The following is a 45,872-nucleotide window of genomic DNA, read 5'->3' on the forward strand; positions in this document are numbered from 1 at the left end:
AACTCGTCGCTGTACTTGTTCCTCATAGAAAAACCCCGAAGGTTGGATTGGGTGTCCAACTTTCGGGGTGCAGTTCAGCCATCTGGCCGGACGGGTCTCTTCGTTGGCGCGCGAAACGCTCAGGCGTCCAGCGACAGGTTCAGCGCATCGATGCGGCGCTCCTGCATGCGCGCCTGCTTCGCTTCCAGCCCTTCGAAATCGAACAGCTCGCGGTCGGCCAGCTGCGAAGGCGCCACGTTGGTCACCGCCTTGAACATGGTCTCGATGCGCCCCGGGTGCTTGCGCTCCCACTCGGCCAGCATCTCCTTGACCACCTGGCGCTGCAGGTTGGGCTGTGAGCCACAGAGATTGCACGGAATGATGGGGAAGTCCATCAGGCGGGCGAACTCGGCTATGTCCGCTTCGCGGCAATAGGCCAGGGGCCGGATCACGATGTTCTTGCCGTCGTCGGAGAGCAGCTTGGGTGGCATCGCCTTGAGAGTGCCGCCATAGAACATGTTGAGAAACAGCGTCTCCAGTATGTCCTCGCGATGGTGGCCAAGTGCCACCTTGGTCGCACCGATCTCCTCGGCAAACCCGTAGAGGGAGCCACGCCGCAGGCGAGAGCAGAGCGCACAGGTGGTCTTGCCCTCCGGGGTTTTCTCCTTCACTACCGAGTAGGTGTCGCGCTCGAGGATGTAATATTCGACGCCGATGCGTTCCAGGTAATCGGGAAGCACGTGCTCGGGAAAGCCGGGTTGCTTCTGGTCGAGGTTGACCGCCACCAGGGAAAAATTCACCGGCGCGTTGCGCTGCAGGTTGCGCAGGATCTCCAGCAGGGTATAGCTGTCCTTGCCCCCACTCAGGCAGACCATGACCCTGTCCCCCTCGTGGATCATGCCATAGTCGATGATGGCATTGCCGACATGTCGGCGCAGGCGCTTCTGGAGCTTGTTGAACTCACGTCGTCCCTTGGCATCGAGTGCATCGAGCGCAGAGGTATTGGCAAGCGCCTGCCGCGGCTCCTGGGAAGCGCTAGCGTCGGCGGCGAGTTGGGGGTCGAAGATGCTGGCGTCTTGCATGGTCACAGGCTGCTCGGGGCATGGTGAATGACGGCAGCCATCCTATCATCGCCACTGCCTCGAGGCGACGCTATCAGGAAGGTTTCAGGCCTTCATGCCTCACGGCGCTGCTGCAAACCGGGTCGCTCGAGGCGCAGGTACATCAAAGCCGTGGTCACGGCGTCACCCAGGGCGGTGTGGCGCCCCATCACCGGCACGCTCAGCGCTTCTGCCACTGTCTCGAAGCGCTGGGTGCTCGGCTCTGGCTCCATCACGCTGCGACGCTGATGCCGGTGGTAGAGCTGAGCCACGTCGATGCCGCTGTTGGGCAGATCGAAGTCGAAGCGAGGCCGAATCTGGCGGTTGAGAATGGCGAGGTCGAAATCGAGCCGCCAGGCCAGCAGTGGCCGATTGCCCACGAAGTCGAGAAATTTTACCAAGGCATCGTCTAGATCGACCCCGTCGTCAAGATCCACGCCGCGCAGGCCATGGATGCGAATCGAATCACCGGTTAGCGTGACGGGGCGCCTTAGCCGAAGCTCCAGCGATTCGCTGGTCAACACCCTGTCGCCACGCACCTTGACCGCCCCGATGGAAACGGGTTCGGCGACGCGAGTATCGGTTCCCGTGGTCTCGCAGTGGATGGCCACCAGCTCGTCGCCGGTATAGGGATGAAAGAGCCAGGCATACTTTCCGCCGGCATGGCGACGCCGATCATTGGCCCGGCGCAATACTCGAAACATGCTTCTCCTCCTGAGTGCTCCGCCTGCCTCACGTATATTCAAGGTGGTAGCGCTGGGACAGGCTTTGCTTGAAGTCCTTGACGATGTGCAATGCTTCCCGCATCAGGTCGCGTTCGAGTGACGACAGCTCCTGCACCACGACGCGGTCGGGGCTCTTGCCTTCCACGTCTCCCTCCAGGCGTTTCAGCTGCTGCTTGAGTCTCAGCTCGGTAAAAAGCGACAGCGCCTCGGCCAGGTTTTCGGCCACCTTCTCCTCCAGCCGGCCGTCAGCCGCCAAGGCCTCGAGTCGCTCCAGGGTAGATGTCTGATTGATGCGTCGTTCCAACGCCATGGTGCGAACGCCATGAACGATCGGGAAAATACCGCCCTTCTTGATATCGATACCGTGTTGCGGCTTCTTGAGCGAACCGAACAGGGTCAGCGGCGTCGAGAAACGCAGCGCCGTCCGAGCGAAGTAGGAGAGCAGGATTTCGTCACGCGAGCACTGTTCGAAGAGCGACAGGCGCACGCGATCCAGCAGCGCCGGGTTCCCCGCGACCGCATGGGAGTCGAGCATGATGGCCAGCTTCATCAGGCTGTCGCCGTCGCGCTTGGCGGCCCAGCGCGCGATACGCTCTTGCCACTGGGAGACCGAGCCCACCCACTCCGGGTTGTTGACCATGATGTTACCGGGACACGGTGGATAGCCCAGCTCTATCAGGGTCTCGGTAAGGCGCTGCATCTGCTCGCCCACGTCCGGCCAGTCCAGCCCATCGGCGAGTATCAGGCCATTGTCCTGATCGGTCTTGAGTATCTGCTCGCCGCGCCCCTCGCTGCCCATCACCATGAGGCAGCTGTCGCGATGGTAACGCTCGTCGATAAGAAAGCCCCAGGCCTTCGACATGATGCGGCCATTGAGCGCGGCCAGCAGCCCCATGGCAAAGCGCAGCTTGACGCCCTGGGCCATCAGCGCCTTGACCAGCTCGGGCGTGCGGCGGCTGGCACGGAACAAGGCATCGAGGGTGTCGGCCTGCTCCACCTGCAGACTGACGACGTAGCTGCGGCTGGAGAAAAAGCTGAGCACATCGGTCAGCTCAACCACCCCGATGGGACGCTCCTGCTCCATGACGACCACCCGCTCCACCTTGAAGCGGGTCATCATCACCAGCACCTCGAACAGGTACTGCTCGGGGCGGACCGTGACCAACTCGAAATGCGCAATCTCCTGAAGAGGGCTCTCCTTATCACGCCCTTGTAGCACGAGCGCATCGAGCAGATCGGTCTTGGTCACCATCCCTGCCCCATCGCCGTTCTCCACCAGCAGGCTGTCGGCATGGCTTTCATGCAGCCTCGCCACCGCTTCGGCGATGGTGGTAGCCGACCCCATACACAGCGGTGGGCGCATGCACTCGCTGACCCGTGCCAGCATGAAGCCCGCCATGGTCACGCCGCCCTCGGCGCGCTGCTCGGTCAGCAGTCGCGCCTTGTGTGCCAGGGTCTGCTGGAAAAACTCAGCGAAAGGAGGGTAGTCGTCGCAAAGCTGCAGGAAGAGCGCCTTGGGCAGCAGGTAGCAAAGGCTCTCCTGCTCGGCGCGAAAGCGATAGCGACTCTTGCGATTGAGAATACTGATGGCGCCGAAGAGATCTCCGGCCGTGTAGTGGCCTATGCGCTCGCGGGACCCCGGCTGAGTGGTGTCCAGCTCGGCCACCTCTCCCTTGTGGATGAGGAAGACGAATTCGCCGGGCTGACCTGTCTCGAGGATGATCTCGTCGCGGTCAAAATACGCCAGGTCAATGCCGCTACGCACACGCTCCCGCCCCTCCTCATCCAGAAAGGAGAACGGCGGCTGGGAAAGATCGACTTCGACCATCTCGTCACCCTTGTTGTTAGGCCACCATGCTTTGCCTCGGGTCATGAGCCCCGAGAAGCTCTGTGCAGTTCGGCGATCGATCATCGAGCCAGAGTGCCAAGCGGCCAAGACTGACGACAGCTGCAGTCGAGCATGCCCGAATGGTTGCTATGCAACCAGATCGCTTGTCAGGCATGACATTGGCCTGGCCACACACATCCCTGTCAGCTCGTAGAGCAAAAAACACTTATCCCTCGAGCAGGATAACAGTCCCAAGTTTCAAGAGATAAGCTAGACCAACGTCCAAGAGCGAGCAGTTAGGAAAGCGCCACGTTTTTATAGACAATGGTCTTAAGAGGAATGCTGATAGACAAAAGTCCAATGCTAGACAATCGTCCTATCATCGCCAGACCGCCCGGCTCCGCAAGCCGACAACAAAAAAGCAAGTCATTGTTTTTTAACAAAAAAACAAAGCAACATTTCATCCAAGTTTACTCATGATACGAAAGTCTGGGATTTTATTTTTCGTGTTTATTGACCACTATTGAGCGTGAGGCATTCGGGGTAAACACACCCAAAATCAGCGACTCGACAAGGCTGACTAGACGTGGTGGGAAGTGCGGCTCGACCGCAGGGAGAAAGGAAACTCGCGGCGATTACCTACGCCGAATTCCAAGACGCCTGACTCGATTCGTACAGTGTGCCCCCTGATGAATCCCGGCCACTCTTTTACGCTTCCCAACCTTAACAACAAGTGGAGAGCTTCACTATGGCAGATGACAAGAGCAATGCTGCTGAATACTGGAAGGCGAACGTTCGCCTGATCACCGGATGCATGATCGTCTGGGCCTTCGTGTCCTACGGCTGCGCCATGCTGTTCCGGCCCCTACTCGCGGGCATACCGATCGGAGGCACCGACCTCGGCTTCTGGTTTGCTCAACAGGGCTCCATTCTCACCTTTATCGGCCTGATCTTCTTCTATGCCTGGAAGATGAACAAGCTCGACCAGAAGTTCGGCCTGGGGGAGTAAACCAGCATGAGTCAGTTTGCCATCAACCTGCTTTTCGTGGGTGCCTCGTTCGCCCTCTATATCGGCATCGCCATCTGGGCGCGTGCCGGCTCCACCAAGGACTTCTATGTCGCCGGTGGCGGCGTCCACCCGGTCACCAACGGCATGGCCACGGCCGCCGACTGGATGTCGGCGGCTTCCTTCATTTCCATGGCTGGCCTGCTGGCCTCCGGCGGCTACGCCAACTCGTCATTCCTGATGGGCTGGACCGGCGGCTACGTGATCCTGGCCATGCTGCTTGCGCCCTACCTGCGTAAGTTCGGCAAGTTCACCGTACCCGACTTCATCGGCGACCGCTTCTACAGCAAGACGGCCCGCGTGGTAGCGGTAATCTGCCTGATCGTCGCCTCGGTGACCTACGTAATCGGTCAGATGACCGGCGCCGGCGTGGCCTTCTCGCGCTTCCTCGAGGTACCCAGCAGCACCGGTATCTGGATCGCCGCGGCCATCGTCTTCCTGTATGCGGTATTCGGCGGCATGAAAGGCATCACCTACACCCAGGTGGCCCAGTACATCGTGCTGATCATCGCCTACACCATTCCGGCGGTGTTCATCGCCTTCCAGCTGACCGGCAACCCGATTCCGATGTTCGGCATGTTCAGCACGCACACCGAGTCCGGCTTGCCGCTGCTGGCCAAGCTCGACGAGGTGGTCACAGCACTCGGCTTCCAGGACTACACCGCCGACGTCGACAACAAGCTCAACATGGTGCTGTTCACCCTGTCGCTGATGATCGGTACCGCCGGCCTGCCCCACGTCATCATCCGCTTCTTCACCGTACCCAAGGTGGCCGATGCACGCTGGTCCGCCGGCTGGGCGCTTGTCTTCATCGCCCTGCTCTACCTGACCGCGCCTGCTGTAGGCTCCATGGCGCGCCTCAACCTGGCCACCACCATCTTCCCGGAAATGGCCGGCCAGGTGGAGGACTACCAGGAGGCCCTGGCCAATCCGATCCTGTACGAGGAGCGTCCTGACTGGATTCGCACCTGGGAGGACACCGGCCTGATCACCTTCACCGATCAAAACAACGACGGGCGCATCCAGATGTACAACGATGCCAACCCGGGCTTCCAGGCCATCGCCAGCGACCTTGGCTGGGCGGGCAACGAGCTGACGGTCAACAACGACATCCTGGTACTGGCCAACCCGGAGATCGCCAACCTGCCCGGCTGGGTCATCGGCCTGATCGCAGCGGGTGGTATCGCGGCAGCTCTCTCGACCGCGGCAGGCCTGCTGCTGGCCATCTCCTCGGCCATCAGTCATGACCTGATCAAGAACACCATCAACCCCAATATCAGCGAGAAAGGAGAGATGCTGGCTGCTCGAATCTCCATGGCGGGCGCCATCCTGCTGGCGACCTACCTGGGCCTCAATCCGCCGGGGTTCGCCGCCCAGGTGGTGGCACTCGCCTTCGGTATCGCCGCCGCCTCGCTGTTCCCGGCGCTGATGATGGGCATCTTCTCTACTCGCATCAACAGCAAGGGCGCCATTGCCGGTATGCTCGCCGGCCTGATCAGCACCCTGCTGTACATCTTCACCTACCTGGGCTGGTTCTTCATTTCAGGCACCAACATGCTGCCGAACACTGAAGACAACTGGCTGCTCGGCATCTCCCCGCTCTCCTTCGGCGCGGTGGGTGCGATGATCAACTTCGCTGTGGCATATGCGGTATCTTCCGCTACCGAGGAGCCGCCGCAAGAGATCCAGGACCTGGTGCAGAGCGTGCGTTACCCGAAAGGCGCTGGCGCAGCCACAGGCCACTAAGCCATAATGGCTCCCCGGCCCGCTGCGGGCTGGGGACCGAACCAGATCGGGCTTCCCATCGGGAAGCCCGATTGCTTTGAGAAAGGTGGCGTCATGATTTGGCACTTGATTGGGGCGATTTTCGCCGCCCTGGGAGCTGCCGGCCTAGGCCTGCTCCTGCGCCTGGCCAGCGGCAAGCGACTCCCGAAATGGATCATTCCCGTCTTCGCCGGCCTCGGCATGCTGGGCTACCAGATCCATTACGAATACTCCTGGTTCGATCACAAGCAGAGCCAGTTGCCGCCTACGGCCCAGGTGGTCGATACCAAGCAGGACAGCATGGTATGGCGACCCTGGACCTACCTGTACCCGATGACGGTTGCCTTCAGCGTCGTCGACCAGAGCAGCATGGTGCCTCGCGAGGCTGACGAGCACCAGTTGGTCGAGTTCATCCTCTACCGCTTCGAGAAGGAGTACGTGGACCAGCTGTACCACCATCCCTTCCTGATGAACTGCTCCACCGCCGAGATGGTGCCGCTGAGCGAGGAGAGCCGCCAGCCACGCCTGGATGCCTTGCGCTCGGTGGATGAGGAGTCACGTCTTTATCGTGCCGTCTGCTCGGCCAGGTAACTCTCACCAGCCCGCCAGGTTGGCCCTTCGCTCGGCCCGAGTGTCCTCGGGCCGATATCCCTTTAGAATGGTCGCTACTTGCGGGGGGGAGAAAGCATGTTTGCCGGTTGGCTGCTGATTGCCGTATCGCTGCTCTATATCGCCATACTGTTCGGCATCGCCTGGTGGGGGGATCGCAGTGCTCGCCGCCATGGTGCCAGCCGCAAGCGTCCGGTCATCTATATCCTGGCGCTGGCCATCTACTGCACTTCATGGAGTTTCTACGGCGCGGTCGGCCAGGCAGCCACTGCCGGCTGGTCCTTCATCAGCATCTACGTCGGCCCCATACTGACCTTCCTGCTGTTCTGGCCGATCCTTGCCAAGATGATCCGCGTGGCCAAGCGCCAGAACAGTACTTCGATCGCCGACTTCATCGCTTCGCGCTATGGCAAGACGCAATCACTGGCCGCTTTTGCCAGCCTCGTCGCATTGATCGGCACGCTGCCCTACATCGCCCTGCAGCTTAAAGCCGTTGCAACGTCGTTCGCCCTGCTGACGGACGCCGCGGATATTACCCATACCCCCATATTTGCCGATACGGCGTTCTTCGTGGCCGTGGTGATGGCGGCGTTTGCCATTCTGTTCGGCACGCGCCATACCGACGCCACCGAACACCACGAGGGGCTGATTCACGCGGTCGCCTTCGAGTCGATGGTAAAGCTGTTGGCTTTCCTGCTGCTGGGTGCCTACGTGACCTGGGGCATGTTCGATGGCCTTGGCGAACTGATGGCTCTGGCCGACACCCAGTTGCAACTGCAGCGCCAGCTGGCCGACCAGGACTTCGGACGCGGCTTCTGGGCACAGACGCTGCTGGCGATGCTGGCCATCTTCTGCCTGCCGCGCCAGTTTCACGTTGCCGTGGTAGAGAACACCCACCCCAGCGATGCAGCCAAGGCGCGCTGGCTGTTTCCTCTCTATCTGGCGGCGTTTGCCTTCTTCATCCTGCCGATCGCCGCCGCCGGCCTGACCCTGTTCCCCGCCGGAACGGTGGAGCCCGACACCTTCGTCCTGGCGCTGCCCATGGCTGCCGACCAACAGTGGCTGACCCTGTTGACCTACATCGGCGGCTTCTCGGCCGCCACCGGCATGGTAATCGTGGCCACGGTAGCCGTGTCGATCATGATCTCCAACGAGATCGTGATTCCACTGCTGTTCCGCCTGCGCTGGCTGGATACACGCCCCCGCGACTACGGTCGCCTGGTCCTCCAGGCACGGCGCATCACCATCTGCGTGATCCTGGCCCTGGCCTATGGCTTCTATCATCTGATCGGCGAGTTCTCGTCACTGGCGTCGATCGGCATGCTCTCCTTCGCTGCGGCGGCCCAGTTCGCTCCGGCACTGCTCGGCGGCCTCTACTGGAAGCGCGGCAACCGGCTGGGCGTCATCTTCGGCATGAACGCCGGCTTTGCCATCTGGGCCTACAGCCTGCTGCTGCCGGCAATGATCCAGGGCGGCGTGCTGCCGGCGCACTGGCTCGATGGCGGTCCGCTCGGCCACCCCTGGCTGACACCGACGGCACTCTTCGGGTTGAACGTCGGCGACGGCTTCACCCATGGCGTCATGCTTTCACTCGGCGTCAATCTGTTCTGTTACATCTTCGTCTCCCAGATCACCTCACAGCGCGTGGTCGAGCGGATTCAGGCCTCGCTGTTCGTCGACAGCGTCGAAACCCGCCAGACCTCGGTCAACCGCCCCTGGACCGGCGCCACCACGGTGGGCGACCTCAAGGTACTGTGCGAGCGCTTTCTCGGTGCCGGCCAAGTGGCTCGCGCTTTCGACGACTATGCCAGGCGTAGTGGCAAGCCGCTGGAAGACGGCAACCGCGCTTCCATTGACGTGATCCAGTTCACCGAGCGTTTTCTTGCCTCGGTGCTTGGTGCCTCCTCGGCGCGCATCGTGGTCAACTCGGCGCTGCAGGGTCGCGGCATCGGCATTTCCGACGTGATCTCCATCGTCGACGAGGCCTCCCAGGTGCTGGAGTTCAACCGCGCCCTGCTGCAGGCCACCATCGAGAACATCAACCAGGGCATCAGCGTAGTCGACCAGAACATGCGCCTGGTGGTGTGGAACCAGCGCTACCTGGAACTGTTCCGCTTCCCCGACCACCTGATCCGTGTCGGTGCACCGATCGACAAGATATTCCGCTACAACGCCCATAACGGCGAGTACGGACCCGGCGACCCGGAAGAGCATGTGCAGTTGCTGATCGACAACATCCGCGATGGCCAACCTCACCGCTACGTGCGCTATCGCCAGGACGGCAGCGTGCTCGAGGTGCAGGGCAATCCCATGCCGGGCGGCGGTTTCGTCTACACCTATCAGGACATCACCCAGCAGAAGCGCATCGAAGAGGCGCTGATCCGCTCGGAAAACAACATACGCATCTATACCGACAACGTGCCGGCGCTGATCGCCTATTTCGACAAGGAGTGCCGCTACCTTTTCACCAACCGGGCTTATGAACAGGCGTTCAGCATCGACCGCAACGAGGTCATCGGCAAGCACGTCAATAATGTCATCAGCGGCGAGATGGCCCGTGAGCGCGAGCCCTGGATCCGCCGGGCACTAGCCGGTGAACGGGTCAGTTTCGAGGTTTCGCTCTACCTCGGCGACGACCTGCGCTACATGCTGGTGACCTATACTCCGCACTTCGGCGACAGCGGTGCGATCCTCGGCTTCTTCGCGCTCTACCAGGACATTACCGAACGCCGTCTGGCAGAAATTGCGCTCAAGGAGACCAACGAGACGCTCGAGGAGCGTGTGCGTGAGCGTACCCAGGCGCTATCGGAAGCCAACGCCTTGCTACGTCAGGAAAACCGGGTTCGCGCCGAAGCGGAGCAGGCGCTGCGCCAGGCCAAGCAGGTCGCCGAGGATGCCAATGCGTCAAAGACCCGCTTCCTTGCCGCTGCCAGCCACGACCTGCTGCAGCCCTTGAACGCGGCGAGGCTGTTCACTTCGGCCCTCTCTCACGAGACAGACGCCAACGACATGAAGCGCACCATCGGCCACATCGACAACTCGTTGCAGGCCGCCGAAGAACTCCTGGGCACCCTGCTGGATATTTCCAAGCTCGATGCTGGTGCCCTCACCCCGCGCCGCAGCCACTTCGCCCTGGCCGATATCTTCCGCCCGCTGCGCGCCGAGTTCGAGGTCATGGCCGAGGAGCGCGGCCTTGACCTCGTCGTGGTACCGACCCGCGCCTGGGTCGACAGCGACCCACAGATGCTGCGGAGAATCGTTCAGAACTTCCTGTCGAACGCGTTGCGCTACACCCAGGAGGGCCGTGTCCTGCTGGGCTGCCGCCGCCGTGGATCACGCCTGACGATCGAGGTATGGGACTCGGGGCCAGGCATCCCCGAATCCAAGCAGGCCGAGATCTTCCAGGAATTCCGCCGCCTGGACCAGGCCTCGCGACACAAGGAGAGCGAGAAAGGATTGGGACTGGGGCTCTCCATTGCCGATCGCATGAGCCGCGTGCTCGACCATCCCATCAAGGTCTTTTCCCAGGAGGGCAAAGGCACCATGTTCTCGGTCAGTATCCCGCGGGTGGCGGAACGCAGTGCCGTGGAGCAGGCCGAGGAGGCCGCTTCACCGCGCCGGGCGGGCAACAAGCTGGTGGGGACCCGCATCCTGTGCATCGACAACGAAACCCTCATCCTCGAGGGCATGAAGGCGATGCTTGCCGGCTGGGGCTGCGACGTCTATACCGCCACCACCATCGGCGGCGCCAAGTCGGTACTGCGCAACCTCGACGGCGAGCCGGACGCCATCCTGGCCGACTATCACCTGGACAACGAAGTGACCGGACTGATGGCCCTGGAGGCGCTGAGCGAGCGATTGGAAGGTGCGGTGCCGGGCATCGTGATTACCGCCGACCGCACTGAGGAGGTGGCCGAGGAAGTTCGCCGCAGCGGCTATCACCTGCTGCAGAAGCCGGTACGTCCCGCCGCCCTGCGTGCGCTGCTGACCCGCACGCTGCAGGCCAGCCGGGCGCCTAGCGCCTAGTGCAAGGCGGCAGCGACCCTCCAAACGCGAAACCGCCACCGTGGCTTGGCCACGGTGGCGGTTTTCTGCGTCGGCTCACGGCCTTACGCCTGGAAGGCGGTGAGTGCCTGGCCTGTGAGGCAGTTCAGGACTCGACCTTGGGCGGCTCCACCTCGAGTTTCTGGGCGGCAATCACCGCCTGGGTACGCGAGTGCACGCCCAGCTTGCGCAAAATGGCGGTGACGTGGGCCTTGATGGTGGCTTCGGAAACATTCAGCTCATAGGCAATCTGCTTGTTGAGCAGGCCTTCCGTCAGCATGTTGAGTACCCGGAACTGCTGCGGCGTCAGCGAGGCGATGGCCTCGGCGAAGCGAGTCTCCTCCTCGTTGGCGTCGCCCAGGGAATCCGCCAGCTCCTGGGGCAGCCATACCTCGCCGTCGAGGATCTCGCCCACCGCCTCGGCGATCAGCTGCAGGGAAGAGGATTTGGGGATGAAGCCGGAAGCGCCATAATCGATGGCTCGTCGTACGACATGCGGCTCGTCGCTGCCGGAGACCACCGCAACGGGTATGTCGGGTGTCTGGCCTCGCAGCTGGATCAAACCGGAGAAGCCATGCGCTCCGGGCATATGCAGATCGAGCAGGATCAGGTCGGCATCGGGATGACGCGTCACTACCTCGCAGGTCGCCTCCATGGTGTCGGCTTCGACGATTTCGGCCTGGGGCGCCAGCTGTCGCAGCGCCTGCGTCAGCGCTGCACGGAACAGCGGATGGTCATCGGCGACGATGAATTTCTGGGCTAATGCCATGGATTCTCCTCCGGTTCCATTAGCAGGGGCCTGAGGCCGCCACATCGGGCTCTGCGATACGATTACCGCATGTTACCCCATGCGTGAAAGCTTCCCAAGCGTATACGACAGATTGTCGACAAACGATATAACCTCCTCCTCTCACTGTAGTGCTTCGGCGCCTACCGCTGGAGCTTGCGACATCTTTCATTTCACTCGGATACAGCAACGCTCTTGCAGGGTGTTTCATGCGACTTCTATCTTCAAGAACGATGGCAGACGCCATCGGCGCCGGATACCCGGCGACGGTAAATGGACGTACGAATGCATGGGCGACCATGCGGGAAGAGTCAAGGAGATTTGCATGGCACAGCGCAACCAGAACCCCGGCAACTTCGCCAACGATCCGAAGAAAGCCTCCGAGGCCGGTCAGAAAGGCGGCCAACGCAGCAGCGGCAACTTCGCTAACGATCCGCAGAAGGCCTCCGAGGCCGGACAGAAAGGCGGCCGCAACAGCAGTGGCAATTTCGCCAACGACCCCAAGAAAGCCTCCCAGGCCGGACAGAAAGGCGGCCAGAACAGCAGTGGCAATTTCGCCCACGATCCAAAGAAAGCCTCCCAGGCAGGGCGCAAGGGCGGTAAGCGCTAGACGCTCTGTCCGGTATAGAGGCCGCCAGTGCACTGGCGGCCTTCTTGTGGGTTCGAGGCTGTGTCCGCAAGAGGCATCCGCATAAATCCTGCCCGATTCGGCACAGTACGGTTCGACTACATGTGATCGCGGGGAATGACTTTTTCCCAGTTCTTGGAGAAAACGCGGTAGTCGTCCTCGTAGGCATCGAGCTGGGCATGGATGAAGAAGTGGCCCTCATCGCAAGTCAGTACGGTGCGGGTGTAAACTTCCACGTTCCAGTCATCACGCTTGAACGAGCGCTCGGTATAGGTCTCGCCACGCGCCGAGGTGAAGTCGTCGTTGAAGGTGCTGTACCACTCGCGGGTACTGCGGCGCACTTCGGTACCGATATCCTCGATGCGGAAGTGCCCCTGGTCGTTGATCACCTCCAGAGTCGATTCCTTGGTCGCCAGGTCACGGTGCAGCAACCAGTTGTGATCGCTGGCGGCGTAGTTCTGGACCTTGATCGGCGGCGCCTCCTCGGGCTCGAAGAATTCGGGCAGGCGGTTATCCTCCTCGCCAGGCGTCCGCTCGGGCAGGATCAGTGCGCTGCTGTCAGGGTAAATATCGACCTGAGCCGGCGCCGGCGGTAGCCAGGCCAGCGGCCAGTAGGAGGTCGAGATCGAGACCCGCAGCTGATGCCCTGGCGGAAAGCGCTGGGCAATGCCGTTCATGGGGATGCGCACCCGATAGCGCCGGTGAGGCACCAGCGGTTCGGGGTTGGCATCGCTGTCGCGATGCGACAGGTTGAGCAGTCCGTAGGTGACTCGGGTCGACTTGCCGTCAGGCGCCACATCCGAGAGTCGAACGGCGAGCATCGCCTGGGGCTTGTTGCTGGAGATTTCGAGCTCCAGCTCCGGCACACCGAAGATATCCAGAGCCTCGGCCAGCTGACGGCTGCTGAAGATCAGCGAACCGCCATCCTCCTCGCGCTGATCGCCCGGCAGGTCTGGAGTGGCGGCATAGGAACACCACTTGCCCGCTGCCAGGCCCACGCTGAGTGGCGACTGCAGCGCCAGAGCTCTCTCCTGCCCCTCCCGCTGGTGCGGACCACCATGGCCCTCGCCCATATGAATGGTGTAGGGGCCGAGCCCGTAGCGACGCTCCCGGATATTGGCCGAGGGCCAGCCGGACTCGCCGATCCAACGACCCGGCCGCTGCTCATATGAGGTGTCGGGCGGCACGCTGTCCTGCTCCCAGGCCCTCAGCATGGGTTCGTCCATGATGCCGGTGTCCCTGCCCTTGAGCCAGTGATCCCACCAGCGCAGCGCTTCCTGAAGAAAGCCGATGGCCGGCCCTGGCATACCCTGGTGGGGGTACTTGTGTCCCCAGGGTCCAATCAGCCCCTTGCGCGGCACCTCGAGATGCTGCATCAGGCGCAGCACGGTGTTGGTGAAACCGTCGGCCCAGCCGCCGACGGCATAGACCGGGCACTGTATCGCGGCATAGTTCTCGTTGACCGAACTGGTCGACCAATAGGGGCCGCGGCGCTGGTGCTCGAGCCAGGGCTCGAGCCACAGACCGCTGTTCTCCATGCGGTCGAACCACATGTCGCGCCAGCGGTTGCCGACGATCTGCGGGTCCGGCGGCAAAGTATTGAAGGCGAACATCACCGTGGCCTCGGAGAGGTTGTCGCCGAGCAGGCAGCCGCCCATGTAGTGCATGTTGTCCGCGTAGAGGTCGTCGCTCGAACAGAGGCTGATGATTGCCTTGAGCGCCGCTGGTTGCTTGGCCGCCACCTGCAGGCTGTTGAAGCCGCCCCAGGAGATGCCCATCATGCCGACATTGCCGTCGCACCAGGACTGCTCGGCAATCCAGGCGATGGCATCCACGCCATCCTCCTGCTCGAGCTGGGTGTACTCGTCGGTGAGCACGCCATCCGAGTCGCCGCTGCCGCGCATATCGACACGAATACAGACATAGCCGTGCCCGGCCAGGTAGGCATGATTGGTGTCGCGGGCACGAGTGATGTCGCGCTTGCGATAGGGAATGTACTCCAGGATCGCCGGCATCGGCGTCCGCTCTGCCTCCTCCGGCAGCCAGATCCTGGCGGCCAGCTGGGCTCCATCGCGCATCGGGATGAAGACGTTCTCTATTTCGCGAACCTGGTAGGGAAACGAGTCTACGACACTCACAGCGCCTCCTTGCTGGTTCATTCAGTGGGTTCGATCTCGAACTGCAGCGCCTCCAGGCAGGCCTTGTAGCGCTGCTCGATCTGCTCGTGATCCTCTCCCGCAACATAGAGGGTTCCCAGGCGATAGCTAAAGCTGTCCTGGTGCATCAGGTCGCCAAGACGCATGCCCGGCTCCACGTCGATCCTTACCTTGGTACCGGGAAACCGCCTGGTGAGGGTCTCGATCTCCTCTTCGCTCGGTACACGCTTGACGATGCCGTCCCTGTGTTCGTAGGGGATGTAGCATTTGGCAGCCACGGCAGCGACGCCCTGTCGGTTGGCCAGAGACGGCCGCTCGCCAAAGGCGATGTTCACGGCAACCTCATGATTGGACATGCCGTCGACCATGATGAAGATCTCACTGTGAGACTGGGAGATCCGCGTATTGACCTCGATCAGCCACAGCTTGTCCTGCTCCTCGTTCCACATGAACTCGGCGTTGAAGCAGCCGTTGTCGTAGCCGATATGCTCTAGGAAGCGGCGCGATACATCGATCATCTGACGGTGGATCCGCTCAGGCAGGTTGCTGGGATACTCCATGCGGTCGTAGGGAATATCCTTGTTGACCGAATTGGGCTGAGCAATGATGCCGTGAACGTTGAACTCGCCATGGTAGACCGTGCCTTCGGGGGCGCCCTGCACCCCGGAGACGATCTGCTCGGCGATGCAGGAGTTGCCGTCCATATGCTGGATTTCGGGCGGCAGCTCAGCGTGGCGCAGCGCCTCGTTGAACGGATCGCCGAGCTTGCGTATCCCCTGGCGAATCTCCCGGATGGCGGCATCGAACTGTTCGTCGTTCTCGATCTTGAAGCCCAGATGCGAGGAAAACGCCTTGACCGGCTTGATCCAGAACGGATAGTCCAGCGTGACCTGGGAAAGCGGATCATCGGCGAAGGGATCGACGCCGCAGAAGTCCGGCACGACTTCGGGGATGACCTTCTGCTGTTCGAGCCGGCTCCAGTACTTGTGCTCGCACTTGAGTACGCTCTCCACCGAAGGCGCAGGAATATCGTGCTCCCGGCACAGAATGGGTACCAATACGCTGGTGGGAAAATCCCATTGAGCCACGATGGCATCGATGCAACCGTCGAAGGCTTCGAGCTTGCGACGCGCCTCGTCAAGCAAGGCATCGAAGGAAAAGCTGGGTGATTCGACAGCCGCCTTGACCGACAGCAGGCTGTGTACCTTGAACTGGTCAGCGTATCGCAAGGTTTCCAGCTCTTCGCGCTGCTGTTCTTCCAGCGCGACGACAAAGATGTTCCGCTTCATTGATCCATCTCCATGACGATAGCGGTGGGAGACACACGGTGCGTCTCCCCTGAAATTCCCTTTACCCTTCTCAAGATATCGGCCTGCCCACTCGGGTTCCATGGTCAAGACGATTCTTTACCCATGAGCACGCTGAGGAAACACAACGGAACCCAAGATGACGGATCGGCCAGTCTGCAAGGCACGATTCCTGAGCGGGCCTTTGCACCTTGGAAGTGCGCAGCTAGGCTGATGATGTGGCTTTGTGTCGGAAACTCAGCGGCCAAGGATGGAGCCGATGGAAAAACTCGAGGAGTACCGCCGCAAGCGTGACTTTACGCGGACCCGTGAGCCCGCCGGTCAAGCACGGGGCAAGGCCGCGGCAGGCAACCTCTATGTGATGCACAAGCATGCGGCGAGCCACGACCACTTCGACCTGCGCCTGGAGCAAGCGGGCACACTCCGAAGCTGGGCCCTGCCCAAGGGGCCGAGCCTCGAACCTGGCGAGAAGCGCCTGGCCGTGGAAGTGGAGGACCACCCGCTGGAGTACGCCGATTTCGAAGGCGTGATTCCCGAGAAGGCCTACGGCGGCGGCACCGTGATGCTGTGGGATCGCGGCAGCTGGCGGATTAAGGGTAAGTCCAAGCCGGACCGGATCGATATCGAACTCGACGGCGAAAGGCTCAAGGGCAGCTGGACGCTGACCCGCATGAGCGGCAAACGCCAGGACAAGCATGGGCGCAACTGGCTCCTCATCAAGCGCCACGACGACAGGCCACGCATGGACGCCTCGCTGACGGTGGATCGGGACGAGAGCATCGCCAGCGGCCGCAGCATGCAGGAGATCGCCGAGGATCGTGACCACGTCTGGGGCAACGACGGCGCCGGAAAGAACGCTGACAGCCTGCCCGTCCCAGGCAGCCTCGATGGCGCGCGCAAGGCCAGACTGCCGCAGGAAGTCAAACCACAGCTCGCCACCCTGACACGAGAAGTCCCGGCCAAGGGCGAGTGGATCCATGAGATCAAGCTCGACGGGTACCGCCTGCTGGCCCGCATCGAAAAGGGCAAGGTACGGCTGATCACCCGCAACGGCAAGGACTGGACCCGCCGCTTCCCCGAGATCGCCCGGGCGCTCGAGCCGCTGCCGGTGGACTCAGCGCTGCTCGACGGCGAGGTCGTTGCCATGGGCAAGGATGGCGTGAGCCGCTTCGGCGAGCTGCAGGAGGCACTCTCGAGTGGCCGCACCTCACGCCTGGTCTATCAGCTTTTCGACCTCCCCCACCTGGATGGCCACGACCTCAGTGACGTGCCCCTGCTGGAGCGCAAGCACACCCTCGCGGCGCTGCTCCAGGCGGCGGAATTGCCCGAGGACACCATCCGCTATTCCGACCACCTCGATGCCCAGGGCCAGGCCTTTCACGAGCGCGCCTGCCTGATGGGCCTCGAGGGCATCATCTGCAAGCGTGCCGACAGCCCTTACCAGCAGAAGCGCAGCCGTGACTGGCTCAAGGTGAAGTGCGTCAGCCACGAGGAGTTCGTGGTCGGCGGCTATACCGAGCCCGGCGGCTCGCGCAGCGGTTTCGGCTCGCTGCTGATGGGCGCCTACGGCAAGCAGGGTCTTATCTACGCCGGGCGCGTGGGTACCGGCTTCAGCCACCGCCTGCTCGAGCAGCTCGGCGCCATCCTGGACGAGCTCGAAGTGAAGCGCTCGCCCTTCCACGGCAGCGTGCCGGACAGCCGCGCCGTGCACTGGGTGCGCCCCGAGCTGGTGATCGAGGTGGAGTTCACCGAGCGTACCCGCGACGGGCGCCTGCGCCACCCAGCCTTTCGCGGCCTGCGCGAAGACCGCAACCCGGAGGAGATCCGCATGACGCTGAGCAAGGAGATGGCCGCCGAAGAGATCCCGGATCAGCAGGCGAAGCCTGACAAGCCAGCCCCACGCAAGCGCAACGACGAGACCTCGCTGCGCGGGGTACGCCTGACCAGCCCCGACCGCGTACTGTTTCCCGAGCAGGGCCTGACCAAGCTCGACCTGGCGCGCTTCTATGACCAGGTCGAGGCGTGGGTGCTGCCCCACCTGGCGCGACGGCCGCTGTCGCTGGTGCGCTGCCCCCAGGGCCGCGATGACGAGTGCTTCTTTCAGAAGCACCCCCGGCGCGCCATCCCGGCCAGCGTGCCACGCATCGACGTGCCCGAGAAAAAGGGCAGCGCCGAATACGTCTACGTCGAGTCCGCCGCCGACCTGATCGGCCTGGTCCAGGCCGGTGCGCTGGAGCTCCACCCCTGGGGCAGCCGCATCGACCACCTCGAGCAGCCCGACGGCCTGGTGTTCGACCTCGACCCGGACGCAGGCATCGCCTGGAAGGAGATCCTGCGCGTGGCCGGCACTCTGCGTGAGCGGTTGGCGTCACTGGGGCTCACGGCATTCCTGCGTACCACCGGGGGCAAGGGGCTGCACCTGGTGGTGCCGCTCGAGCCCAGCGCCGAGTGGGACCAGGCCAAGGCCTTTGCCAAGGGGGTCGCCGAGGCCCACGCCAAGGACGATCCGCAGCGGCTCACCACCAACATGTCCAAGGCCAAGCGCGAGGGGCGCATCTTCATCGACTACCTGCGCAACGGCCGCGGCGCCACGGCGGTGGCCTCCTACACGGTGCGCGCTCGCCCAAATGCCCCGGTGGCAGTGCCCATCCGCTGGGACGAGCTCAACGCCGCGCTGCGCGCCGACCGCTACAACGTGCAGAACCTGCGTCGGCGGCTCTCGGCCCTGCGCGAGGACCCCTGGGCGGGGTTCGACGAGGCGGCGCGACCGCTGGATGCCAAGCTGCTCAAGGCCGTAGGAGTGAAATGACACTGGCCTTGCACCAAAGAGAATGCCATGAACGAAGCACCCTGGTGGCTGGAGAGCGGCCCCGAGACCTGCCAGTTCTGCCTGCGCACCTTTCACTACGAGGCGGGCTACCACTGCATCTACTGCGACCGGCCGATCTGCCCGGCTTGCGTGGAGGAAACGTTCGAAAGCCGCGACACGCTGTGCCCCGAATGTCATGAGGAAGCTGGTCACGGCTCACAACGCGCTCATGAGCGGGAGGAGGGCTGATGACGGCACGGGCGATGTGGAAAGGCGTGATCCGCTTCGCTGAAGTGGAGGTGCCGGTGAAGCTCTACTCCGCGGTGCAGGATCGCAGCGTGCACTTCCGCCTGCTGCACGAGAAGGACCGCTCGCCGGTCAAGCAGGCCATGGTCAATCCCGACACCGACGAGGTGGTGCCCCACGCGGAGACCCGCCGCGCCTATCGCACCGACGAGGGCAGCCTGGTGGTGTTCGACAAGCAGGAGCTCGAGGCGCTGGAGCCGGACACAGGCCGCGATATCGAGGTGATCCGCTTCATGCCACCGCAGGTCATCGATCATCGCTGGTACGACCGCCCCTACTACCTCGGCCCCGACGGCAGCGAGTCGCTCTATTTCGCCCTGGCCGAGGCGCTGGCCAGCAGCGGCAAAGAGGGGCTGGCCCGCTGGGTGATGCGCAAGAAGCGCTACGTCGGCGCCCTACGCCTGCACCGCGGCGTGCCAATGCTGATGTCGCTGCGTCACGAGGAGCAGGTGGTGCCGGTGGATGCACTGGAGCCGCCCAAGGGCAAGGCGCTGGATGCCAGGGAGCTCGACATGGCGCGCCAGCTGATCGGCATGCTGGAGGCCGAGTTCGACCCCGGCGAATACCACGACGAGTACCGCGAGCGGGTGCTGGAGCTGATCGAGGCCAAGCGGCGCGGCAAGAGCGTCAAGGTTACGCCGATTCGCCGCCGCGAGGCTTCCGACGATCTCTCCAAGGCGCTCGAGGCCAGCCTGAAGAAGGAGCGCAAACGTGCCTAGTCCCAGCAAGTCCAAAACCCAGGCAAAGCCCCGGTCGAAGGACAGGCGTACCAAGGAGAAGAAGGAGGCAACCCGGGGAGGGGAAAAGAAACACTTTCACGCCAGCGGTCCGCGTCCGCTGTGGTCGGGCACCATCACCTTCGGCCTGGTCAGCCTGCCGGTCAACCTCTACCCGGCCAACCGATCCAAGCCGGTGTCGCTGCGCATGGTCGACGCCCAGGGCACACCGCTGGCAAGACGCTACTTCTGCGAGCAGGAGGAGCGCGTGCTCGACTACGACGAGCTGATCCGCGGCTACGAGGTGGAGAAGCACGAGTTCGTGGTGGTGGAGGACCGCGAGCTCGCGTCGCTGGCCCCGGAGAAGTCCCAGGAGATCGACCTCAAGCGCTTCGTCGGCCTCGACGAGATCGACCCGATGTACTTCCAGCGCGCCTACTTCATGACCCCCGACAAGGGCGTGACCAAGGCCTACCGCCTGCTGGCGCAGAGCATGGAGTCCGCTGGGCGAGCCGGCATTGCCACCTTCGTCATGCGCGGCAAGGAGTACCTGGTGGCAATCATCGCCGAGAAGGGGATCCTGCGCGCCGAGACGCTGCGCTTCGCCGAGGAGGTTCGCACCCCCGAGGATATCGCCCTCCCCGAGCCCACCCAGCCCGACAAGTCGCGGGCCAAGGCCATGCAGAAGGCCATCGAGGCCCTGACGGTGAAGGGTTTCGAACGCGAGGAGCTTCAGGACCTGCAGAGCCAGCGCATCGTCGCTCGCGCCGAGGAGAAGCTTTCCCGCGGCGAGGACGTGATCGCGCTGGGCGAGGAAGATACCCCCGATGTCGAGCCGGAGCAGGGAGGCGAAGTGATCGACCTGATGCAGGTGCTCAAGCAGAGCCTGGCCGAAGGGCGACCGCCCGGGCAGGAGGCACGCAACGACGCCGGCAAGCGCAAGACGGAAAAACGCGCCAAGCCGGCAGCCAGGCGCAGCGAGACGAAGAAACGGCCCTCAGGCCAGCGCGCCAAAGGCAAGCAGAGAGCCGACGGCGGCAAGGCCGCGACGCGCGGTAAGCGCCGCAGCACCGAGCTGGCCGAGCTGGAAGGCCTCTCCCGTGACGAACTCTATCAGCGCGCCCAGCAACTCGACCTTCCCGGCCGCAGCCGCATGAGCAAGGCCGAGTTGGCCAGGGCCATTGCCGCCGCCGGCTGAAACGAAAAAGCCGGCCCGAAGGCCGGCTAGGCAATGAATGCCAAATACGAGGTGCTGGACAAATCAGCGGTTGGCGCGATTCTCGATCAGATCATCGACCACGCTCGGATCGGCCAGGGTGCTGGTATCGCCCAGGCCACCGGTTTCGTTGGCGGCGATCTTGCGCAGGATGCGGCGCATGATCTTGCCCGAACGGGTCTTGGGCAGGCCCGGTGCCCACTGGATGACGTCCGGTGAGGCGATCGGCCCAATGTCCTTGCGCACCCACTGGGTGAGCTCTTTCTTCAGCTCGTCGGTGGGCTCGACGCCATCGGTCAGGGTCACGTAGATGTAAATCCCCTGGCCCTTGATGTCATGCGGGAAGCCCACCACGGCGGCTTCGGCAACGGCCTCGTGGGCCACCAGCGAAGACTCGATCTCGGCGGTGCCCATGCGATGGCCGGAGACATTGAGCACGTCATCGACGCGGCCGGTGATCCAGTAGTAGCCATCCTCATCGCGGCGGCAGCCATCGCCGGTGAAGTACATGCCCTTGTAGGTGGAGAAATAGGTCTGGATGAAGCGCTCGTGATCACCCCAGATGGAGCGCGCCTGGCCTGGCCAGGAGTCCAGTATGACCAGGTTGCCGTCTGCCACGCCCTCGAGCTCGTTGCCTTCGGCATCCACCAGCGCCGGCACCACGCCGAAGAACGGCAGCGTGGCCGACCCCGGCTTGAGGTCAATGGCACCGGGCAGCGGTGAAATGAGGATGCCGCCGGTCTCGGTCTGCCACCAGGTATCGACGATGGGGCACTTGGAGTTACCGATCACGCGGTAGAACCACTCCCACGCCTCGGGGTTGATCGGCTCGCCCACCGAGCCGAGCAGGCGCAGGCTGTCGCGCTTGCTGGTGTCCATCACGCCGTCGCCGTGGGCCATCAGCGCACGGATGGCGGTAGGCGCGGTATAGAGGATGTTGACGTTGTGCTTGTCGACGATCTCGCCCATGCGACCGTGGCTGGGATAGCTCGGCACGCCTTCGAACATCAGCGTGGTGGCGCCGTTGGCCAGCGGACCGTAGACGATATAGCTGTGACCGGTGACCCAGCCCACATCAGCAGTACACCAGTAAACCTCGCCGTCCTGATAGTCGAAGATGTACTGGTGGGTCAGGCTCGCGTAGACCAGGTAACCGCCAGTGGTGTGCTTGAGCCCCTTGGGCGCCCCGGTGGAGCCGGAGGTGTAGAGAATGAACAACGGGTCTTCGGCGTTCATCTCCTCGGCCGGGCAGTCGGTCGCCTGCTTGTCCACCAGATCATGGTACCAGACGTTGCGGCCTTCGCTCCAGTCGATCTCGCCGCCGGTGCGCTTGACCACCATGACCTTCTCGCACACCTCGGTGCCCTTGCGGGTCAGGGCGGCATCGACGTTGTCCTTGAGCGGCACGTGCTTGCCGCCGCGCACGGACTCGTCGGCAGTAATCACCAGCTTGGAGTTGGCGCCGATGATGCGCTGGGCCAGGGCGTCGGGGGAGAAGCCGCCGAACACCACCGAGTGCACGGCACCGATGCGAGCACAGGCCAGCATGGCCACCGCCGCCTCGGGAATCATCGGCATGTAGAGGGTGACAACGTCGCCCTTGCCGATACCGAGTTCCTTGAGTGCATTGGCCAACTGGCAGGTCTTGGCATGCAGCTCACGGTAAGTGACGTGCTTGGCGTCGTTGGGGTCGTCGCCTTCCCAGATGATGGCGGTCTGGTCGCCGCGAGTCTCCAGGTGACGGTCGAGACAGCTGACGCTGGCGTTGAGAGTGCCATCCTCGAACCAACGAATGTCGACGTTGTGCGGGTCGAAGGTGGTGTGCTTGATCTTTGTTGGCGTCTTGAACCACTCGATTCGCTTGGCCTGCTCGGCCCAGAAGCCCTCGGGATCCTCGACGGACTGCTGGTACAGGGCCTGATACTTTTCACGATCGGCCCAGGCATTGGCGGCGATGTCGTCGCGTACCGGGTAGACATTCTGCTGATCGGTCATTGGCTAGCCTCTTCCTGGAGATGCACCCTCTCGGTGGATGGTACCGGCTGCCTTGTTATTGGTTGCGCCGGCATCAGATTCGCCCACCAGCATATACCCTCGACGCGGCCCTTCCCCTTAGACCTTGGTATCAAGCTTTTTTCTTTTGGAATCAGACATTTGTAGTATGTTTTCCATGCTCTACAAAGGACTGATAGACCAAGGTCTGAGCGCAGGAGAGGCAGCGATAGCGGCGCCCATTACGAGCCAGCGAGTGGCGGCGCGAGGTAAAGAAATGCTCCTGGCAGCCACAGTGGTAACGGTAGGGCATGGGACTCGCCCGCCGGGTATCGAAGACGTGTGTCACCCGCGGCTCCAGTCCGAACAGGCGCTCCATCACCGTACGCCATTCTCGCCCATGGGGCCTGGCCCGGTGCCCATCGCTCAGGTGTCGCACCAGCCAGTGAGCCATTTCATGCGGCACGACTTCGGTCAGGAAGGGATAGCGGTTCTCGCGATAGAGCACCGGGTTGAAGCGTAATCCGCCGCGACCATAATGGGCCTGACCGGCGCACCTGCCGCGCAGGTCTAACCAGACCCTGGGGCGCGGCAGCTCGGGATGATAGTCACGGCAAAGCTGCCAGGCAGCCGCGACACGCCCTAGCAGGGCCTCGTGAAGGGCCGCCTCGTCGAGGCTCGCCAGCCACACATGGTCAGGATCGGGAAGCGCGGGTTGTTTCATGGGGTGCTAGAATGACGCCCCGCCAGGGTGGCGTCCAGCCCTGACTGCGCCATTTATTGACGTTGACATGCGAGAGCCCGATGTCCGACACGCCCCTGCCCCAGCCCCTGCTCGAGGATCACGAACTCGAGCGTCTCGACGAATTCCTCGACTCCGAACGTGTCGATCCCGATGCGCTGGATCTTGTCTCGGCCCATGGCTTTCTCGTCGCCCTCGCCGTGGCACCCCGCGAAGTCGACACCGCCTCCTGGGTGGCCGAGCTGTTCCACGGCGAGCCGGAGTTCGCCGACGCCGACGAACACGGCGAGATTCTAGGGCTGCTGGAGAAGCTGCGCGGCAGCGCCATCGAAACCCTGGAGCAGGGTGGTCTGCCCGAGCTTCCGTTCGAGCCGACACTGGATGGCCTACCGCCGGAGGAGACGCCCATCGGCGACTGGTGCGCCGGTTTCATGGAGGCCGTGTTTCTCGACGAGGCGGCGTGGTTCGAACAGGACGAGGAGACCGTGGCCGCCCTGCTGTTGCCGTTCATGGCGCTTTCGGGACTGTTCGACGACGAGCCCGACATGGCCGACATGGTGGCAGACACTGCCCGCCTCGAGCCGCTGGTCGGCCAACTGCCGGACTTGGTGCTCGACCTCTACCTGCACTACCGTGTGCCCCCGGAGACGCCCAAGCCCATGCCGCGCAAGAAGAAACCGGCCGGCCGCGGCAAGGGCAAGCCCGGCCACAAGCGGTAGGCTTGCCTGGCCAAGCGCAAAGGCCCATCACCGTAGCCGCGTCAGCCAGGCATCGACACTGCCAAAAACCCACTCCTTGAAGCGCTGCCAGCGCGGACGCTGCATCCACTCCCGATAAGTGATCTCACGGCTGGCGGCATAATTGCGCTCGAACAGTGCCGCCACCTCGCCGGCGAAGCGAGTGTCGTCCACTTCCTGGTTGGCCTCGAGATTCCAGTGCAGGCTCCAGTGATCGAAGTTGCACGACCCCAGGCTCGACCATTCATCGACCAGCGAGAACTTGGCGTGGATGAAGGTAGGCTGGAATTCGAAGATGCGCACGCCGGCGCGCAGCAGGCGACGATAAAAACGCTGGCCGGCATAACGCACCCAGGGGTGGTCATGATCTCGGCCTGGCAGCAGCAGGCGCACGTCGACCCCGCGCCGGGCCGCCCGGATCAAGCGCATGCGTAAACTGAAGGTCGGCACGAAGTAGGGAGTGCAAAGCCAGATGCGCCGTTGAGCGGACGATACCCGGCCATACAGCGAGTGGCGGATGGCCTGGTAGCGATACCCCTGCCCCCAGACGACACGGCCGCGCATACCTTGATAATCCTGGCGAGGAATGACCTCGAGCTGCAGGCGGCGCACCAACGTCGTATCTCCGGCTCCCTTGGATAGCGGCGAGTCCCACAGACGCGAGAACAGTCGCACCCAGTCGGCCACCACCGGCCCCTCGATACGCACCGCAACCTCGTACCAGGCATCGAGAAACTCATCGACCGCGCCGAAGCCACCGGTGTAAGCCTCCCGGCCGTCGATTACCATCAGCTTGCGGTGGTCCCGGGTCAGGTTGCGTGTCAGTGGGCGAATCCCGAGCGGGTTGAACAGGCGCAACGCGACACCCGCCTGTTCCAGGCGCCGCCGATCCTCGGCAGAGAGCCCCATGGCCCCGTAGGCATCCAGCATCAGCGCGACCGTCACTTCACGGCCCGCGGCCCGGCAAAGCGCATCGATCAGCGCCGTGGCCAGGCGCCCGGACTCCATCAGGTAGAGCTCGATCAGGATCGAGCGTTTTGCCTCCTCGATGGCCGTGAACATGGCCGGCAGGAAGCGAGACGACTCCGCCAGCAGTTCGAACCGATTGCCATCCCGCCACACGCCATGCATGGCATGCCTCCCATCACCTTGTCTTGCATGATTGACGCACGTTTATGCCACGAGGAAAAGCACCTGACCTGACCCGCTCCTGCCGGATGGTTATACTGGCGACTGATTCGACGTAGAGGCAACCGGATGGCCCTGGCCCACACCTTGCGCAGCCTGCTCCGCGCGCCCCTGAGGCGCTTCATCAAGGCCTGGGCCGAGACCCGGCTCATCGAGCCCGAACCCAGCGAGCTGGCCATCGATTCCTCACGCCCCACTGTTTACGTCCTGCCCCACCCGGCGCTCTCCGATGCCCTGCTCCTCGACCTGCTGTGCCAGCGCCACGGATTGCCGCCGGCCAGCGGCGATACCGGTCTGGCCGACTTCAAGTTCCCGGCCTGTGTGGCGCTGCCGACGCATGAGCGACGCCTGTGGCGCCGTTTTCGTACCTCCCGAGCGCCCTTCCAGCAGACGCTGGAATACCTCGCCGAGCATGAGGACGCCGAGGTTCAGGTAATTCCCGTGAGCGTATTCTGGGGACGCGCACCGGGTAAGCGCTTCGGCTTCTGGCACATGGTGGCAGCAGACAGCTGGCAGCTGACGGGGCGACTGCGCCGGGCCCTGTCGGTGCTGATCAACGGCAAGAGCGTGGAAGTGCATTTCGGGGCACCGCTGCAGTTGCGCGACCTGATGGACGAGCGTGGCCCCGCAGTGGCCAACCGCAAGGGCGCTCGGCTGCTGCGCGTCCACTTCCGGCGCATGCGCACGCAGGTGCTCGGCCCCGACCTCTCCCACCGGCGCACCCTGATCGAAGGCGTGGCAAGAAGCCCCGAGGTGCACCGCGTGATCGAGGAACTGTCGGTCAGCGAAAAGCGCTCACCCGAGCGGCTTCAGCGCAGAGCCCTGCGTTATGGCCACGAGATCGCTTCGAGCATGAGCTACCCGGTCCTGCGCTTCATGGATGGGCTTCTCAGGCGCCTGTGGAACCGGCTCTACGACGGCGTGGAGGTTCGCGGTCTCGAGCGGGTCAAGGCACTGGCCGGCGACCACACCCTGGTCTATGTGCCCTGCCACCGCAGTCATATCGACTACCTGCTGCTCTCCTACGTACTCTATCGCGACGGACTGATGCCGCCGCACGTCGCCGCTGGCCGCAACCTGAACATGGCGCTGGTCGGCCCACTGCTGCGCCGGGGCGGCGCCTTCTTCATGCGCCGCAGCTTTCGCGACAAGCCGCTGTATGGGGCAGTCTTCAACGAGTACCTGCATCGGCTGCTGGCAAGCGGCCACCCGCTGGAATACTTCATCGAAGGGGGGCGCTCACGCAGCGGCCGCATGCTCTCGCCGCGCCCCGGCATGCTGTCGATGACACTGCGCTCCTTTCGCCGCAGTGCGGCAGGCAGCAGCCCGCCGAAGCTTGCCCTCATCCCGGTCTATATCGGCTACGAACGCATCATCGAGAATGCCAGTTATCAGCGTGAGCTGCGCGGCGGCAAGAAGCGCAAGGAATCGCCCTGGGCGCTGCTGCGCGTCCTCGGCCAACTGCGCCAGCCGTTCGGCAAGGTCACGGTCAATGTCGGAGAGCCGCTACAGCTTGGCCACTTCCTCGACGCCACGACGCCGGGCTGGCGCGATGACACCACCCAGGCAAGGCCGCCCTGGCTCAACCGGACCGTGCCCCAGCTCGGCGCCGAGCTGACGCGGCGCATCAACGCCGCGGCGGCACTCAATCCGGTCAATCTGGTGGCCCTTGTGCTGCTGGCCACGCCGCACCACGCCATCGAAGCGAGCCTGATGTCCCGCCAGCTCGCCCTGCTGACCGCCCTGCAGCGCCACTGTCCGGGTGGAAGACAGGTCAGCCTGCCCCACGGCGAGCCCGCCGCGTGGATCGATCAGGTCATGGCCCTGGGCATGATCGAGCGTCGCCCCCACCCGCTGGGCGACATCATCGTGGCGACAGCCGAGCAGGCCAATCTGCTGGTGTGGTATCGCAACAATGTCCTGCACCTCTTCGCCCTGGCCGGCCTGACGGCCTTTGCCTTCCGCCATGCGCCGGCCAGGGATCTGGAGAGCCTTCAGGCCCAGTTAGGGCCACCCTGGCCGATCCTGGCTCGCGAGCTGTTCCTCGACCCACAGGCACTGAGCCAGGGTTTGCCCAGGATGTTGGAGGCCCTCTGCCAGGAAGGCCTGCTGGAGCGCCGAGCTCAGGGGTGGCAGCGCCCCGCGGCGCTGGAAGCCGGCGAACAGCTGCAGCTGCTGGCGAAATTGATGCAGCCTTCGCTGGAGCGCGGCTACCTGCTGCTTGCGATTCTGCTCGATCAGCCACCCGGCACGCTGGGGCGCGAGGCGCTGGCCGAGCGCAGCCAACAGGTGACCGAGCGCCTGGCAATTCTGTCTGGACGCGACGCACCCGAATTCTTCGACCGCACGCTGTTCGCCAGCCTGGTCGATAGCCTTGAAGCCGAAGGCTGGATCTGGGAGCGAGAAGAGCTGCTGTGGTTCGACGAGCGCCTGCGCAGTGCCGCGCAGCGCACCGGCGAGCTGTATGATCCGGCACTGAGGCACAGGCTGCAGCTCGTCAGCCACGGCGGATAGGGAACAAGGCCTGCGCGAGTGAACGGCTGGACGATGAGTTTCAGATTTTCAGGGAGCGGTGGACGTAGAGGTCGTAGCGGCTGGTCTTGCCTTCGATGACGTGCTGCGGTGCCGGGCCCGCGATGGGCGGTGCCTTGCGCGGGCGCTTCACCACTACGCGGTGGGTGGCCACATCGAGCGCCGCCTCGAGCAGCCTCGGCGCATCATCATCGTCGCCGGCCAGCTCGCGAAACAGGCGCATCTCCTTCTTCACCAGCGCCGATTTTTCACGGTGCGGGAACATGGGATCGAGGTGAACCACCTGAGGCGCTATGCCGCTGGCGGCCACCAGCGCCGCGAGTTCGCGAGTGGCGTCGCCATGAGCCAGGTGCATGCGGGCGACGATCTCGGCCGTGTCGGCATCGCTGGCGGCACGCACCAGGCCGTCTTCCAGCAGCGCATGAATCTGTGCCACGCGCTCGATGAGCAGCACCTCGGCGCCGAGGCTGGCCAGCACGAAGGCGTCGCGGCCAAGGCCGGCAGTAGCATCCACCACGCTGGGCGTGACCCCGGCGGCGAGGCCACAGGCACGGGCGATCAGCTGGCCGCGACCGCCGCCAAAGCGGCGCCGGTGGGCCGCGCGGCCTTCGGCAAAGTCGACCCGCAGCGGCTTGCCGTAGCGGCTCGACTCACCGGCCAGCACCAGGGCGCCCGCTTCGCGTCGCAGAACCAGCTCGCCGCCCGTATCTTGCACTCCGCCCAATGGGGTTTCACCTCGCCTCATGCGCCCTTCTGCCATGCCACCTGGTCGCGCAGGTAGATCGGCTGGCTTTCATGGGCGGCGGGCCGCGCCCCGGCCGCATAGTCCCTGGCGGCGAGCCGTACCAGCTCCTCTGCCGCCGGCTCCGCTTCGGCGTCGTAGTCGCTGACAGCCGTACGTACTTCGGCCGGCATCAGTTCCCGTAAGGACCAGCCGGAGCCGATGCCGTACCACTCGCCCAGTTCCGCCGTCGGCAGCTCCAGGCGCTGCGGCGGCATGACCGCTTCTTGCAGCAATGCCTCGGGCGAGCCGTTACGACAATGCCAGGCGGCTACGTAGATCTCACCCATGCGAGCATCCATTGCCGTGACCACCCGCTCGACGTCGTGGCGCCGATGCGCTGCCAGGGCCAGCGCCTCGAGGGTAGAGACTCCCAGCAGCGGGCGATCCAGGCCGTAGGCCAGCCCCTGGGCCGCACCGGCGGCAATGCGCAGTCCGGTGAAGGAGCCCGGGCCGCGTCCGTAGGCCACGGCGTCGAGCTGAGCCGGGGTCAGCCCCGCCTCGGCCAATACCTCGTCCACCATCGGCAGCAGCCGGCGAGTATGCTCGCGGGGCGTCAGGGCGAAACGGGAAACGAGCTGCTCCTCAGCGCCCTCGCGCTGTAGCAGAAGGGCGGCAGAGCAAGCGCTGGAAGAGGCATCGAGAGCCAGCAGGATCGGCATGGGCAGAATCGCGTCCAGGAATGGAACGGTCCATTATACGCCGCCGCGGGGCGCGGGACGATGGCACGCAACGAGGTTGGCCCGCCGCAAGGCAGGCCAGGAGGGAAGCAGCGAAGTAAAGGCTTAGCTGTCGAGCGCCTCGGCGACCTTCCGAGTGATGTCGTCGACACTGCCCACACCTGCGACACGATGGTAGGCAGGCGCCGCGTCGGGCTCTTGCTCGGCCCACTGCTGGTAGTAGTCGACCAGCGGAGCGGTCTGCTCATGGTAGACCGCCAGGCGGTTGCGCACGGTGGACTCTCGGTCATCGTCGCGCTGGATCAGCGCCTCGCCGGTGACGTCGTCCTTGCCTTCCTCCTTGGGCGGATTGTACTCGACGTGGTAGACCCGGCCCGATCCCGGGTGCACGCGACGCCCGGCGAGGCGCTTGACGATCTCCTCGTCTTCTACCGCGATCTCGAGCACGTGGTCGATCTTGACCCCGGCCTCCTTCATGGCGTCGGCCTGAGGAATGGTGCGTGGAAAGCCGTCGAACAGGAAACCGTTCTCGCAGTCGGGCTGCGCAATGCGCTCCTTGACCAGCGAGATGATCAGATCGTCGGACACCAGGCCACCGCTGGTCATGATCTCCTTGACCTTGAGACCCAGCTCGCTGCCTTCCTTGACCGCCGCGCGAAGCATGTCGCCGGTGGAAATCTGCGGGATCTTGTAGCGTTCGCAGATGAACTGGGCCTGGGTACCCTTGCCGGCCCCCGGGGCGCCCAACAGGATCAAACGCATCTAGCTGCTCCTTGAGAGAGTGGAAATTCTTGTGGGTAAGTGGAATGTCATGAACGATAACCGCGGCGACGACACCACACAACCGCAGGCTATCGGGCAAGCCCCGTCTGAGCCCCAAAGCCGCTGAATTATCAGCCAATTATGGGCGGGTTGCACTTTGGTATTCCCACCCGAAAGTGGGACCCAAACACCGACGGCGCCTCACAGGGCGCCGTCGGTGTCATCTCAGATCACGGTCACAGCAGCATGCGGCGGATGTCGCTCAGCGCCGCCGCCAGGAAGGCGGTGAAACGCGCGGCATCGGCACCGTTCACGGCACGGTGATCGTAGGAGAGCGACAGCGGCATCATCAGACGCGGCTCGAAGTCGGCGCCGTTCCACACCGGCTTCATCTGCGCCTTGGAGACGCCGAGGATGGCAACTTCCGGGGCGTTGACGATCGGCGTGAAGGCGGTACCGCCAATCGAGCCCAGGCTGGAGATGGTGAAGCAGCCACCGGTCATCTCCTCGCGCTTGAGCTTTTTCGACTGCGCCTTGCCGGCTAGCTCCACACTCTCCTTGGCCAGCTCGATCAGCGACTTCTTGTCGGCATCGCGGATCACCGGCACCATCAGGCCATCGGGCGTGTCGACCGCGATACCGACGTGGACGTAGTTCTTCCACACCATCGTCTCGCCGTCGCTCTTCAGGCTGACGTTGAACTGCGGGTACTTGCGCAGGGCGAAGGCACACGCCTTGATCAGGAACGGCAGCGGCGTGAGCTTGGCGCCCTGAGCCTCGGCTTCGGCCTTCATCGACTTGCGGAAGGCCTCGAGTTCGGTAATGTCCGCCTCGTCGAACTGGGTGACGTGGGGCACGTTGAGCCAGCTGCGGTGCAGGTTGGTGGCACCCATCTTGAGCAGGCGCCCCATCGGCTTCTCTTCCACTTCGCCGAACTGGCTGAAGTCCTGATCCGGCACCGGCGGAATGCCGGCACCACCGGTGGCGGCCGGTGCGGCCGCCCCGGGAGCCTTGGCCTGAGCGGCCATGGCCTGCTTGACGTAGGCGTGCACGTCCTCCTTCAGCACCCGATCCTTGGGGCCGCTCGGCTTCACCAGTCCCAGGTCGACGCCGAGTTCGCGGGCCAGCATGCGTACCGCCGGGCCGGCATGCACCAGCTTGCCATCGCGCGGCTTGTGGGCCGCCATCTGCGCTTCCGGGCTCGGCGTACCGGCCGGGGTCGAAGCCGGCTTGTCGGCCTTGGCCGATGACGGCGCCGCGGCTTTCTGCTCGGCCTTCTTGGCGGCCGGCTTGCTACCGGCCACCTCGATATAGCCGATCAGATCGCCCTCGGAGACGCTGTCCCCTTCCTTGACGGTGAGCTCGATCAGCTTGCCCTTGTAGGGGCTCGGCACATCCATGGAGGCCTTGTCCGACTCCAGGGTGATCAGCGGGTCTTCCTCGCTCACCTCGTCACCGGCGCTGACCGCGATCTCGATGATCGGCACATCGCTGGCGCCGGAGAGATCCGGAACACGAATCTCGCGGCGTTCGGGTTCGCCGCTCACGGCCTCTTCCTCGGCCGGCGCTTCGGCCTGCTCGGCGGGCTCCGCGGTGGTCTCAACGGCGTCGGGCTCGGCCTCTCCCGAGTCATCGCCGCCTTCATCGGCAATCTCCATGGTGCCGATCACGTCGCCTTCGGAGACAGTGTCGCCCTCCTTGACAGTGAGGCTGACCAGCTTGCCGCCGTAGGGACTCGGCACATCCATCGAGGCCTTGTCCGACTCGAGGGTGATCAAGGTGTCCTCTTCCGCCACCTCGTCACCTTCGGCGACCGCCACTTCGATGATTTCGACGCTCTCGGAGCCACCCAGGTCGGGCACCTTGATCTCCACGGTGCGCTTGCCGCCGCTGCTGGCCTTCTTCGCCGCCGGCTTCTCCGCCGTGGCTTGAGATGCCTGCTCGCGCTTGGGTTCGGCTGGCTCGGCCTTCTCTTCACTACCGGCGTCGTCGCTGCCGCCGCCCTCCATCTCGAGCTCGACGATGTCGTCGCCCTCGGAGACGGTGTCGCCCTCCTTCACCAGTACGCGAACGACCTTGCCGCCCTTGGGCGACGGCACGTCCATGCTGGCCTTGTCGGACTCCAGCGTGATCAGGGTGTCTTCGGGCTCGATGACATCCCCTTCGGATACGGCAATTTCGATGATCTCGACGTCTTCGCTGCCGCCGATATCCGGAACTTTTATGATTTCGCTACTCAAGGTCGCGCTCCTTCCAAATCGTGCCTGGAACAGGCGGGCCGTGCCCGCCTTGCCACCGGTCAGCTCGTCAGCGGGTTGGGCTTGTTCGGATCAATGCCGTACTTCTTGATCGCCTCGGCGACGACCTTGCGATCCAGCTCGCCGCGGTCGGCCAACGCCTTGAGTGCGGCTACGGTCACGAAGTTGCGATCGACCTCGAAGAAGTGGCGCAGCTTCTCGCGAGTGTCGGAGCGGCCGTAGCCGTCGGTGCCGAGCACGTGGTAGTCCATCGGCACCCAGGCACGCACCTGGTCAGCGAACAGGCGCATGTAGTCGGTCGAGGCGATGACCGGTCCCTTGCGACCCTCGAGGCAGCGCGTGACGTGCGGCTTGACCGGCTCGTCAGCGGCGTTGAGGAACGCCTCACGCTCGAGCAGCAGGGCCTCGCGACGCAGCTCGTTGAAGCTGGTCACGCTCCATATCTCGGAGCCCACGCCCCACTCTTCGGCCAGCATGCGCGCCGCCGCTTCCACCTCGCGCAGGATGGTGCCGGAGCCAAGCAGCTGCACGTGGCCCTTGTCGCCCTTGTGCTCGCGCAGCAGGTACATGCCCTTGATGATGTCGTCGACCGGAACGTCATCGATTTCGGGGTGCTCGTAGTTCTCGTTCATCACCGTCAGGTAGTAGAAGCAGTTCTCCTTGTCGGCGAACATGCGCTTCAGGCCATCCTGCACGATCACCGCCACCTCATGACCATAGGTGGGGTCGTAGCTGCGACAGTTGGGGATGGTCGCCGCTTGCAGATGGCTGTGCCCGTCCTGGTGCTGGAGACCTTCGCCATTGAGCGTGGTACGCCCGGCGGTACCGCCCACCAGGAAGCCGCGCGCCTGCAGGTCGCCGGCGGCCCAGGCCAGGTCGCCGATGCGCTGGAAGCCGAACATCGAGTAGTAGATGTAGAACGGCAGCAGCGGCAGGTTGTGGTTGCTGTAGGAAGTGGCAGCGGCGATCCACGCCGACATCGCCCCGGCTTCGGTGATGCCCTCCTCAAGGATCTGGCCCTTCTTGTCCTCGCGGTAGAACATGATCTGGCCCTTGTCGACGGGCTCGTACTTCTGGCCTTCGGAGGTGTAGATGCCGAGCTGGCGGAACATCCCCTCCATGCCGAAGGTACGCGCCTCGTCGGGCACGATCGGCACCACCTGCTGGCCGATCTTCTTGTCCTTCACCAGGCCGTTGAGGATCCTCACGAAGGACATGGTGGTGGAGACCTCACGCCCCTTCGAACCGGCCAGCTGGGTGGCGAAGGTCTTGTCCTCGAGCGACGGGATCGTCAGCGCCTCGAAGTCGTTGCGACGCTGGGGCAAGTAGCCACCCAGACGCTCGCGCTGCAGGTGCATGTACCTGAGCTCGGGCGAATCGTCTTCCGGCTTGTAGTACGGCACCTCCTTGAGCTGCTCGTCGGTCAGCGGAATACCGAAGCGGTCGCGGAATTTCTTCAGCGCCTCGTACTCCATGGTCTTGACCTGGTGGGCTTCCATGGAAGCCTCGCCCTCGCCGCTGCCCATGCCGTAGCCCTTGACGGTATGCGCCAGGATCACGGTGGGACGGCCATTGGCGTTGTTCACCGCCTCGTGGTAGGCCGCGTAGACCTTGAACGGGTCGTGACCGCCGCGGTTGAGGCGCCAGATGTCCTCATCGGACATGTCCTTGACCATCTCCGCGGTTTCCGGGTACTTGCCGAAGAAGTGCTCGCGGGTGTAGCCGCCGTCGATGGCCTTGTAGTTCTGGTACTCGCCGTCGACCGCCTCGTCCATGCGCTTCTGCAGGATGCCCTTCTTGTCCTTCTCGAACAGCGGATCCCACAGCCGGCCCCAGACCACCTTGAGCACGTTCCAGCCGGCACCGCGGAAGACGCCCTCGAGCTCGTCCATGATGCGGCCGTTGCCGCGCACCGGACCGTCGAGGCGCTGCAGGTTGCAGTTAATGACGAAGATCAGGTTGTCGAGCTTCTCGCGGCTGGCCAGGTGGATGGCGCCGAGAGATTCCGGCTCGTCGCACTCGCCGTCGCCCATGAAGCACCAGATCTTGCGATCCTGCATGTCACGCAGCTCGCGGGAGTCGAGGTACTTCATCACGTGGGCTTGGTAGATCGCCTGGATCGGCCCCAGCCCCATGGAGACGGTGGGGAACTGCCAGAAGTCCGGCATCAGCCACGGGTGCGGATAGGAGGAGAGACCGTCGCCATCGACTTCCTGGCGATACTTGTCCATCTGCGCCTCGGTGAGACGCCCCTCCAGGTAGGCACGGGCATAGACGCCCGGCGCCACGTGGCCCTGGATGTAGACCAGGTCGCCTTCGAAGTCGCCGCTAGGTGCACGGAAGAAGTGGTTGAAACCCACGTCGTAGAGCGTGGCCGCCGACATGAAGCTGGCAATATGTCCACCCAGCCCCGGGTTGGCGCGGTTGTTGCGAATGACCTGGGCGATGGCGTTGTAGCGAATCAGCGAGCGGATGCGCCGCTCCATGAAGAGGTCACCCGGCATCGGGGCTTCGCGATGGACCGGAATGGTGTTGCGATGCGGCGTCGTCACCGAGAAGGGTGCCTGCATGCCGTCTCGGCGCAGCCGGTTGGCCAGGCTCGACAGCAGGAACCGGGCGCGTTCCTCGCCCTCACGATCCAGGACCGATTCCAGGGAATCCAACCATTCCGTGGTTTCGACCGGATCGAAATCTTCTCTTGCCTCCAGACTCATAGACGTCTCTCCGAGTGACAATGTGATGTCAGGTGACCCAAGCGGATGGGCGCTGGGGTGTGTCGCACTACTTACTGACGATCAGGGGAATGTCAGGCCGCGACGCGGCTGTTGTAGTCATTTTACACAAGCACATACAACGAATGGCGTAGAACATACCCTAAAGTGGTTCCCCTGCCAATCGGAACGGAATGGAATTTTTTTCCATATTCCGAATATTGCATTGCAACACAATCTCTTACGAAACTTTCTCTGCCCGAGGCGTAAATACCAAGGCTTGTAATAAAACTACCGTATGATTGCCCCTCAGGCTCCTTGATCACCCCCCGGAAAGGTTGCCCAACGCCTTGAGACGCTGGCGAAAGTAAGCCCAGTCGAAGGCCGGCCCCGGATCGCTCTTGCGCAACGGCGCCACTCTGGCATGACTGGTGATACGGCCCGGCCCGAAGGCCGGGTAACTCGCCATCAGCGTCCGGATCGACATGGCAAGTGCCATGTACTGACTGTCACGATAGGCATGGATCTCGTCCCCTTCCAGTTCGATACCCACGGTGAAATCGTTGAGCGCACGCCTTGGGCGTCCCTGGTCGATCCAGCAGGAACGTCCGGCGTGCCAGGCGCGACGGCCGAAGGGAACGAACTGCACGCATTCCCCATCGCGGCGAATCAGCAGGTGGGCGGAAACCTTGAGATCGGCGATACCACCGAAATAAGGGTGTGCTGCAGGATCCAGTGTATTTGTGAATAGACGCTCGATATGCTCGCCGCCGAACTCCCCGGGCGGCAGGCTGATGGAGTGCAGCACCACGGCCGAGACTTCCCCTTCGGGCCGCATATCCTGATTGGGCGAGGGCATGCGCCGGGCGCCCTCTAGCCAGCCTTCCTCGATTCTCATCAAGCTCCCCTGACGTGGCGGACATGGATTCCCTATAATGACGGTCCCGACGCTCCATGAACATGAAAAGGCCCGCCATGCACTATCAGGACGCCCTAGTCGAAGCGATTCGCGAAGCCGCCGCTCACCTGCTGGCCGAAGACGTGGGCCCCGCCGACATTACTGCGCAGCTGATCCCCGAATCGCAGTGGGCGAAGGCCCGGGTCATCACTCGCGAGCCGGCCATTCTGTGCGGCGTGGCCTGGGTCGAGGAGATTTATCGCCGCCTCGCCCCCACCATCAAGATTCGCTGGAGTGCCGCCGATGGCGACCGGCTCGAAGCCGGCCAGTGCTTCCTCGAGATCGAGGGGCCCGCCCGTCGGGTGCTGACCGGTGAGCGAGCGGCCCTCAACCTGTTGCAGACGCTCTCCGCCACCGCCACCCGCACTCGTCGCTACGTCGATCTGCTCGAAGGCACCGGCGTACGCCTGCTCGACACCCGCAAGACCCTGCCGGGCCTGCGCCTGGCACAGAAGTACGCCGTGACCTGCGGCGGCGGGCACAACCACCGTATCGGGCTGTACGACGCCTTCCTGATCAAGGAGAACCATATCGCTGCCTGTGGCGGTATTGCTGCCGCCATCAAGGAAGCACGCAGCATCGCCCGCGATCTGCCGGTGGAGATAGAGGTGGAGAATTTCGATGAGCTGGAGCAGGCGCTGACGGCCGGGGCCGACATCGTCATGCTCGACAACTTCACGCTGGACGACATGCGAGAGGCCGTGAAGCGCACTGCGGGCCGGGCAACCCTGGAAGCCTCCGGCAACGTCGACGAAACCACCCTGCGCCAGATCGCCGAGACCGGCGTCGACTGCATCTCCAGCGGCGCCCTGACCAAGGACGTCAAGGCGATCGACCTGTCGATGCGTATCGTCGAGCTGCGCGACGCTTAAGTCTCGATTGCCGAGAGCCACTTCTCCAACCGCTGGCGCTCGAGCCGGACCCCTTCACGGGTCACCCACTCGATGCCAAGGTCGCGCCAGCCGCGGTGCTGCAGGCTCTCGGCCAGCATGCGGCTGGCATCAATGGTGACATGACCATGCCCATGTTCCAGCAGCAGGCGTTCGGCATGCAGCAGCAGCGTCGAGCCGATGCCGCGCCGAGCCAGTGACGGCCACACATACAGGGTGTGGATATGGCCAGCGGAAACGTCGAGCTCCAGGAACCCAACGCAGCGCCCGTCGCAGGTCGCCACCAGCGTGGTGTAGAGGGCCTGACGCGCCGCCCAGACGCTGGCTTCACGAGGCATCGTTGCGGCCCATGCCTCGCGTTCTTCCACACTGTATTGAGCGGCAGCGCCCTGCATCACGGCGTGATGGAAGACCTCGGCCTGGTCGGCACCGTCCCGCGCCTTGGCCTGGCGGTAGTAGATCCGCGGCGAGCGGGACGCCGGGCTCGGCGAGTCGTTCGGGGTCGTCGTTTCCATCATCTACTCATGTCTCACATGGCTGTCACGGCAAGCAGAGTACACAAGCTCGCCGCTGGGGCCAATGGTAGGCATAATCCCGCTCATGACCAACCCACCTCTCTCCATGGAAAGCTACTCGATGCAGCCCGTCGGCTACATCGAAAGCGATTTTCCCGACAAGTTCGGCGTACCGCGCCAACCCGGACTGGCCCCTGCCGCCCGCGCGGAGCTGACGCTCGTCCCTCCCTACGACAAGCCGCTGGCAGTACGCGGGCTCGAGGCCTTTAGCCACCTCTGGCTGACCTTCGTTTTCCATCAAAGCCCCACGCGCTGGACACCACTGGTGCGCCCTCCCCGGCTCGGCGGCAATGCCAGGATCGGCGTGTTCTCCAGTCGCAGTACCCACCGCCCCAACCGGTTGGGGCTGTCGCTGATAGAGCTCATCGAAGTCGACACGAGTCGCGGCGTACGGCTGATACTGGGAGGCTGTGATCTGGTCAGCGGAACACCGGTACTGGACATCAAGCCCTACTTGCCCTGGGCGGAGGCTCGCTCCGAGGCCCGGGCCGGCTTTGCCCCGGAAGCGCCAGCGGAGCTGCCGGTACGCTTCATGCCTGCTGCCGAGGCGGCCCTGATGCAGCGTGACGATGCTGCCTCGCTGCGTGAGCTGATCTGCCAGGTGCTGGCCCAGGACCCTCGCCCCGCCTACCGCAAGGGCGCCGAAGAACGGCTTTACGGGGTGCGCCTGCGCGACGTCGACGTACGCTTTCGCAGCCTGGACGATGACGGCGCAGCGGTCATGGAAGTGGTGGAAATCGTGCTGGCTTGATGTCACAACGACGAAGGGCCCCGCAGGGCCCTTCGCAAGTGACAAGCGCGTGGGTAACGATCAGGCGAACTCGACGCCGATGCGACGCCCCACCTCTTCGTAAGCCTCGATCACGCCACCGAGGCCCTGACGGAAACGGTCCTTGTCCATCTTGTCGCGGGTCTTGGCATCCCACAGACGGCAGCCGTCCGGGGAGAACTCGTCGCCCAGCACGATCTTGCCCTTGAACAGGCCGAACTCCAGCTTGTAGTCCACCAGCAGCAGGTCGCCATCGGCAAACAGCTGCTTGAGCACCGCGTTGACCTTGAAGGTCAGCGCCTTCATCTCGGCGAGCTGCTCCGGCGTGGCCCAGCCGAAGGTCTCGGCCAGCGACTCGTTGATCATGGGGTCGTGAAGGGCATCGTTCTTGAGGAACAGCTCGAAGGTGGGCGGATTGAGTTCGCTCCCCTCCTCGACCCCAAGACGCTTGACCAGACCACCGGCGGCGATGTTGCGCACTACGCACTCCACCGGGATCATGTCGAGCTTCTTGACCAGGCTTTCGGTCGCCGAGAGGCGCTTGTCGAAGTGGGTGGGAATCCCAGCTTCGGCCAGCTTCTCCATGATGAAGGCATTGAAGCAATTGTTGACCATGCCCTTGCGAGCCAACGACTCCATGCGCTCGCCGTCGAAGGCGCTGGTATCGTCACGAAAGTGCAGCACGAGCAGGTCGGGGTCGTCGGTGGCATAGACCGACTTGGCCTTGCCGGCGTAGAGTTCTTGGCGCTTTTCCATGGGGCCTCCAGAAAGGATGAACGCATGACCATAGGGTGAGAATTCAGCGAATCGCCTGCCAATGCAGCCCGTCGTCCTGGGCGGCGATGGTCAGGCGCGAGGCGTCGCCATCCAGCAGCGGCGTCAAGGCCTCGAGCGCGAGCTCGGGGCGATTATTGTGCTCGGAAAGATGCGAGCAGACGATCGTCTGCAGCCGATCGAGCCCCAGACGCTCGAGCAGCGCAGCCGCCTGGGCGTTGGCCAGATGGCCCCAGTTGCCGCCGACACGACGCTTGAGGCGGGGGGGATAGGGCCCGACCTCGAGCAAGTGACGGTCGTGATTGCACTCGAGAATGAGCGCATCACAGCCGCGAAAGGCTGCAATGACGTGATCGGTAGGATGCCCCAGGTCGGTCAGCACACCCAGGTGGCAGCCGTGGGACTGAAAGCGAAACTGGACCGGCTCGCGGGCATCGTGGGGCACCGTGACCGGGTCGACCACCAAGCTCTTCACGGCGAAGCGCGCCTGTGGCGTGATCCAGTGGTGCTGCGGCACCTCACCGAGACGCCCGGAGAGCCAGGTGCCCGGCGTAAGGTAGACCGGCACCCCATGGCGCCGCGCCAGGGGACCCACCCCCCGCAGGTGATCGCTATGCTCATGGGTGACCAGCACGGCATCGAGCTGGCGCGGGTGCACACCAAGACGCGCCAGTCGACGCTCGGTCTCGCGCAGGCCGAAGCCGCAATCCACCAGCACCGAGGTCTCGCCGTCGCTGACCAGGGTGGCATTGCCCTTGCTGCCACTGCCAAGGGAGGCGAAGCAAAGCTTGCCTTCCACTGACAGCGGCTCATCGAGCTGCGGCATCAGCGCAACAGGCCTGCCACGCGTTCGAGCAGTTCGCGGGCGTCCTCGTTCTCGAAGGACCGCTCACTCTCGTTGACCGCACGCAGCGTGGTACGCTCCGCGCCTTCGGACTCCAGCACCAGGCGTACCGCTTGGGGCATCTGCCGCACATCAGGGCTCAGGGCGATCTGCAGGAAGCCGCGGCCACGCTCGGATAGCGTCATGTAGTTGACCAGGAAGTCATGCTGCTGAGGGTTCTGCTCGAGCAATTCGCGGCGCCCCTCCACGGCGAAATCGGCTTCCAACTGGTGGCTCAGCTCGGCCCAGACACGGTCGATATCGAGGGGGATGCGCACCACCCACTCGCCGCTGGCCAGCTGATCGAAGCTCAGGCGATCTTCGGTGGCGAGCTGCTGCCCGGCCAATGACGCAGCGCTGGCAGTGGCGGTACGGGCACTGAAGTGCTGCTCCAGCGCATCGAGACAGGCCACCACCGCACTCCCGTGCTGCTCGCAGCGCACCTCGCTGTCACCGGCGCGCAGCCCTTGGCGCACGCTCAGCCGGCCCTGGGCCGTTTCCAATACGCCCCGTGCATCGTCGCTGGCCTGCACCTGCAGCCCACGAGCACGAGCGAAGTCCTGCAGCTGAGGCCACACCATACCGGGATCGGCGGCGACCACCAGCCAGCGCTCGCTGCCAATCTCACGCCGTTCGACGAAGTCCCGCTCCGCCGCCCCGCCCGCTGCCATGCGCGTTGGGCTCGGTGCACGGAAGCGCTCGCTGCCGCTGCGCAGGGTACCCTGAGCCTCGGGCACCGGCATGATATCCCGGTAGCGCTGAGTGTTGCGGCCCTCGGGCAGCACCAGGGGCGCACTGCGCTCAGCTTCCACATAATCGATGTTGCGATCGTCATAAAAGCCTTCGCGGGCACAGCCGGCGGTGGCCAGGGCAGCCAGAGCCACCAGCGGCATCCATTTCAGCGCACAATTCATGCATTCACCTTGCAGTCAGGTTCTCGGGGCGGCGGGGATTCCCACACACCTCAATCGTCGATTACACCGGCCAGTTGCAGCGCCTCGTCTACCGTGGCGTGGTACTTGCTGGACAGCCAGGTGAGCGGCAGGCGGATACCCTGGTCGATCATGCCCATGCGGTGCAGCGCCCACTTGACCGGGATCGGGTTGGACTCGATGCCGAGGTTGGTATGCAGCGGCATGAGGCGAGTATTGATCTGGTGTGCCCGGTCGGCGTCACCCGCGACGGCTGCCGCGCACAGCTCGTGCATGGCCTTAGGAGCCACGTTGGCCGTGACCGAGATATCGCCGTGGCCGCCCATCAGCATGAACTCACAGGCGGTGCCGTCATCTCCGGAATAGAGCATGAAGCCGCTGCCCTTGAGCCGTGCGATCAGATCCTCGGCGCGCTCGAGGTTGCCGGTGGCATCCTTGAGCCCGATGATGTTGTCGACCTCGGCCAGGCGCATCACCGTCTCGTTGTAGAGGTCGGAGCAGGTACGGCCAGGCACGTTGTAGAGGATGACCGGCAGGCGGCTGCCTTCGGCCACCGCCTTGAAGTGGCGGTAGAGCCCTTCCTGGGTGGGCTTGTTGTAATAGGGGCACACCGAGAGGCAATAGTCGGCGCCGACCTCACTGGCATAGCGGGCCAGCTCCACGGCTTCGGAGGTGGCGTTGGCCCCGGTGCCGGCGATCACCGGGATACGACCGTCGACCTCTTCCACCACGGCGCGAATCACGTCGAAGTGCTCGGCAAACGACATGGTGGTGGGCTCACCGGTGGTGCCGGCCGCCACGATACCGTCGGTACCGTTCTCCAGATGGAAGTTCACCAAGCGGCGCAACGCCTCCCAGTCGATATCGCCATTGGCCTTCATCGGCGTCGCCAGGGCGACGATACTGCCAGTGATCATCCTCTCGTTCCTCTCCGCAAATCCGCTCATGCCGCACTCGGGTGTCCCGCTCAGGACCACGAGCAAAGGGTAAATGGTACTCAGGCCGCACAGGCCTGTACAGCACGGCCAACAGCTCTTTGACAGCACGCGCCGTGCTGCATGTAATAATGCGCATTCCACCCAGCCAGAGGAGACACCCATGACCCTTGCCATCGGCCAGCCCGTGCCCGACTTCACCGCCACCGCCACCGGCGACACCACGGTCTCTCTCGCCGACCTCAAGGGGCGCCAGGTAGTCGTGTTCTTCTACCCCAAGGCCAGCACCCCCGGCTGTACCACCGAAGGCGGCGACTTCCGTGACCGCAAAGCAGACTTCGATACTGTCGACACCGTCATCCTCGGCGTTTCACGCGATGGCATTCGTGCTCAGGAGAACTTCAAGGCCAAGCAGGCCTTCAATTTCGAGCTGATTTCCGACAAGGACGAGGAAGTCTGCAAGCTGTTCGACGTGATCAAGCTGAAAAAGTTGTATGGCAAGGAACATCTCGGCATCGAGCGCAGCACCTTTCTGATCGATGCCGAGGGCAAGCTTGCTCGTGAGTGGCGCGGCGTCAAGGTCAAGGGCCATGCCCAGGAAGTGCTGGAAGCCGCCCAGGCCCTGCACGCCGAGGGATAGCCCATGCGGCCGAGCCGTCGCGACGGCTTGGCCGGTTCAATGGTCCGCCGACTCCGCGGCTCGCGCCTCCTCTGCCTGGTGCTGCTTGATCCCCCTTGGCCAGGCATAGACCAGTGCCTTGAGCAGCGTCGCCAGGGGAATGGCAAAGAAGATGCCCCAGAAGCCCCACACGCCGCCAAAGAACAGCACCGCCACGATGATCGATACCGGATGCAGGTTGACCGCCTCGGAAAAGAGGATAGGCACCAGCACATTGCCGTCCAGCGCCTGGATCACGCCGTAGGCAATCAGCACGTAGAGAAACTGCTCGCTCATGCCGAAATGGAAGCCCGCCACGGCGGCCACCGGCAGGGTGGCCACGGCGGCGCCAATGTAGGGCACCAGCACCGAGAAGCCCACCAGCACCGCGAGCAGGGCCGCATAAGGCAAGCCGAAAAAGGCAAAGGTGAAGAACGACACCGTGCCGACGATGATGATCTCGACGAACTTGCCACGGACGTAGTTGGCAATCTGGGTATCCATCTCCTGCCAGATGCGGGTCATCAGCGAGCGCTGCTGGGGCAGCAGCGACAACGTGAATTCAACCAGCTGCTCGCGATCCTTGAGCAGGAAGAAGACCAGGATCGGCACCAGTACCAGATAGATGATCAGGGCCAGGACATTGCCCAGCGAGGCCAGCGACATCGTCAGGGCACGCTGGCCGAACTGGGTCAGTTCACGGCCCGCCACGGCGATCCACTCCTGCACCTGGTCAGGCGTCACCAGGTTGGGGTAGCGCTCCTGAACGTCATCCAGCCAGCGCTGGCCACTGGCCACGATGCGCGGTGTTTCCTGCACCAGCCCCACGAGCTGATTCCATATCAGTGGCATCAGGATGAAAGCCAGCGCCAGCAATACCCCGATAAAGCCCAGGAATACCAGCGTCACGGCCAGCAGGTGCGGCACACCGCGGCGCGTCAGAGCGTTGACCCCCCCTTGCAGCAGAAAGGCGATCACCAACGCAGTGAGGAACGGCGCCAGCATCCGGCCGAAGAGAATCACCACGGCGAAGCCAAGCACCAGCAGCACCAGCAGGATGACTGCCTCTTCATCGGAGAAGTAGTGCTCGACCCAACTCTTGAAGACCTCGCGCAGGGTCATGAAGTGGAGTCCTCGCCCTTGCGCAGCCAGTAATGATAAACCTCGCCCCGCTCCTCGCGTGCCATCAGCTCGTGAATGCTGTGAGCAGCAAAGGTCTCGAAATCACGCCAGGAGCCAGCGTCGGTTGCCCTGATCTCCAGCACCTGGCCCGCTTTCAGTCGAGCCAGTGACTGCTTTGCCTTGAGCAGGGGAAGCGGGCAGGGAAGGCCGCAGGCATCGAGTACGTCGTCAGGTTGCACAGCCATGTCGTCTCCCGGAAAAATACCAATTCGCTTGCCGCATGCGACAGATGCCTTGCAGGTAAGCGCAAAACCCTTGAGATTTAAAGGCACTTTGCGGGCCGAATCAATGTCGGATACAAACTGACCATGACTACTGACGAGATTGGCACATGCTGCGCACGACCCGAACCCGCTTGACTGCTGGCGTTGTCGCTCTGGCCCTCGGCTTGGCATTGACCATGCCCGGCCCGGCTAACGCTTCGGACGATTACGGGCTACCCAGTCTCACCGGCTCAAGCCAGGCGATGACCGGCGAAGAGTTCCGCCTGGGTCGCGCCTGGCTGCGCCAGTTCCAGGCTCGCGCGCCCATCTGGCAGGACCCCATCGCTCAGGACTACGTGGAGACGATGTTGGCACGCCTGGTGCCGCACAGCGGCATCTCCGACACGCGTACCGTGGTCGCGCTGGTGGACAGCCGTACGCTAAACGCCTTCGCCGTGCCTGGCGGAGTCATTGGTGTCAATGCGGGCCTGTTCGCCTTCGCCGACGAGGAGGATGCGGTCGTCTCTGTGCTGGCCCACGAACTGGGGCACCTCTCCCAGCGCCACTACGCTCGCGGCCAGGCCCGCGCCGAGCAGGCCCAGATACCGGCCATGGCTGCGATGCTGGGCGGCCTGCTGATCGCCGCCAGCGGCGGCGGCGATGCCGGTATCGCTGCTGCCATGGGCTCCCAGGCCGCATTCATTCAGGATCAGTTGGCCTACTCGCGCCGCTTTGAGCAGGAGGCGGATCGACTTGGCCTGCAGACCATGGCCCAGGCCGGCTACGACCCCCAGGCCATGGTCAGGATGTTTCGCGCCATGCAGCGCCAGGTGAGCCTGCAGGGCGGCAACCCGCCGGAGTTCCTGCTCACCCACCCGCTGACCGAGTCACGCATCAGCGATGCCGAAGCCCGCGCTTCGCAGCTGGAGGCCGTTCGCCCCCGCGAGGACGACCCGACGTATGACCTGATACGCGCCCGGGCACTGCTGACAATCCATCAGCGCGACCCCCAACAGGCAGCCACTCGCCTGGCCCAGGACAATGCCCCGACCGTCGCCAAGCGCTACCTGGACGCCCTTATCGCCGCTCATCACGGCCAGATCGACAGCGCGCTGAGCCAGCTCGATAACCTGGCACGGGAGTTGCCCGACCTGGCCATACTGCCGGTGAGCGCCGCTGAGGTCGCCTTCGAAGCCGGCCGTTACGACGACGCCATCGAACGCAGCCGGCGAGTCCTGCGACTGATGCCGGGGCACATGCCGGCCACCTATGTCATGGGCGAGGCCACCTTGCAGCGCGCCCCCAACGAGGCATATCGCATCCTGCGTGATCTTGCCGACAAGCGACCGGAGGATCCCCAAGTCTTCACCCTACTGGCCGAAGCCGCCGGACGCAGCGGCCGCGAGGCCTGGGGGCACCTCGCTCGGGCCGAGCACATGCAGCTCACCGGCGATATCCAACGGGCGATTCGCCAACTCGACGTGGCGCGCGGGGTGGCGGAGCAAAGCGGCGACAGCAATGCCCTGGCGCGTATCGAACAGCGGCGCGAGGACTTTGTGGGGTATCGCGAGACAATGGAAAAATTTAGGTAATGAAAAGGCCCGCGCTGGATGTGAACTGCACCCCGAAAGTTGGACACCCAATCCAACCTTCGGGGTTTTTCTATGAGGAACAAGTACAGCGACGAGTT

The 45,872-nt window shown here is 63.8% G+C and carries 37 protein-coding genes; 15 read left to right on the forward strand and 22 right to left on the reverse strand.

What is annotated here, in order from left to right:
• Window positions 1-119 precede the first annotated feature (119 nt).
• From ttcA to H1D44_RS17740, 3 genes are all read right to left on the reverse strand, one after another.
• The gene (gene ttcA / locus H1D44_RS17730; protein ID WP_181516467.1) at window positions 120-1,061 is read right to left on the reverse strand and encodes a tRNA 2-thiocytidine(32) synthetase TtcA; all 942 of its coding nucleotides are present in this window, start codon (window positions 1,059-1,061) and stop codon (window positions 120-122) included.
• A gap of 92 nt (window positions 1,062-1,153) precedes the next feature.
• Window positions 1,154-1,783 carry a 3'-5' exonuclease gene (locus H1D44_RS17735; RefSeq protein WP_181516469.1) on the reverse strand — a complete coding sequence of 210 codons (630 nt, stop codon included), beginning with the start codon at window positions 1,781-1,783 and terminating at the stop codon, window positions 1,154-1,156.
• 28 nt (window positions 1,784-1,811) lie between these two features.
• A complete protein-coding gene (locus H1D44_RS17740) occupies window positions 1,812-3,632 on the reverse strand; it encodes a DUF294 nucleotidyltransferase-like domain-containing protein (RefSeq protein WP_181516541.1) in 1,821 nt (606 codons plus the stop codon).
• A 748-nt stretch (window positions 3,633-4,380) separates the two neighbouring features.
• On the opposite strand from H1D44_RS17740, the gene H1D44_RS17745 reads away from it, so the two are divergent.
• The 4 genes from H1D44_RS17745 to H1D44_RS17760 all read left to right on the forward strand — a co-directional run bounded on the left by H1D44_RS17745 (window position 4,381) and on the right by H1D44_RS17760 (window position 11,097).
• Window positions 4,381-4,641 carry a DUF4212 domain-containing protein gene (locus H1D44_RS17745; protein ID WP_181516471.1) on the forward strand — a complete coding sequence of 87 codons (261 nt, stop codon included), beginning with the start codon at window positions 4,381-4,383 and terminating at the stop codon, window positions 4,639-4,641.
• A 6-nt stretch (window positions 4,642-4,647) separates the two neighbouring features.
• The gene (locus tag H1D44_RS17750) at window positions 4,648-6,444 is read left to right on the forward strand and encodes a sodium:solute symporter family protein (protein ID WP_181516473.1); all 1,797 of its coding nucleotides are present in this window, start codon (window positions 4,648-4,650) and stop codon (window positions 6,442-6,444) included.
• A gap of 93 nt (window positions 6,445-6,537) precedes the next feature.
• On the forward strand, window positions 6,538-7,053 hold the full coding sequence (locus H1D44_RS17755) for a hypothetical protein (protein ID WP_181516475.1): 516 nt from the start codon (window positions 6,538-6,540) through the stop codon (window positions 7,051-7,053).
• Between the two features lie 96 nt (window positions 7,054-7,149).
• Window positions 7,150-11,097: a hybrid sensor histidine kinase/response regulator gene (locus H1D44_RS17760; protein WP_181516477.1), complete on the forward strand. Its 3,948-nt coding sequence runs from the start codon at window positions 7,150-7,152 to the stop codon at window positions 11,095-11,097.
• Between the two features lie 124 nt (window positions 11,098-11,221).
• Here the strand turns inward: H1D44_RS17760 and H1D44_RS17765 are convergent, their stop codons facing one another.
• Complete coding sequence (locus tag H1D44_RS17765) at window positions 11,222-11,884, reverse strand: response regulator (RefSeq protein WP_181516479.1); 663 nt, start codon at window positions 11,882-11,884, stop codon at window positions 11,222-11,224.
• A 343-nt stretch (window positions 11,885-12,227) separates the two neighbouring features.
• Here H1D44_RS17765 and H1D44_RS21350 point away from each other — a divergent pair, with 343 nt between their 5' ends.
• Window positions 12,228-12,512 (forward strand): con-10 family general stress protein, encoded by a 285-nt coding sequence (locus tag H1D44_RS21350; RefSeq protein ID WP_181516481.1) that lies wholly within the window; start codon window positions 12,228-12,230, stop codon window positions 12,510-12,512.
• A gap of 116 nt (window positions 12,513-12,628) precedes the next feature.
• Here H1D44_RS21350 and H1D44_RS17775 read toward each other — a convergent pair whose 3' ends face one another.
• Together H1D44_RS17775 and H1D44_RS17780 are read right to left on the reverse strand one after the other, a co-directional pair.
• Window positions 12,629-14,668, reverse strand: a complete 2,040-nt coding sequence (locus tag H1D44_RS17775; RefSeq protein ID WP_181516483.1) for a CocE/NonD family hydrolase — start codon at window positions 14,666-14,668, stop codon at window positions 12,629-12,631.
• 17 nt (window positions 14,669-14,685) lie between these two features.
• Window positions 14,686-15,975: an ATP-grasp domain-containing protein gene (locus tag H1D44_RS17780; RefSeq protein WP_181516485.1), complete on the reverse strand. Its 1,290-nt coding sequence runs from the start codon at window positions 15,973-15,975 to the stop codon at window positions 14,686-14,688.
• Between the two features lie 277 nt (window positions 15,976-16,252).
• Here H1D44_RS17780 and ligD point away from each other — a divergent pair, with 277 nt between their 5' ends.
• From ligD to ku (H1D44_RS17800), 4 genes are read left to right on the forward strand one after another with little or no spacing between them, the layout of a single operon-like run.
• A complete protein-coding gene (ligD, locus tag H1D44_RS17785; protein WP_181516487.1) occupies window positions 16,253-18,802 on the forward strand; it encodes a DNA ligase D in 2,550 nt (849 codons plus the stop codon).
• 27 nt (window positions 18,803-18,829) lie between these two features.
• On the forward strand, window positions 18,830-19,051 hold the full coding sequence (locus H1D44_RS17790; protein ID WP_181516489.1) for a hypothetical protein: 222 nt from the start codon (window positions 18,830-18,832) through the stop codon (window positions 19,049-19,051).
• Complete coding sequence (gene ku / locus H1D44_RS17795) at window positions 19,051-19,827, forward strand: non-homologous end joining protein Ku (protein WP_181516491.1); 777 nt, start codon at window positions 19,051-19,053, stop codon at window positions 19,825-19,827. Before H1D44_RS17790 ends, ku (H1D44_RS17795) begins: the two co-directional genes overlap by 1 nt.
• Window positions 19,820-21,022 (forward strand): non-homologous end joining protein Ku, encoded by a 1,203-nt coding sequence (gene ku, locus H1D44_RS17800; RefSeq protein ID WP_181516493.1) that lies wholly within the window; start codon window positions 19,820-19,822, stop codon window positions 21,020-21,022. Before ku (H1D44_RS17795) ends, ku (H1D44_RS17800) begins: the two co-directional genes overlap by 8 nt.
• A 63-nt stretch (window positions 21,023-21,085) precedes the next feature.
• Here ku (H1D44_RS17800) and acs read toward each other — a convergent pair whose 3' ends face one another.
• Together acs and H1D44_RS17810 are read right to left on the reverse strand one after the other, a co-directional pair.
• Complete coding sequence (gene acs / locus H1D44_RS17805) at window positions 21,086-23,035, reverse strand: acetate--CoA ligase (protein WP_181516495.1); 1,950 nt, start codon at window positions 23,033-23,035, stop codon at window positions 21,086-21,088.
• 151 nt (window positions 23,036-23,186) lie between these two features.
• Window positions 23,187-23,756, reverse strand: a complete 570-nt coding sequence (locus tag H1D44_RS17810) for a SprT family zinc-dependent metalloprotease (RefSeq protein ID WP_181516504.1) — start codon at window positions 23,754-23,756, stop codon at window positions 23,187-23,189.
• Between the two features lie 80 nt (window positions 23,757-23,836).
• On the opposite strand from H1D44_RS17810, the gene H1D44_RS17815 reads away from it, so the two are divergent.
• Entirely contained in the window at window positions 23,837-24,493 is a 657-nt protein-coding gene (locus H1D44_RS17815; RefSeq protein ID WP_181516506.1) for a YecA/YgfB family protein, read from the forward strand.
• Window positions 24,494-24,520: 27 nt separating this feature from the next.
• Here H1D44_RS17815 and H1D44_RS17820 read toward each other — a convergent pair whose 3' ends face one another.
• Window positions 24,521-25,642 (reverse strand): phospholipase D-like domain-containing protein, encoded by a 1,122-nt coding sequence (locus H1D44_RS17820; protein ID WP_181516508.1) that lies wholly within the window; start codon window positions 25,640-25,642, stop codon window positions 24,521-24,523.
• 126 nt (window positions 25,643-25,768) lie between these two features.
• Here H1D44_RS17820 and plsB point away from each other — a divergent pair, with 126 nt between their 5' ends.
• A complete protein-coding gene (gene plsB, locus H1D44_RS17825; RefSeq protein ID WP_181516510.1) occupies window positions 25,769-28,213 on the forward strand; it encodes a glycerol-3-phosphate 1-O-acyltransferase PlsB in 2,445 nt (814 codons plus the stop codon).
• Window positions 28,214-28,253: 40 nt separating this feature from the next.
• On the opposite strand, the gene H1D44_RS17830 is transcribed toward plsB, so the two are convergent.
• From H1D44_RS17830 to ampD, 6 genes are all read right to left on the reverse strand, one after another.
• A complete protein-coding gene (locus H1D44_RS17830; protein WP_181516512.1) occupies window positions 28,254-28,976 on the reverse strand; it encodes a class I SAM-dependent methyltransferase in 723 nt (240 codons plus the stop codon).
• Window positions 28,973-29,674, reverse strand: a complete 702-nt coding sequence (gene tsaB / locus H1D44_RS17835) for a tRNA (adenosine(37)-N6)-threonylcarbamoyltransferase complex dimerization subunit type 1 TsaB (RefSeq protein ID WP_181516514.1) — start codon at window positions 29,672-29,674, stop codon at window positions 28,973-28,975. Before tsaB ends, H1D44_RS17830 begins: the two co-directional genes overlap by 4 nt.
• Before the next feature lie 123 nt (window positions 29,675-29,797).
• Entirely contained in the window at window positions 29,798-30,454 is a 657-nt protein-coding gene (adk, locus tag H1D44_RS17840; protein WP_181516516.1) for an adenylate kinase, read from the reverse strand.
• 236 nt (window positions 30,455-30,690) lie between these two features.
• A complete protein-coding gene (aceF, locus tag H1D44_RS17845) occupies window positions 30,691-32,694 on the reverse strand; it encodes a pyruvate dehydrogenase complex dihydrolipoyllysine-residue acetyltransferase (RefSeq protein WP_181516518.1) in 2,004 nt (667 codons plus the stop codon).
• 59 nt (window positions 32,695-32,753) lie between these two features.
• Window positions 32,754-35,426, reverse strand: a complete 2,673-nt coding sequence (gene aceE, locus H1D44_RS17850) for a pyruvate dehydrogenase (acetyl-transferring), homodimeric type (RefSeq protein WP_181516520.1) — start codon at window positions 35,424-35,426, stop codon at window positions 32,754-32,756.
• Between the two features lie 319 nt (window positions 35,427-35,745).
• Window positions 35,746-36,321, reverse strand: a complete 576-nt coding sequence (ampD, locus tag H1D44_RS17855; protein WP_181516521.1) for a 1,6-anhydro-N-acetylmuramyl-L-alanine amidase AmpD — start codon at window positions 36,319-36,321, stop codon at window positions 35,746-35,748.
• 77 nt (window positions 36,322-36,398) lie between these two features.
• Between ampD and nadC the strand changes: the two genes are divergently transcribed.
• On the forward strand, window positions 36,399-37,253 hold the full coding sequence (gene nadC, locus H1D44_RS17860; RefSeq protein ID WP_181516542.1) for a carboxylating nicotinate-nucleotide diphosphorylase: 855 nt from the start codon (window positions 36,399-36,401) through the stop codon (window positions 37,251-37,253).
• Here nadC and H1D44_RS17865 read toward each other — a convergent pair.
• Window positions 37,250-37,786: a GNAT family N-acetyltransferase gene (locus H1D44_RS17865; RefSeq protein WP_181516523.1), complete on the reverse strand. Its 537-nt coding sequence runs from the start codon at window positions 37,784-37,786 to the stop codon at window positions 37,250-37,252. The genes nadC and H1D44_RS17865 overlap by 4 nt on opposite strands.
• Window positions 37,787-37,871: 85 nt before the next feature.
• On the opposite strand from H1D44_RS17865, the gene tsaA reads away from it, so the two are divergent.
• Window positions 37,872-38,597: a tRNA (N6-threonylcarbamoyladenosine(37)-N6)-methyltransferase TrmO gene (tsaA, locus tag H1D44_RS17870; RefSeq protein ID WP_181516525.1), complete on the forward strand. Its 726-nt coding sequence runs from the start codon at window positions 37,872-37,874 to the stop codon at window positions 38,595-38,597.
• Between the two features lie 60 nt (window positions 38,598-38,657).
• Here the strand turns inward: tsaA and purC are convergent, their stop codons facing one another.
• Genes purC through dapA form a run of 4 tightly spaced genes read right to left on the reverse strand, consistent with a single transcriptional unit; the run spans window position 38,658 to window position 42,121 of the window.
• Complete coding sequence (purC, locus tag H1D44_RS17875) at window positions 38,658-39,371, reverse strand: phosphoribosylaminoimidazolesuccinocarboxamide synthase (RefSeq protein ID WP_181516527.1); 714 nt, start codon at window positions 39,369-39,371, stop codon at window positions 38,658-38,660.
• Window positions 39,372-39,414: 43 nt separating this feature from the next.
• Window positions 39,415-40,215, reverse strand: a complete 801-nt coding sequence (locus tag H1D44_RS17880) for an MBL fold metallo-hydrolase (RefSeq protein ID WP_181516529.1) — start codon at window positions 40,213-40,215, stop codon at window positions 39,415-39,417.
• Window positions 40,215-41,186: a lipoprotein, NlpB gene (locus tag H1D44_RS17885; protein WP_238984571.1), complete on the reverse strand. Its 972-nt coding sequence runs from the start codon at window positions 41,184-41,186 to the stop codon at window positions 40,215-40,217. Before H1D44_RS17885 ends, H1D44_RS17880 begins: the two co-directional genes overlap by 1 nt.
• A gap of 50 nt (window positions 41,187-41,236) precedes the next feature.
• Window positions 41,237-42,121: a 4-hydroxy-tetrahydrodipicolinate synthase gene (gene dapA, locus H1D44_RS17890; RefSeq protein WP_181516531.1), complete on the reverse strand. Its 885-nt coding sequence runs from the start codon at window positions 42,119-42,121 to the stop codon at window positions 41,237-41,239.
• 181 nt (window positions 42,122-42,302) lie between these two features.
• Between dapA and H1D44_RS17895 the strand changes: the two genes are divergently transcribed.
• Complete coding sequence (locus H1D44_RS17895) at window positions 42,303-42,779, forward strand: peroxiredoxin (protein ID WP_181516533.1); 477 nt, start codon at window positions 42,303-42,305, stop codon at window positions 42,777-42,779.
• Window positions 42,780-42,815: 36 nt separating this feature from the next.
• Here H1D44_RS17895 and H1D44_RS17900 read toward each other — a convergent pair whose 3' ends face one another.
• Window positions 42,816-43,919, reverse strand: coding sequence for an AI-2E family transporter (locus H1D44_RS17900; RefSeq protein WP_181516535.1), 1,104 nt, complete (start codon window positions 43,917-43,919; stop codon window positions 42,816-42,818).
• Window positions 43,916-44,164 (reverse strand): sulfurtransferase TusA family protein, encoded by a 249-nt coding sequence (locus H1D44_RS17905; protein ID WP_181516537.1) that lies wholly within the window; start codon window positions 44,162-44,164, stop codon window positions 43,916-43,918. The genes H1D44_RS17900 and H1D44_RS17905 overlap by 4 nt, the downstream gene beginning before the upstream one ends.
• A 146-nt stretch (window positions 44,165-44,310) precedes the next feature.
• Between H1D44_RS17905 and H1D44_RS17910 the strand changes: the two genes are divergently transcribed.
• On the forward strand, window positions 44,311-45,774 hold the full coding sequence (locus H1D44_RS17910; RefSeq protein ID WP_181516539.1) for a M48 family metalloprotease: 1,464 nt from the start codon (window positions 44,311-44,313) through the stop codon (window positions 45,772-45,774).
• Window positions 45,775-45,872: the final 98 nt, after the last annotated feature.

Origin of the sequence: Billgrantia kenyensis (assembly GCF_013697085.1) — a bacterium.
GTDB lineage: Bacteria > Pseudomonadota > Gammaproteobacteria > Pseudomonadales > Halomonadaceae > Halomonas > Halomonas kenyensis.

Bases quoted from the DNA above. Each gene is read 5' to 3' on its own strand.
- ttcA (WP_181516467.1), bottom strand. From the start codon at position 1,061: ATGCAAGACGCCAGCATCTTCGACCCCCAACTCGCCGCCGACGCTAGC.
- H1D44_RS17735 (WP_181516469.1), bottom strand. From the start codon at position 1,783: ATGTTTCGAGTATTGCGCCGGGCCAATGATCGGCGTCGCCATGCCGGC.
- H1D44_RS17740 (WP_181516541.1), bottom strand. From the start codon at position 3,632: ATGGTCGAAGTCGATCTTTCCCAGCCGCCGTTCTCCTTTCTGGATGAG.
- H1D44_RS17745 (WP_181516471.1), top strand. From the start codon at position 4,381: ATGGCAGATGACAAGAGCAATGCTGCTGAATACTGGAAGGCGAACGTT.
- H1D44_RS17750 (WP_181516473.1), top strand. From the start codon at position 4,648: ATGAGTCAGTTTGCCATCAACCTGCTTTTCGTGGGTGCCTCGTTCGCC.
- H1D44_RS17755 (WP_181516475.1), top strand. From the start codon at position 6,538: ATGATTTGGCACTTGATTGGGGCGATTTTCGCCGCCCTGGGAGCTGCC.
- H1D44_RS17760 (WP_181516477.1), top strand. From the start codon at position 7,150: ATGTTTGCCGGTTGGCTGCTGATTGCCGTATCGCTGCTCTATATCGCC.
- H1D44_RS17765 (WP_181516479.1), bottom strand. From the start codon at position 11,884: ATGGCATTAGCCCAGAAATTCATCGTCGCCGATGACCATCCGCTGTTC.
- H1D44_RS21350 (WP_181516481.1), top strand. From the start codon at position 12,228: ATGGCACAGCGCAACCAGAACCCCGGCAACTTCGCCAACGATCCGAAG.
- H1D44_RS17780 (WP_181516485.1), bottom strand. From the start codon at position 15,975: ATGAAGCGGAACATCTTTGTCGTCGCGCTGGAAGAACAGCAGCGCGAA.
- ligD (WP_181516487.1), top strand. From the start codon at position 16,253: ATGGAAAAACTCGAGGAGTACCGCCGCAAGCGTGACTTTACGCGGACC.
- H1D44_RS17790 (WP_181516489.1), top strand. From the start codon at position 18,830: ATGAACGAAGCACCCTGGTGGCTGGAGAGCGGCCCCGAGACCTGCCAG.
- ku (WP_181516491.1), top strand. From the start codon at position 19,051: ATGACGGCACGGGCGATGTGGAAAGGCGTGATCCGCTTCGCTGAAGTG.
- acs (WP_181516495.1), bottom strand. From the start codon at position 23,035: ATGACCGATCAGCAGAATGTCTACCCGGTACGCGACGACATCGCCGCC.
- H1D44_RS17810 (WP_181516504.1), bottom strand. From the start codon at position 23,756: ATGAAACAACCCGCGCTTCCCGATCCTGACCATGTGTGGCTGGCGAGC.
- H1D44_RS17815 (WP_181516506.1), top strand. From the start codon at position 23,837: ATGTCCGACACGCCCCTGCCCCAGCCCCTGCTCGAGGATCACGAACTC.
- H1D44_RS17820 (WP_181516508.1), bottom strand. From the start codon at position 25,642: ATGCATGGCGTGTGGCGGGATGGCAATCGGTTCGAACTGCTGGCGGAG.
- plsB (WP_181516510.1), top strand. From the start codon at position 25,769: ATGGCCCTGGCCCACACCTTGCGCAGCCTGCTCCGCGCGCCCCTGAGG.
- H1D44_RS17830 (WP_181516512.1), bottom strand. From the start codon at position 28,976: ATGAGGCGAGGTGAAACCCCATTGGGCGGAGTGCAAGATACGGGCGGC.
- tsaB (WP_181516514.1), bottom strand. From the start codon at position 29,674: ATGCCGATCCTGCTGGCTCTCGATGCCTCTTCCAGCGCTTGCTCTGCC.
- adk (WP_181516516.1), bottom strand. From the start codon at position 30,454: ATGCGTTTGATCCTGTTGGGCGCCCCGGGGGCCGGCAAGGGTACCCAG.
- aceE (WP_181516520.1), bottom strand. From the start codon at position 35,426: ATGAGTCTGGAGGCAAGAGAAGATTTCGATCCGGTCGAAACCACGGAA.
- ampD (WP_181516521.1), bottom strand. From the start codon at position 36,321: ATGAGAATCGAGGAAGGCTGGCTAGAGGGCGCCCGGCGCATGCCCTCG.
- nadC (WP_181516542.1), top strand. From the start codon at position 36,399: ATGCACTATCAGGACGCCCTAGTCGAAGCGATTCGCGAAGCCGCCGCT.
- H1D44_RS17865 (WP_181516523.1), bottom strand. From the start codon at position 37,786: ATGGAAACGACGACCCCGAACGACTCGCCGAGCCCGGCGTCCCGCTCG.
- tsaA (WP_181516525.1), top strand. From the start codon at position 37,872: ATGACCAACCCACCTCTCTCCATGGAAAGCTACTCGATGCAGCCCGTC.
- purC (WP_181516527.1), bottom strand. From the start codon at position 39,371: ATGGAAAAGCGCCAAGAACTCTACGCCGGCAAGGCCAAGTCGGTCTAT.
- H1D44_RS17880 (WP_181516529.1), bottom strand. From the start codon at position 40,215: ATGCCGCAGCTCGATGAGCCGCTGTCAGTGGAAGGCAAGCTTTGCTTC.
- H1D44_RS17885 (WP_238984571.1), bottom strand. From the start codon at position 41,186: ATGAATTGTGCGCTGAAATGGATGCCGCTGGTGGCTCTGGCTGCCCTG.
- dapA (WP_181516531.1), bottom strand. From the start codon at position 42,121: ATGATCACTGGCAGTATCGTCGCCCTGGCGACGCCGATGAAGGCCAAT.
- H1D44_RS17895 (WP_181516533.1), top strand. From the start codon at position 42,303: ATGACCCTTGCCATCGGCCAGCCCGTGCCCGACTTCACCGCCACCGCC.
- H1D44_RS17900 (WP_181516535.1), bottom strand. From the start codon at position 43,919: ATGACCCTGCGCGAGGTCTTCAAGAGTTGGGTCGAGCACTACTTCTCC.
- H1D44_RS17905 (WP_181516537.1), bottom strand. From the start codon at position 44,164: ATGGCTGTGCAACCTGACGACGTACTCGATGCCTGCGGCCTTCCCTGC.
- H1D44_RS17910 (WP_181516539.1), top strand. From the start codon at position 44,311: ATGCTGCGCACGACCCGAACCCGCTTGACTGCTGGCGTTGTCGCTCTG.